This window comes from Novosphingobium indicum (genome assembly GCF_014645195.1).
Classification (GTDB): Bacteria; Pseudomonadota; Alphaproteobacteria; order Sphingomonadales; family Sphingomonadaceae; genus Novosphingobium; species Novosphingobium indicum.
Window position 1 is genome coordinate 1 of record NZ_BMLK01000001.1, and the last position, 57,671, is coordinate 57,671.

49 protein-coding genes (1 of these 49 running past the window's edge) are annotated in these 57,671 nt (G+C 64.9%); 25 read left to right on the forward strand and 24 right to left on the reverse strand.

Going from position 1 to position 57,671, the window contains the following annotated elements; genetic code table 11:
• The coding region (locus IEX64_RS24330; protein WP_229709980.1) for a hypothetical protein at positions 1–207 on the forward strand (207 nt) is incomplete at its 5' end.
• 281 nt (positions 208–488) lie between these two features.
• Here the strand turns inward: IEX64_RS24330 and IEX64_RS00005 are convergent.
• The 5 genes from IEX64_RS00005 to IEX64_RS00025 form a co-directional block, all read right to left on the reverse strand.
• Positions 489–1,271 carry a cyclase family protein gene (locus IEX64_RS00005; RefSeq protein ID WP_188816969.1) on the reverse strand — a complete coding sequence of 261 codons (783 nt, stop codon included), beginning with the start codon at positions 1,269–1,271 and terminating at the stop codon, positions 489–491.
• A gap of 74 nt (positions 1,272–1,345) precedes the next feature.
• The gene (locus IEX64_RS00010) at positions 1,346–2,380 is read right to left on the reverse strand and encodes a zinc-binding dehydrogenase (protein ID WP_188816971.1); all 1,035 of its coding nucleotides are present in this window, start codon (positions 2,378–2,380) and stop codon (positions 1,346–1,348) included.
• On the reverse strand, positions 2,377–3,378 hold the full coding sequence (locus IEX64_RS00015) for an LLM class flavin-dependent oxidoreductase (protein ID WP_188816974.1): 1,002 nt from the start codon (positions 3,376–3,378) through the stop codon (positions 2,377–2,379). The genes IEX64_RS00010 and IEX64_RS00015 overlap by 4 nt, the downstream gene beginning before the upstream one ends.
• Positions 3,375–3,878: a nuclear transport factor 2 family protein gene (locus tag IEX64_RS00020; RefSeq protein ID WP_188816976.1), complete on the reverse strand. Its 504-nt coding sequence runs from the start codon at positions 3,876–3,878 to the stop codon at positions 3,375–3,377. Before IEX64_RS00020 ends, IEX64_RS00015 begins: the two co-directional genes overlap by 4 nt.
• Positions 3,879–3,882: 4 nt before the next feature.
• A complete protein-coding gene (locus IEX64_RS00025; protein WP_188816979.1) occupies positions 3,883–4,695 on the reverse strand; it encodes an SDR family NAD(P)-dependent oxidoreductase in 813 nt (270 codons plus the stop codon).
• 106 nt (positions 4,696–4,801) lie between these two features.
• On the opposite strand from IEX64_RS00025, the gene IEX64_RS00030 reads away from it, so the two are divergent.
• Positions 4,802–5,311 carry a GbsR/MarR family transcriptional regulator gene (locus IEX64_RS00030; protein WP_229709981.1) on the forward strand — a complete coding sequence of 170 codons (510 nt, stop codon included), beginning with the start codon at positions 4,802–4,804 and terminating at the stop codon, positions 5,309–5,311.
• On the opposite strand, the gene IEX64_RS00035 is transcribed toward IEX64_RS00030, so the two are convergent.
• The 6 genes from IEX64_RS00035 to IEX64_RS00060 form a co-directional block, all read right to left on the reverse strand.
• The gene (locus IEX64_RS00035; protein WP_188816983.1) at positions 5,230–8,706 is read right to left on the reverse strand and encodes an indolepyruvate ferredoxin oxidoreductase family protein; all 3,477 of its coding nucleotides are present in this window, start codon (positions 8,704–8,706) and stop codon (positions 5,230–5,232) included. The two genes, IEX64_RS00030 and IEX64_RS00035, sit on opposite strands and share 82 nt — an antisense overlap.
• A 217-nt stretch (positions 8,707–8,923) precedes the next feature.
• Positions 8,924–9,943, reverse strand: coding sequence for a DUF2889 domain-containing protein (locus tag IEX64_RS00040; protein ID WP_188816985.1), 1,020 nt, complete (start codon positions 9,941–9,943; stop codon positions 8,924–8,926).
• A 31-nt stretch (positions 9,944–9,974) separates the two neighbouring features.
• On the reverse strand, positions 9,975–11,012 hold the full coding sequence (locus tag IEX64_RS00045; RefSeq protein WP_188816986.1) for an NADP-dependent oxidoreductase: 1,038 nt from the start codon (positions 11,010–11,012) through the stop codon (positions 9,975–9,977).
• Between the two features lie 157 nt (positions 11,013–11,169).
• On the reverse strand, positions 11,170–12,489 hold the full coding sequence (locus IEX64_RS00050) for a cytochrome P450 (RefSeq protein WP_188816988.1): 1,320 nt from the start codon (positions 12,487–12,489) through the stop codon (positions 11,170–11,172).
• 4 nt (positions 12,490–12,493) lie between these two features.
• Positions 12,494–13,294, reverse strand: coding sequence for an SDR family NAD(P)-dependent oxidoreductase (locus IEX64_RS00055; protein WP_188816990.1), 801 nt, complete (start codon positions 13,292–13,294; stop codon positions 12,494–12,496).
• A gap of 19 nt (positions 13,295–13,313) precedes the next feature.
• Positions 13,314–14,798 carry an aldehyde dehydrogenase family protein gene (locus IEX64_RS00060; protein ID WP_308422577.1) on the reverse strand — a complete coding sequence of 495 codons (1,485 nt, stop codon included), beginning with the start codon at positions 14,796–14,798 and terminating at the stop codon, positions 13,314–13,316.
• 203 nt (positions 14,799–15,001) lie between these two features.
• Between IEX64_RS00060 and IEX64_RS00065 the strand changes: the two genes are divergently transcribed.
• Together IEX64_RS00065 and IEX64_RS00070 are read left to right on the forward strand one after the other, a co-directional pair.
• On the forward strand, positions 15,002–16,453 hold the full coding sequence (locus IEX64_RS00065; RefSeq protein WP_188816992.1) for an NAD-dependent succinate-semialdehyde dehydrogenase: 1,452 nt from the start codon (positions 15,002–15,004) through the stop codon (positions 16,451–16,453).
• A gap of 200 nt (positions 16,454–16,653) precedes the next feature.
• Positions 16,654–17,547 carry a fumarylacetoacetate hydrolase family protein gene (locus IEX64_RS00070; protein ID WP_188816994.1) on the forward strand — a complete coding sequence of 298 codons (894 nt, stop codon included), beginning with the start codon at positions 16,654–16,656 and terminating at the stop codon, positions 17,545–17,547.
• Here the strand turns inward: IEX64_RS00070 and IEX64_RS00075 are convergent.
• Entirely contained in the window at positions 17,544–17,846 is a 303-nt protein-coding gene (locus IEX64_RS00075; RefSeq protein ID WP_229709983.1) for a WYL domain-containing protein, read from the reverse strand. The genes IEX64_RS00070 and IEX64_RS00075 overlap by 4 nt on opposite strands.
• A 192-nt stretch (positions 17,847–18,038) precedes the next feature.
• On the opposite strand from IEX64_RS00075, the gene add reads away from it, so the two are divergent.
• Positions 18,039–19,166 (forward strand): adenosine deaminase, encoded by a 1,128-nt coding sequence (gene add / locus IEX64_RS00080; protein WP_229709984.1) that lies wholly within the window; start codon positions 18,039–18,041, stop codon positions 19,164–19,166.
• A 102-nt stretch (positions 19,167–19,268) separates the two neighbouring features.
• On the opposite strand, the gene IEX64_RS00085 is transcribed toward add, so the two are convergent.
• The gene (locus IEX64_RS00085; protein ID WP_188816998.1) at positions 19,269–20,318 is read right to left on the reverse strand and encodes a hypothetical protein; all 1,050 of its coding nucleotides are present in this window, start codon (positions 20,316–20,318) and stop codon (positions 19,269–19,271) included.
• Positions 20,319–20,430: 112 nt separating this feature from the next.
• On the opposite strand from IEX64_RS00085, the gene IEX64_RS00090 reads away from it, so the two are divergent.
• From IEX64_RS00090 to IEX64_RS00115, 6 genes are all read left to right on the forward strand, one after another.
• Complete coding sequence (locus IEX64_RS00090; RefSeq protein WP_188817002.1) at positions 20,431–21,504, forward strand: AraC family transcriptional regulator; 1,074 nt, start codon at positions 20,431–20,433, stop codon at positions 21,502–21,504.
• Between the two features lie 121 nt (positions 21,505–21,625).
• Positions 21,626–22,825, forward strand: a complete 1,200-nt coding sequence (locus tag IEX64_RS00095) for an amidohydrolase family protein (RefSeq protein WP_188817004.1) — start codon at positions 21,626–21,628, stop codon at positions 22,823–22,825.
• 41 nt (positions 22,826–22,866) lie between these two features.
• Positions 22,867–23,685, forward strand: a complete 819-nt coding sequence (locus IEX64_RS00100) for an SDR family NAD(P)-dependent oxidoreductase (RefSeq protein WP_188817006.1) — start codon at positions 22,867–22,869, stop codon at positions 23,683–23,685.
• Positions 23,686–23,689: 4 nt separating this feature from the next.
• Positions 23,690–24,853 carry an LLM class flavin-dependent oxidoreductase gene (locus IEX64_RS00105; RefSeq protein ID WP_188817008.1) on the forward strand — a complete coding sequence of 388 codons (1,164 nt, stop codon included), beginning with the start codon at positions 23,690–23,692 and terminating at the stop codon, positions 24,851–24,853.
• On the forward strand, positions 24,850–25,761 hold the full coding sequence (locus tag IEX64_RS00110) for an alpha/beta hydrolase (RefSeq protein ID WP_188817010.1): 912 nt from the start codon (positions 24,850–24,852) through the stop codon (positions 25,759–25,761). Before IEX64_RS00105 ends, IEX64_RS00110 begins: the two co-directional genes overlap by 4 nt.
• A gap of 87 nt (positions 25,762–25,848) precedes the next feature.
• Positions 25,849–26,598 carry an SDR family NAD(P)-dependent oxidoreductase gene (locus IEX64_RS00115; RefSeq protein ID WP_188817011.1) on the forward strand — a complete coding sequence of 250 codons (750 nt, stop codon included), beginning with the start codon at positions 25,849–25,851 and terminating at the stop codon, positions 26,596–26,598.
• 138 nt (positions 26,599–26,736) lie between these two features.
• On the opposite strand, the gene ppa is transcribed toward IEX64_RS00115, so the two are convergent.
• Together ppa and IEX64_RS00125 are read right to left on the reverse strand one after the other, a co-directional pair.
• A complete protein-coding gene (gene ppa / locus IEX64_RS00120) occupies positions 26,737–27,276 on the reverse strand; it encodes an inorganic diphosphatase (RefSeq protein WP_188817014.1) in 540 nt (179 codons plus the stop codon).
• A gap of 110 nt (positions 27,277–27,386) precedes the next feature.
• A complete protein-coding gene (locus IEX64_RS00125; RefSeq protein WP_188817016.1) occupies positions 27,387–29,330 on the reverse strand; it encodes a M61 family metallopeptidase in 1,944 nt (647 codons plus the stop codon).
• A 222-nt stretch (positions 29,331–29,552) separates the two neighbouring features.
• On the opposite strand from IEX64_RS00125, the gene hisS reads away from it, so the two are divergent.
• The 8 genes from hisS to IEX64_RS00165 all read left to right on the forward strand — a co-directional run bounded on the left by hisS (position 29,553) and on the right by IEX64_RS00165 (position 38,711).
• Entirely contained in the window at positions 29,553–30,797 is a 1,245-nt protein-coding gene (gene hisS / locus IEX64_RS00130; RefSeq protein WP_188817018.1) for a histidine--tRNA ligase, read from the forward strand.
• A gap of 310 nt (positions 30,798–31,107) precedes the next feature.
• Positions 31,108–32,181 carry a peptide chain release factor 1 gene (gene prfA / locus IEX64_RS00135; protein ID WP_188817020.1) on the forward strand — a complete coding sequence of 358 codons (1,074 nt, stop codon included), beginning with the start codon at positions 31,108–31,110 and terminating at the stop codon, positions 32,179–32,181.
• Positions 32,174–33,034, forward strand: coding sequence for a peptide chain release factor N(5)-glutamine methyltransferase (gene prmC, locus IEX64_RS00140; protein ID WP_188817022.1), 861 nt, complete (start codon positions 32,174–32,176; stop codon positions 33,032–33,034). The genes prfA and prmC overlap by 8 nt, the downstream gene beginning before the upstream one ends.
• 235 nt (positions 33,035–33,269) lie before the next feature.
• Positions 33,270–34,007 carry a DUF4167 domain-containing protein gene (locus IEX64_RS00145; RefSeq protein WP_188817024.1) on the forward strand — a complete coding sequence of 246 codons (738 nt, stop codon included), beginning with the start codon at positions 33,270–33,272 and terminating at the stop codon, positions 34,005–34,007.
• Positions 34,008–34,079: 72 nt separating this feature from the next.
• The gene (gene lnt / locus IEX64_RS00150; RefSeq protein WP_188817026.1) at positions 34,080–35,735 is read left to right on the forward strand and encodes an apolipoprotein N-acyltransferase; all 1,656 of its coding nucleotides are present in this window, start codon (positions 34,080–34,082) and stop codon (positions 35,733–35,735) included.
• A gap of 44 nt (positions 35,736–35,779) precedes the next feature.
• Positions 35,780–36,994 (forward strand): methionine adenosyltransferase, encoded by a 1,215-nt coding sequence (gene metK / locus IEX64_RS00155; protein WP_188817029.1) that lies wholly within the window; start codon positions 35,780–35,782, stop codon positions 36,992–36,994.
• A gap of 89 nt (positions 36,995–37,083) precedes the next feature.
• The gene (gene trhO / locus IEX64_RS00160) at positions 37,084–38,070 is read left to right on the forward strand and encodes an oxygen-dependent tRNA uridine(34) hydroxylase TrhO (protein WP_188817031.1); all 987 of its coding nucleotides are present in this window, start codon (positions 37,084–37,086) and stop codon (positions 38,068–38,070) included.
• Positions 38,067–38,711 (forward strand): glutathione S-transferase, encoded by a 645-nt coding sequence (locus IEX64_RS00165; RefSeq protein WP_373290115.1) that lies wholly within the window; start codon positions 38,067–38,069, stop codon positions 38,709–38,711. Before trhO ends, IEX64_RS00165 begins: the two co-directional genes overlap by 4 nt.
• Positions 38,712–38,873: 162 nt before the next feature.
• Here the strand turns inward: IEX64_RS00165 and IEX64_RS00170 are convergent, their stop codons facing one another.
• Positions 38,874–40,928, reverse strand: coding sequence for a S46 family peptidase (locus tag IEX64_RS00170; protein ID WP_188817034.1), 2,055 nt, complete (start codon positions 40,926–40,928; stop codon positions 38,874–38,876).
• 337 nt (positions 40,929–41,265) lie between these two features.
• Between IEX64_RS00170 and IEX64_RS00175 the strand changes: the two genes are divergently transcribed.
• Complete coding sequence (locus tag IEX64_RS00175) at positions 41,266–42,117, forward strand: sulfurtransferase (RefSeq protein ID WP_188817036.1); 852 nt, start codon at positions 41,266–41,268, stop codon at positions 42,115–42,117.
• An 8-nt stretch (positions 42,118–42,125) separates the two neighbouring features.
• On the opposite strand, the gene IEX64_RS00180 is transcribed toward IEX64_RS00175, so the two are convergent.
• The 5 genes from IEX64_RS00180 to IEX64_RS00200 all read right to left on the reverse strand — a co-directional run bounded on the left by IEX64_RS00180 (position 42,126) and on the right by IEX64_RS00200 (position 46,043).
• Complete coding sequence (locus IEX64_RS00180; protein WP_188817038.1) at positions 42,126–42,908, reverse strand: CPBP family intramembrane glutamic endopeptidase; 783 nt, start codon at positions 42,906–42,908, stop codon at positions 42,126–42,128.
• Positions 42,909–42,917: 9 nt separating this feature from the next.
• On the reverse strand, positions 42,918–43,463 hold the full coding sequence (locus tag IEX64_RS00185; RefSeq protein ID WP_188817040.1) for a glutathione peroxidase: 546 nt from the start codon (positions 43,461–43,463) through the stop codon (positions 42,918–42,920).
• A gap of 74 nt (positions 43,464–43,537) precedes the next feature.
• The gene (locus tag IEX64_RS00190; protein ID WP_188817042.1) at positions 43,538–44,494 is read right to left on the reverse strand and encodes an NAD-dependent epimerase/dehydratase family protein; all 957 of its coding nucleotides are present in this window, start codon (positions 44,492–44,494) and stop codon (positions 43,538–43,540) included.
• A gap of 173 nt (positions 44,495–44,667) precedes the next feature.
• Positions 44,668–45,321: a CoA transferase subunit B gene (locus IEX64_RS00195; protein WP_188817045.1), complete on the reverse strand. Its 654-nt coding sequence runs from the start codon at positions 45,319–45,321 to the stop codon at positions 44,668–44,670.
• The gene (locus IEX64_RS00200; RefSeq protein WP_188817047.1) at positions 45,321–46,043 is read right to left on the reverse strand and encodes a CoA transferase subunit A; all 723 of its coding nucleotides are present in this window, start codon (positions 46,041–46,043) and stop codon (positions 45,321–45,323) included. Before IEX64_RS00200 ends, IEX64_RS00195 begins: the two co-directional genes overlap by 1 nt.
• Positions 46,044–46,133: 90 nt before the next feature.
• On the opposite strand from IEX64_RS00200, the gene IEX64_RS00205 reads away from it, so the two are divergent.
• The 4 genes from IEX64_RS00205 (at position 46,134) to IEX64_RS00220 (ending at position 51,978) form a co-directional block, all read left to right on the forward strand.
• Positions 46,134–47,015 (forward strand): LysR family transcriptional regulator, encoded by an 882-nt coding sequence (locus IEX64_RS00205; protein ID WP_188817049.1) that lies wholly within the window; start codon positions 46,134–46,136, stop codon positions 47,013–47,015.
• A 119-nt stretch (positions 47,016–47,134) separates the two neighbouring features.
• Positions 47,135–47,917 carry a universal stress protein gene (locus IEX64_RS00210; protein ID WP_188817051.1) on the forward strand — a complete coding sequence of 261 codons (783 nt, stop codon included), beginning with the start codon at positions 47,135–47,137 and terminating at the stop codon, positions 47,915–47,917.
• Positions 47,918–48,464: 547 nt separating this feature from the next.
• On the forward strand, positions 48,465–50,780 hold the full coding sequence (locus tag IEX64_RS00215; RefSeq protein ID WP_188817053.1) for a CDC48 family AAA ATPase: 2,316 nt from the start codon (positions 48,465–48,467) through the stop codon (positions 50,778–50,780).
• A gap of 220 nt (positions 50,781–51,000) precedes the next feature.
• Positions 51,001–51,978, forward strand: coding sequence for a GGDEF domain-containing protein (locus tag IEX64_RS00220; protein ID WP_188817056.1), 978 nt, complete (start codon positions 51,001–51,003; stop codon positions 51,976–51,978).
• A gap of 19 nt (positions 51,979–51,997) precedes the next feature.
• On the opposite strand, the gene IEX64_RS00225 is transcribed toward IEX64_RS00220, so the two are convergent.
• The 3 genes from IEX64_RS00225 to polA form a co-directional block, all read right to left on the reverse strand.
• Complete coding sequence (locus IEX64_RS00225; RefSeq protein WP_188817058.1) at positions 51,998–53,149, reverse strand: mechanosensitive ion channel family protein; 1,152 nt, start codon at positions 53,147–53,149, stop codon at positions 51,998–52,000.
• Between the two features lie 63 nt (positions 53,150–53,212).
• On the reverse strand, positions 53,213–54,379 hold the full coding sequence (locus tag IEX64_RS00230; RefSeq protein WP_188817060.1) for a mechanosensitive ion channel family protein: 1,167 nt from the start codon (positions 54,377–54,379) through the stop codon (positions 53,213–53,215).
• A gap of 53 nt (positions 54,380–54,432) precedes the next feature.
• The gene (gene polA / locus IEX64_RS00235; RefSeq protein ID WP_188817061.1) at positions 54,433–57,273 is read right to left on the reverse strand and encodes a DNA polymerase I; all 2,841 of its coding nucleotides are present in this window, start codon (positions 57,271–57,273) and stop codon (positions 54,433–54,435) included.
• A 210-nt stretch (positions 57,274–57,483) separates the two neighbouring features.
• Here polA and IEX64_RS00240 point away from each other — a divergent pair, with 210 nt between their 5' ends.
• On the forward strand, positions 57,484–57,671 hold the 5' portion of the coding sequence (locus IEX64_RS00240) for a hypothetical protein (protein WP_188817063.1). Its footprint extends 136 nt past the window's final position; the window shows 188 of its 324 coding nt (coding positions 1–188); the start codon lies at positions 57,484–57,486; its stop codon lies beyond the right edge, outside the window.

The window sequence follows — 57,671 nt, forward strand, 5'->3', positions numbered from 1 at the left end:
ATGGTGAATCACGTCAGCCCCAAACCCGATACCCTCAGTGAGTCAGATTCCACAGGTTTTGGTATAATAGGATTTGTTCTGCTATTTGCGGTCGGAAATGCGCCGTTCATCCTATCCAACGATGAGGCGAGCATAGTTGATACAAGAATAGACATCAGAAAATGCCACATCAGCGTGAAAAATAACACCAGATATTACTGGTATTAATACACTGCAAGAGACTTGAATTACATAATAAATCCAGCTGTGATTCAATTTATTGTAGTTTCTGGCGGCGATCGCATGGCTCATGCCGTCACGTCTGATCCCATTCAATATTCCAAAAGAGACACTATTGTTGCATTCGGATCTTATTCAGCAATCACTAAACAGACTAAAGTGACATGTGTCGCCAATAAGCCCGACCAAACATCCTGAAAGCAGGCGTAAATTAAGGCTTCTCCCAGAACGCAGCCGCTCGGACCTGCACCGTTCGAACAGCAGTAACTCTACTCCTCCTTCGGCAGCAGCGCGACGATCCGCAGCGGTGCGCCACTGCCCTTGCCGATCTTGGCCGGCAGCGCGATCACCGAGGCGCCCCATTCGGGCAGGCGGTCGAGATTGGTCACATTCTCGAAGCCGGGAATCTGGGCGCCGAGCAGCACGCGGTGGGCGATGAAGTCCTTCGACTGGCCATAATCGAGGCTTGGCGTGTCCAGCCCCACCGCCGCGACATCGCGCTCCTTGAGAAGACGGGCGGCCGCTTCGGACAGGCCGGGGAAGTGCAGCTGCGCCACGGCCTCGGCACCGCGCTCAGCAGTGCCCATGTAGGCCTCACGGTCGGGCCAGAATTTCGAGAAACCCGTGCGGAAAAGCACGATGGCGCCCGGCGCGATTTCGCCGTGGCGCGCCTCCCAGTCGAGCACGTCCTGCGCCGTGAAGCGATAGTCGCGATCCGAGCCGCTGGCTTCGGTCACATCGATGACCGCAGCCGGCCCGATCAGCCGGTCAAGCGGCACTTCATCGGCCGTCTGCGCACCTTCGGCAAAGTGGATCGGCGCATCGAGATGCGTGCCGCCATGCTCGGACGTGCGGATGTTGTAGGCGCTGTAGAAATAGCCGCCTTCGGTCTGCCCGAAGGACTCCGCGTCGTGATGGAACGCCTTCGCCGTCGGCCAGAACACCGAGGTTTCGTCGAGCGTGTGGGTGAGATCGACCCATTCACCCTGCAGCGGCGATTCCGCCCGGGCCGTCCCCAGTGCCAGTGCGGCAGCCGCAATCGATACTGCCATTCGCCTGAACGCCATACACGCCTCCCAATACCTGATGCGGCATCCTACGCCGATCGGGCCTCCCGAGCCATGGTCTAGAGCAGGCGCGGATCGACCACCGTGCGTACCGGCGTTCCCGGGCCGGAGAGGTTGGCGATGGCGTCGGCCACGCCGCTCAGCCCGACGCGGCCACCCAGCCAGGGCGTCACGTCGATCCGGCCATCGGCAATGCTGCGCAGCGCGAGGTCCATGTCCTGCGGCTCCTCGCCCCCGGCGAACTGGATGTTGAGCCGCTTGTTCTGCGCGGCGAAGACAAACAGCGGCTCGGGCTCCATGCAATAGCCGCCCATGACGATGCGTCCGTCGAACGGCGCGGCCTCGATGATCCGCTGCAACATGCCGGGCACCCCGACATTCTCGTAGATCAGGTTGACGCGCCGTCCGTCGAATTGCGGCAGCGGGGCGTAGGGATCGGTCTCGCGCGGATCGATGGCGATGTGTGCGCCCGCCTTCAGCGCCAGTTCGCGGCGGTCAGCATGGAAGTCGGCAGCGACGATCGGGCCCACGCCCATCATCGACAGGCCCGCGATCACACCCAGTCCGATCGCGCCGCATCCCAGCACGAGTGCAGCATCGCCCTTCTCCGGACGCCCGCGCCGGGCATGTTCCAGTCCGACTGCCAGCGGCTCGATCATCGCCGCGTGATCGTCCGGCAAGTCTTCGGGAATCTCGAGCAGGAAGTCCTCGTCGAGCAGCATCAGTTCGCCGCAGCCGCCCGGGCATTCGTGGCTGAAGCCGACGACGGCGTGAGACCCGCCCTGACGCATGATCGGCACCGACGTCACGCGCCGCCCGGTCTTCACGCTGCGACGGCTGCCCGGCCCGTAGTCGAGCACTTCGCCAACGAACTCGTGGCCCGGCACGAAAGCGCGCTCGTAATGCAACGCGGCGTAAGGCCCGCCCATCTTGCGCGACAGGTCGATCACATTCTGACCGCCCGAGATGAAGTGCGCATCGGAAGCGCAAAGGCCGCAGGAATGGGTGCGCACCAGCGCCTGTCCCTTGACCGGTTCGGGATCGGGAAGGTCGCGAACGATGACCTGACCATTTTCGATGCACGCAGCCTTCATGACCCGATAGTCTCCTTAAGTTCCGACATGACCTGTTCGAGCAGCCTCAGGCTCTTCCAGCCCTCTTCCGGAGACAGCCCGCCAAGCAGCGGCTGGAAGCCGATGTTACCGCCGGGCATCTCGCGCGCCTTCTCCAGCAGCATCTCGGGGGTCCAGGCGGCGAACAGGCCCGCCTTGCGTAGTACAGCGGGGTCCGTCAGCCCCTTGAAAGGCGAGTTCGACGCCTCGCCTTCCTGCTCGGCCCACTTGGCATATTCGGTGATGACGTGGACGGCGTGCGGCGCGATGGCGTCCCAACCGGCATCCGGATCCTCACACAAGTGGATGGCCATGGGCATGCCGGGAACGGGGCGAAAATAGGTGCGCGGCTTGTGTCCCAACCGCTCGCATTCGGACAGGTAGAGATCGACCAGCTCGCCCTTCATCGGGCCGAAGCCGACGCCGAACTTCGCGGCGCGCCTGGCCGATGCGGGTACGCCGCCGCCGACCATGACGATGTCCTCGGGCTCCTGCACCGGCAGCGGACGGGTGAAGATCGGACGGCCGTCATGTTCGAACCGCTCGCCCTTCAGAGCGCGCAGGATGATCTCCAGACCCGAGTCCATCAGCTTCGCTCGGTCCTTGAGGGACTTCTGGAACATCGCGAATTCACTCGGCACATAACCCGCGCCGAAGATCACACCAACCCGGCCGTTCGACATGTTGTCGAGCACGGCGATCTGCTCGGCGAGTTCGACCGGATCGTGCAGCGGCAGGATCACCGCGCCCAGCAGGAAACGGATGCGCTCGGTCACCGCCGCCATGCCGCCGGCGAGCACGAAGGGCTGCGGCAGGTAGCCATCGTCCGATCCGTGATGCTGCATCAAGCCGATCTGGTCGACCCCGACGCGGTCCGCCAGCGCCGCCATCTCGACTGCAGCGCCATAGAGATCTGGCGTCGGCGCAGCCCATTCGGGCGAGCGCATGTCGAACGAGACGGATATCTTGATGTCTCTCACGGGGCGGCTCCCAAGGCGGCATAGGATGGGTCCTGCGTGTCGCGCGTGGCCCACTGGTGGTTGTTCATCGGCGTCACTTCGCGAATGGAATCGTAATCGATCACGGTGTCGCGGTGATCGATGCGCCAGGTTCCGTCGCGCTTCGACCAGCGGTCGCAATAGCGCGACCACACCTCGATCTGCATCGTTTTGCCATCGCGCTCCATGCGCAGCGTGGCCGTGACATAGGCCTCGCTTCCGGCATGATCACCATCAAGTTCGATCAGGATGTTGGTGACCTGATGCGAATGCGCGATCAGATGGGTGTGCGCTTCACAAATCCAGTCGATCGCGCCGCGCCCGGTGCCGCGATAGCCGGTCGGACCGTAGTCGGCGGTGGCATCCTCGTGGAAAACCGATTGGCCAAGCGGCACATCAAGCCGATCGACGCTGCGGCAATAGCGGTAGATCTGCTCGGTAATGGCGAACTTGCTGGCGATCTGTTCGAGAGTATCAGCCATGACCTTACCCCTTCTGGGCGTAGGCAGCGGATATGGCGGCAATCTGCCGGATGCGCTCGCGGCGCTGCGCGGCGGAGGACACGGACATCTTCGCCTCGTCATCCGCTTCGCCCCAGTTGCAGACCGGGCCGAACGGCAGGCGTTCAAGACCGAGCCGGGCGACTTCGTCGGCGCTCGCCAGCCCTTCCGGAACCGGCATGCCGCGCGCTTCCATCAGTTCACGGTGCGCCGGAGTATCGGTACGGCCGAGCACGAAGCTGAGCACGTCGACTCCATGCGGTTCCAGTTCGGCCCAGAGCGCTTCGCTTAGCACGAGGTCGAACGCCTTGGTCGCGGCATAGACATTGATGCCCGGCAGCCCGCCGTAGCAGGCGCCCGATCCCACGACCATCAAGCCGCCGCGCCCGCGTTCGCGCATCGGCGCGGCAAAGGCATGGATGGTACGCATCACCGTCATCACATTGCGCATGACCAGTGCATCCCAGGCCGCAATGTCGTTGTCGAGGAACAGCGATCCGTTGGGATCGGCGCCGGCATTGAGGATCAGCAACCCGACCTCACGGGTGCCCGCCGCCTGCAGCAATTGCTGCGCAACATTTTCAGCGGAAAGATCGATCGACGCCGTGACGCACTCGACGCCATGCGCGGCGCGCAGTTCGAGCGCGAGCTGTTCGAGCGGCCCTTCCCGGCGCGCCACGAGAATCAGGTTCAGGCCCTTTTCGGCAAGCTGCCGCGCGAACGATGCGCCGGTCCCTTCGGAAGCCCCGGCGATCAGCGCCCAGGGACCATATTTCGCCGCGAACTGTTCTGCTTCCATGGCCCTTCTCTCCTTTTGCCACCCAAACCGTTATCGACGAATCCAGCGCCATCGGTTTGCTCTGGTCAGGCGACACTAAATTCACTAAATCCAGAATATGTCAAACATGAAACCCTCTCCGCAAGACGAAGCGTTCTTCGACGCCATGGCGATGCTGATGGCGCCCTGGGGCTGGCCGCGGCCGGTCGGGCGTATCTACGCCTACCTGTTGCTGCGCGAGGAACCGGCCACGCTGGACGAGATTGCCGCCGATCTCGGCATGAGCAAGAGCAATGCCAGCGTTGCCGCGCGAACGCTCGAACACTGCGGCAATGCGCGGCGCCAGGGCGAGCCCGGTAGCCGGCGCATCTACTATTCAATGCCCGAGGACTTCAGCGGCCCCTTCGTGGCCAAGGCCGAACTGCTCGACCGCCAGGTGCGCCTGTTCGATGGACAGATTGACCGGGAGGTCACACCTGCCGTGGCAGACCGCTTCGACCGCCTCTCAACCTTCTACACCCGCATGCGCGAAGCCATAGAAGGTGCCATGGCCGATCAGGCCGGTTCCGCCACGCGCTCCACCGCAGCCGAAGTGCCGGAGAGCTTCGGCAGCAGGTCGGCCACCCGCGCGCGATAAGCCTCGACGCCCGCCTCCTTCACTGGCCCATAGCCGGCGATGAGGTCTGCCGATGCGGCCAGTTCGATGCCCACGTGCATCGTCTCCGCCGTGACCTTGTCGGCGACTTCCTCGGCCAGCGCGCGGTATTCGCCAATCAGCGCTCGTTCCATGCGGCGCTCGGCGGTATAGCCGAACGGATCGAGCGGCGTGCCGCGCAGCACCTTGAGCTTCGCCATCATGCCGAAGACCGGGAATATCCAAGAGCCGAACGCGATCTTGCGCGGGCGGCCGGTCTTGTGGTCTTTGCGGAAGGCCAGCAGCGGCGGCGCCAGATGCACCTTGAGCTTGGGATCGCCGGCAAAAGTATCGGCAAGGCCCTTGCGGAAGGCCGGATCGGTGTAGAGCCGGGCCACTTCGTACTCGTCCTTGTAGGCCATGAGCTTGCCGAGACCGCGTGCGATCTCGACCATCAGCGGCTCGCGTTCGCCCAGCTCGCGGGATTCCAGCTTGGTTGAAATGCTCTCGAGGAACGTGCGGTATGCCGCAGCATAGGCCTCGTCCTGCCACAGCGTCAGCCGGCGCGCGCGGCTTTCGGCGATCTCGGCATAAGTCCGCGGAATGGCAGGCCCTTCGGCCGAGGTGTCCGCCAGCGCGAAGAGATCGTCCGCGCCCGCCGCCGCCAGCCGGCCGAGCGACAGAGCAGCGAGGTTGGCTTTTGCAGCAACGCCGTTGAGGCGCACCGCTTCCTCGATCGAGGCCAGCCCGACCGGAAGCAGACCCTTTTGCGCCGCGAAGCCCACCATCATCAGGTTGGTGAAAATCGAATCTCCCAGCAGCCGCGTCGCAAGCGAGCCCGCGCGCAGCGAGGCGATGTTGGCGGGATCGACGCGCTTGCCGATAGCGGACAGGAAGCGTGTGGCGGTGAGATCGAGATTGCGGTTGCGCTGGAACTCGCCGGTAGGAACGACATCCTCGTTCGCCAGCACTTGCGTATCGGGCCGCGCCATGCCGAGCACGTCGGGGCCCGAACCGACAACGAGGTCGCAGGCAATAATCACGTCGGCCTGTCCGGTGCCGAGCCGGGCCGAGGGGATCGCTGCGGTGTCGGCGCCAATGCGCAAGTGGCTGGTCACCGCGCCGCCCTTCTGCGCCATGCCGGTCTGGTCGAGCACCTTGGCGGCCCTGCCCTCAAGATGCGCGGCCATGGCGAGAATCGCGCCGACCGTCAGCACGCCGGTGCCGCCGATGCCGGTGACCAACATCGCGCGCGGGGTCTGCGACACGTCGAGCACCGGAGGGACCGGCAGCTTCGCGACCATCTGCTGCAGCGCTGCTTCATCCATGCTGCGCTTCGCCAGCGTTCCGCCCGAGACTTCGACGAAGCTGGGGCAGAAGCCCTTGATGCAGGAATAGTCCTTGTTGCAGGTCGACTGGTCGATGGCGCGCTTGCGGCCGAATTCGGTCTCGATCGGGGTGATCGAAAGGCAGTTCGACTGCACCGAGCAATCGCCGCAGCCCTCGCAGACCGCCGGGTTGATCCAGAGCCGCTTGTCGGGATCGGGATACTTGCCCTTCTTGCGGCGGCGACGCTTTTCGTTGGCGCAGGTCTGGTCGTAGACGATGGCGGTGGTGCCCTTCAGCTCGCGCAACTCGCGCTGCACCGCGTCGAGCTCGTCGCGGAAGAGGACGCGGATGCCTTTGGGCAAATCGGAAGCCGAGAAGCGATCAGGGTTCTCGCTAAGAATGACGACCGGTGCAACCCCCTCGGCGACCAGTTCATGGACGATCTGTTCGACCGTCAGCGATCCTTCGGCGGGCTGGCCACCGGTCATGGCGACAGCGTCGTTGAACAGGATCTTGAAAGTGACATTGCTCTTTGCCGCCACGGCCGCCCGAATCGTCAGCAGACCGGAATGGGTATAAGTCCCGTCGCCCAGGTTCTGGAACATGTGCGGCGTTTCCACGAAGCTCTGCGCACCGACCCAGGGCATGCCTTCCTGCCCCATCGAGACGGTCTGCATCGTGTTGCGCTCGGGCATGTAGTGGGCGAGGCCATGGCACCCCGTCGCGCCCATCGCGGCGGAGCCTTCGGGCACCACGGTCGAAGTGTTGTGCGGACAGCCAGAGCAGAAATAGGCCGGGCGGATCGCAGTGAGCGCAAGCGTCTTGGCGCTGCCTTCAAGATCGCGCAGCGTCGCATCGCGGGCTGCCACTTCGTCGGAAAGGATGCCCAGCGCCGCCAGCCGCCTGACGAGCGCGGCGCGCACCGAACCGGGATCGAGCACGCCGATCTCGGAGAGCAGCTTCGCGCCCTCGGGTTCGTGCTTGCCCGAGATCGCGGGCGCATTCGCGGTGCCGTAGAAGATGCGCGCGATCTGCTCCTCGATAAAGGCGCGCTTTTCCTCGACCACCATGATCTCGGCACTGCCGCCGCAGGCCTGCCGCACGAACGCCGTGTCGAGCGGCCAGACGAGGCCCAGCTTTACTACGCGCAGGCCAATGGCCCGGCATGTCGCCTCGTCCAGTCCGAGATCGGCCAGCGCCTGACAGACGTCGAGCCACGCCTTGCCCGCGGTCACGATCGTCAGCTTGCGCTCGGGCGCGTCATGGCTGACGCGATCGATCGGGTTGAGCGCGGTGAACTGCGGCACGATGGGCAGGCGCTGTTCGATCACCGCCTGCTCCTGCTGCAGCGCCGACATCGCGATGCGCAAGTTGGGCGAAGCCCCTTCAGGCAGCTCGGGCAGGGCAATCGGGAACTGGTGCCCCGGCAGCGTGACGGTGGTCGTCAGGTCGAGCGTGTCGGTCACCGTCTTCATGCCGACATAAAGCCCGCTCAGGCGCGAGAGCGCCCAGCCGTATTGCCCGAACGAGAGGATCTCGTCGGTCGTGGCCGGATAGAGCACCGGGGTCATCGCCGTGACCAGCACATGTTCGGACTGGTGCGCGGTGAGCGAGGACTTGGCGGCGTGGTCGTCTCCGCACAGCAGCAGCGCGCCGCCGGCCCTGTGCGTGCCTTCGAAGTTCGCGGCCTTGATCGCCTCGCCCGCGCGCTCGACGCCCACGCCCTTGGCGTACCACATGGCGAACACGCCATCGACGCGGGCCTTGCCGTACCAGTCGAGCTGCTGGGTGCCGCGCAGCGAGGTCGCGGCCAGCTCCTCGTTGAGGCCGGGCTCGAAGCGGATATCGTGCTCGTCGAGAAGCTTTCCGCTTGCCCAGAGCTGCGCATCGAGTGTGGTGATCGGCGAGCCGCGATAGCCTGTGATGTACCCGGCCGTGTTCAGCCCGGCGGCCTTGTCGCGCCGGGCCTGGTCGAGCAACAGGCGCACGACGCCCTGCAGCGCCGAGAGCATGATCTGCCCCGACTCCTGCGTGTACTTGTCATCGAGTGTGACGACCGATTTCGTCAACGCATTCCCCCGCAGGTTCTGGTTATGCTCCGGGCCTTTCAGATGGGAGCGCCATGCGCAAGCGCCCCGCGCCGCTTGCGCAGCAGCGGTCAATTGGGGTTGCGGGAGAGAACGGAAACTCGACGGGGGAGAGCCCTGCCCGCTGCGACTGGCCGGACCTTACCGCCCGCCAAGTCTCGCTACCCTCCCGCATGCGGGAGGGGCTGGGGAGGGCTCTTCAGGCCTGAAGTTCGGCCATCAGCTCCGGCACATCGGCCAGCGCGCGCAGGGCGTCGTTGAGGTGGGTGCAGCCTTCCGGACCGCGCAATTGCGCCAGCACTTCGTCGCGAATGTCGGGAAGCTTGCGGCCGACCAGCCGCTGGGTGTTGGCTATCGCGCCGGGGCATTCCGAGAAGGGCAGGATACGCGCTTCCGGCTCAAGCGTGAGCAGTTCCTGCGTCTTCAGATCGGCGGTTGCGCGCACGAGATATTCGTGGATGGCGATGCGCCCGCCATCGGGCTTGGCGGCGCTGTCCTGAAAGGCGGAATCGATGCGCAGCAGTCCGGCGGCTTCGTCCCGGGTCACATCGATGCGGCGGGCACGGCGGAAACCGGGGCCTTCGTGGTCCGAAAGCCCATGCCATCCATGCGGGTCTTCCGGATTACGCACATCGCCGGCATCGGCATCGGCCACGTTCTTGGGCGGGCCGCCGGGCTGCACACCGCTGTGGCCTTCCTGCAGACCCCAGCAGACGTTGACCCGCTGGCTCATCATCTTGTCGTGCTCTTCCTCGCCGATGCGCTGGCGCAGCTTCTCGGCCCAGTCGGGATACCACTGCGACCAGGCGAAGGCCGAAACCAGCGCCGCGCCGGAAAGGTCGTCCAGCACGAGATAGAGCGGGTGCGTCTTTGCGATCAGGTCGGGCATGACTTCGCGCAGCAGCATGCGCAAATGACCGCCCGCCCTTGCCCCCACCAGCTGGGACAGACCCTCGGGCGCGGGATCGGACTCGATCGCCGTGATCGTCTTGTCTTCCTTCAGCCGGGCGCGGTAGCTGCCCTCTGCCATGGTGCGCGGCGTGCCACCACCGACAGGGGTGACCACATCGCGCGCTGCGCCGATAACAAGGCGCTGGCCCTCGATCCCGTCGGGCCAGGAAACGTCGATGCTGGTGGTGCGGCGCACCGAATTGGCGGGGCGCTGCGGCGCCGGATTGGCCGTCTCGCGCGGAGGCGGAGGCAGAGTCTCTGTGTCCATGCCTACAAGCTGGCCTCTAGACGAGTGTCATTCAAGCCTCGGGTGCAACACGCACCAGCAGCTTGCCGACATGGTCATGCCCGGAAAACACGGTTGAGAAAGCCTCCGGGGCCGCGTCGATGCCCTCGACCACGGATTCGGGGAAACGGATCTTGCCCTGCTTCATCCACCCGGCGATGTCGTCGAGACCCTTCTGCCCGGCGAAAATTCCGGCAAAGCCCTTGATCTCGAGGCCCTTGGCCATGATCTGCCGGTAGAAGCCGGGCAGGTGATCGGGGCCCGGCCCTTCCATCCCCATGCCGTAATAGGCGATGAAGCCGCACATCGGCATGCGTGCGCCGCGCTTGAGCAGCGGCAGCACCGCCATGGTCACATCGCCGCCGACGTTCTCGAAATAGACGTCCGCGCCTTCGGGCAGCGCCGCCTTGAGCTGGTCTGCGAAGTCGGGCGCCTTGTAGTCGGCAACGGCATCGAAGCCGAGATCAAGCAGCGCCTTGCACTTGGCCTCGCCACCGGCGATGCCCACCGCCCGCGCGCCGAGCGCCTTGGCGATCTGCCCCGCCATCGATCCGACCGCACCCGCCGCCGCCGAAATGACGATCGTCTCGCCCGCCTTGAGCCGGCCGACATTGACCACCCCCTCATAGGCCGTCTGCCCCGGACCGCCGAGCGCGCCCAGCGCGGTCGAGACCGGCGCCGGCGCCGGATCGAGCCTGCGCGGCGGCCCGCGATAGTCGGACTGGTCGGGCGCGACGACGGCATATTCGGCCCAGGCCGTACGCCCTTCGACGAACTGGCCGGGTTCATAGTCCGGATGGTTCGAGGCCACGACCTTGCAGACCGTAGGCCCGACCATGACCGCGCCCAGCTCCATCCGCGTGGCACCCGACAGCAGCCGCTCGTCGAGCGAGAAGCGGATCAGCGGATCGACCGCGATGTAGAGCGTCTGCAACAGGATCTCGCGGTCCCCGGCTTCGGGTACGGGCACGTCCTCGATGCGGAAGTCGCCCGGCTGCGGATTGCCCTTTGCGTAGCTGGCCAGAACGACCTGCTTCATCGTGGTTTTCATAGCGGAACCCTTTTTTCTCCCTTCACTTCGTCATTCCCGCGCAGGCGGGAATCCAGATGCCGCGCTTGATTTCCGCGCGGCAGCGCCGAAGCTGGATCCCCGCCTGCGCGGGGATGACGATGATGTGTGCAGGCAGGCTTGGTGAAGCCCGCCTGCATCACTTCAGCTTTACCGGCACCGAAGTCATGCCGCGGTGTTCAAGACCGCGATATTCCGGCTTAGGCCTGGACGGGTCGAAGTCCATGTGGGGGAAGCGGTCGAGCAGGCCGTTGATCGCCACGATCATTTCCTGCCGCGCCACGTCCATGCCGAGGCAACGGTGCGGACCGAAGCCGAAGCCCATGTTGGGCTGCTTCTTGCGGAAAATGTCGTACTTTTCGGGGTTCTCGAACACGGCCGGATCATGGTTCGCCGCCCCGAAGCACAGGAACACGCGTGTACCCTCGGGCACCATAACGCCTTCCACTTCGGTATCCTGCGTGCACAGGCGCGGCATCATCGGATCGGTGGCACGCCAGCGCAGCGATTCCTCGACCGCGAGATCGACCAGCGAACGGTCCTCGCGGCAGGCGTCCCAGAAATGCCGGTGGTTCAGCAGGGCATCGATGGTGATGCCGAGCTGGCGCCAGGTGGTCCCGCCGCCCGCGAAGATCGCCAGCTTGCAGTAGCCGAAGATCTCGTCCTCGGTCAGGCTGCGCTTTTCGCCGGTTTCCTCGTCAACGATTTCGGCGGCGATCAGGCCGGCAATGAGGTTGTCGCCGGGCGCGCGGGTATTCTCGGCAATCAAGTCGCGCAGCGTCTGGTCGACGGTGGCGCGCGAGGCGGCGGCTTCCTCCGGCGGGAGCTTGGCCGCACCGAACGTGGCACGGGTGAGCTGGTAGCGAAACTCGATCACGTCCTCGCCCTCGAGCCCGATCGCCCTAGTCACCGTCGCCATCGGCAGGCGGGCGCATAGCTCCGTGTTGAGGTCCGTGGTTTCGCGGTCGAGCAGGCGGTCGAGCAGCGCATCGACGGTTTCCTCGATCCAGCGCTTGTTCCACCAGTCGAGCACCTTGGGGCGCTTGAACAGCGGCTGCGCAGCCGAACGCAGACGCTTGTGCGGCTTGCCGACCATCGAGAGAATGGTGGTACCGATGGTGCGCACGCCCGGGCTCTCGTTATAGCCTTCGGACGAGAAGATCAGGTTCTCGCGGAACCCGATCTCGCAGGCCCGGAACGAGAAGAACGTCATGGCGTCGCGCGGCGGCCCCATCGACATGGGCAGTTCGGGCACACCGAGCAGTTCGCGCAGCGACCCCTTGTGCACCGCCGCCTTGTCTCGCAGCGCGTTCATGTCGTCGGTGTAGTCGCGGTTGTTGTCGACGCCCGCGTTGGCCGCCTCGCTATTGACGTCGAACATCTCCGCGTAGCGCGGATTGTCGCTCATCAGCGAAGCGAGTGCGTTCGAGTTCTTCCCAGATACCGGGCAGCTTGCCATGGCCTCAGCCTCCTACCTTGCGGCCCGCGTAGAGGCCGCCGTCCACCGGCAGGTTCACGCCGGTAATGTTCGATGCGAGATCCGAGCACAGGAACAGCGCCGCCGAGGCGGTGTCGCGCGGGTCGATCGCCTTGCCGAGCGGATGCGCCTTGCCCATGCCTTCGAGAATGCGGTCGCGGTGCTCGCTGTCCGGGTCCATCCCGGCATAGTGCGTGAGCATGCCCGCCGGGCAGACCGCGTTGACGCGAATGTCCTTGCCGGCGACTTCGATCGCCAGCGCCCGGGTGAACTGGACGACGGCGCCCTTGGTGGTGCCATAGAGCACGCCGCCATAACCCATGAGGCCCGCAACCGAAGCGGTGCTGACGATCACGCCGCCGCCGCCCTGCCTGTCGAACTGGCGGATCGCGGCCTGGCTGCCGTAGATCACGCCATTGATGTTGACGTCCTCGACGCGCTTCATCTCTTCGGGGTCGCATTCGACCAGACTGCGTAGGCCCTTGCCCGGGATCGGGCTGATAGTGATGCCGGCATTGTTGTAGATCGCATCGAGCCGCCCGAACGCCTCCACCGTCCTGGCAACGGCCGCGTCGACCGAAGCCGGATCGGCCACATTGCAGGTCACGGCGACGCACTCACCGCCCGCGTCGCGGACCATCTTTGCGGTTTCCTCGGCATTGGCGCCGTTGATGTCGGCCGCGACCACCTTGGCGCCGTGCTCGCTGAACAGCAGACACGCCGCGCGGCCCACGCCGGAGCCAGCACCGGTGATGAGCGCCACCTTGCCCTGAACCAAACCTTCCATACGTCCTCTCTCCGTCCCGTTACCCGCCGATATTGAGCGTGGTCATCATCTGGAATTCGCGCAGGCCCTCGACCCCGCGCTCGCGGCCAAGGCCGCTCATCTTGATCCCGCCGCTGCTGGCATAACTCGACATCAGCGCGCCGTTGACGTTGACGCTGCCGCTGCGGATCTTCAGCCCGACTTCAAGCGACTTCACCTTGTCAGCGCCGTGGACCCAGCCGGAGAGGCCGAACTTGCTGTCGTTGGCCATCTCCACCGCATGATCGAGATCGCGGTAACCGATCACGCCGACGACCGGGCCGAAGATCTCTTCCTGCGCGGCGGGGTTCCTGTTGTCGGGCAGGTCGAGCACGGTCGGTTCCCAATAGTAGCCCTTGTCCATGCCCTCCGGCCGCTTGCCGCCGCAGACGACCTTGCCACCGGCATCGACGGCGGCCTGGGTGAAGTGCTCGCAGCGATCGCGCTGCGCTGCGCTGATGACCGGGCCAAGCTGGGTCGCGGGATCGCTCGCCGGGCCGATCTTCACGCCGGACAGCATCTTGGCCATGCCTTCGAGCACTTCGGCCTTGTTCTCCTCCGGCACGAAGACGCGGGTGCCCAGCACGCAACCCTGCCCCGCGTGCGAGGTGCAGACGGTGAAAGCCGCCGAGGCCGCGCGGCCCGCCGCGTCGGGCAGGTAAATCTGCGCCGACTTGCCGCCCAGTTCGAGCACCAGCCGCTTGAGCGTGGGCGCGGCCTGCTCGGCCACTTTCGCCCCGACCGTGCAGGAGCCGGTGAAGCTCACCATGTCGACCCGCTCGTCGGTGGTCATCGCCAGTCCGCCTTCGAGGCCCTGCTCGACGATGACGTTCATTACGCCCTTGGGCAGGCCGGCCTCGTCCGCCGCCTCGGCAAAGACCATCGAGGAGATCGGGGTGAGCGGATTGGGCCGCAGGATCACGGTGTCGCCCGCCATCAGCGCGGGCACGACTTTCCAGAAGGCGGTATAGAACGGCACGTTGTAGGCGCTGATCGCCGAAACCACGCCCAGCGGCGACCACCGCTTGAGGCTCTGCACTGTGAAGTAGGGGTTCACCCGCTCGTGCATCGGCAGCGGGTTTTCCTCCTGCTGCGGCAGGCGCAGGAACAGGTCGATGATCTCGTCGGTCATGCGCAGCGGCGCATGGACCTGCGCGCCCATGACCGTGGAGGAGATCGGGCAGCCGGCTTCCTTGATCGCGCAGTCCTTGAGCACGTCCGCCCGCTTGCGCAGCGCTTCGGCGTAGCGGGTCATGTAGACGGCCCGCTCCTTCATCGAGAGGCCGGACCAGCCGCCGTCGTCGAAAGCGCGGCGTACCGCACCAATGGCGGCATCGGCCTGCGCGGCCGACACGCCCTGCACTTCGGCCACCACCGATTCGTCCGACGGGTTCTCTACCTCGAAGCGCGTGCCCTCGCCCTTGACGAAGGCACCATCGATATAGGCTGCGTAGTCCAGCGGTCCTCTCCCGAAATTCGTTCGCAGTTGTGAATTATTTTTCGGAAGTGAGACTAACCGAGCTATGTTCCTGCGTCAATCGGCGAACCTCGCGCTTGTGCGAGGAGGCACGGGCGGGTGCCGCGCGTAGGTGGGCAGTTGTCACGGCAGGGGGTCATCCCTATGCCAAGCCCGCAATCGCCATTCAGCGAGAATGGACCGTCAGGATTCAGCAAGGGGACCCTTACGAAATGGCCTACACCGACTTCCTCAAGCAGCAGTGCTACATCGACGGCAAGTGGTGCGACGCCGATTCCGGGACGACTTTCGACGTCACCGATCCGGGTACCGGAAAGGTGCTGGGCACGGTTCCGAAGATGGGCGCGGATGAAACCGCTCGTGCGATTGACGCCGCGGAAGCCGCGCTCCCGGCATGGCGCGCCAAGACTGCCGGCGAGCGTGCCGGCATGATGCGCAAGCTGTTCGATCTGATGATGGAGCACCAGGACGACCTGGGCGAACTGCTGAGCCGTGAGCAGGGCAAGCCCTTCGCCGAAGGCAAGGGCGAGATCGTCTATGGCGCCAGCTTCATCGAGTGGTTCGCCGAGGAGGCCAAGCGCGCCTATGGCGACGTGATCCCCAGCCACCAGGGCGACAAGCGCATCGTCGTGATCAAGCAGCCGGTGGGCGTGGTCGCGGCGATCACGCCGTGGAACTTCCCCAATGCGATGATCACCCGCAAACTCGGCCCGGCGCTGGCCGCGGGGTGCACCATCGTGATCAAGCCGGCCTCGGCCACGCCCTATTCGGCTCTGGCCATTGCCCAGCTCTGCGAGATGGCCGGCATTCCCGCCGGCGTCGTCAACGTGGTGACCGGCAGCGCGGGCCAGATCGGCTCGGCGCTGACCCAGAATCCCAAGGTCGCCAAGCTGACCTTCACCGGTTCGACCGAGATCGGCCGCGACCTGCTGCGCGAATGTGCCGACACCATCAAGAAGTGCTCGATGGAACTGGGCGGCAACGCGCCGTTCCTCGTGTTCGACGATGCCGATGTCGATGCCGCGATCGAAGGCGCGATGATCTCCAAGTTCCGCAACGGCGGCCAGACCTGCGTCTGCACCAACCGCTTCTATGTGCAGGACGGCGTCTACGACGAGTTCGTCACCAAGCTCGCCGCGCGCGTGGAGCAGATGAAGGTCGGCTACTCGATGGACGAGGGCACCGATGTCGGCGCAATGATCGACGAGAAGGCGGTCGAAAAGGTCGAGGAACACCTTCAGGATGCGCTTTCGGGCGGCGCCGAACTGGTCGCGGGCGGCAAGCGTTCGGAACTGGGCGGCACCTATTTCCGCCCCACCGTCGTCTCGGGTGTGAAGCCCGACATGAAGCTGGCACGCGAAGAAACCTTCGGCCCGCTCGCCGGCGTGATCCGCTTTACCGACGAGGCAGATGCCATCCGCATGGCCAACGACACCGAGTTCGGTCTCGCCAGCTACTTCTACTCGCGGGACCTGTCGCGCGTGTGGCGCGTGGCCGAAGCGATCGAGGCGGGCATGGTCGGCATCAATACCGGCCTGATCTCGACCACCGTTGCGCCGTTCGGCGGCGTCAAGCAGTCGGGCCTCGGCCGCGAAGGCTCGCACTACGGACTCGATGACTACATGGAGGTGAAGTACCTCTGCATGGGTATCGAACCGGCCTGATTGCGGTAAGACTCGTCATTGCGAGCCGCAGGCGAAGCAATCCAGAGCCGGTGAATGCCTCCCTGGATTGCCGCTCGCAATGACGATAGCGCGAGGCGCTGCTGGACGTTAGGGCAGCCCTGCCGGACACGCGGCACTTGCCGCCGTCGGGCCCAGCGCCAATGATCTCTTCCAAAAGTATTTTGGGAGAGGATGCCGCCATGAAAATCTGCCGCTATCAGGACACGCCGGATGGCCCGGTGAAAATCGGCGTCGTGCGCGGCGATCAGGTGTACGACGTTTCAGCCGTGGCGGACATGCTGCCTGATGTGCGCTGGCCCTATCCCGAGGGCGACCTGTTCATCGCCAACCTCGAACGCCTGCGCCCGGTCATGGAAGACCTGGCCGACAAGGCGGCGGGCGTTCCGGTGGAATCGGTGCTTCTTCGCAAGCCCGTCGCCAATCCGGGCAAGTTCCTGTGCGGCGCGGGCAACCACAAGATCGTGCTCGGCATGGGCGGACACCCGCGCCGGATGGGTCTGCTGTTCAAGATGACCAATGCCGCGGCCGGGCCCGCCGACGGCGTCACCCTGCGCTGGCCCGAGCGCACGACCTTCCACGAAATGGAAATCGCCATCGTCATCGGCAAGCAGGGCACCGAGATCCCGGCGAGCGAGGCGTTCGACCACATCGTCGGCTATTGCATCGGCCTCGACATGACCATGCAGGGCAGCGAGTTCCCCAGCTTCGGCAAGAGCTTCGATACCTACGGCGTGATGGGCCCCTGGCTCACCACCCGCGACGAGATCGCCGATCCCGACAACCTTGCCTATTGCCTCAAGGTCAATGGCGAGGACCGGCAGGTCGACAGCACCGCCAATCTCGTGCTCGGCATTGCCGATCTCGTCGAGCACGCGGCCTCGGTGATGACGCTCCATCCGGGCGACGTGATCTTCTCGGGCACGCCGCCGCGCTCGACCGGCCCCGTCGTTCCCGGCGACGTGATGCACGCGGCCATGGAGGGGCTGGGCGAGATGACCGTGAAAGTGTCCGGCGGCCCGGGGCGCAAGACCTCGCTCGAAGGCATGGAGCCGGCAGAACCGGCTGCCGGCTAGGCGTAAACGGAGAGGACTTCTTCGTCCGTTTCGCGCGGAAGGACGTTCTCGTTGGCAGGCAGCGGTTCGAAGGCATCGGGCGTCATCGCCGTGTTGGAAAGCCCATCGAGCTTGAAGTGGCCGAGACGGCGTTCTTCCTCGCTGCGCCAGTTCTTGCGCAGGTTGAGCGCGCTCACGAACAGTTCGCCATGCCGGCTGAACATCCGGTGCGGCGCCAGCAGCATTTCTCCTCCGTTGTACTCGGCACAGATGGTCCGGCGAAGGACGATGGCCTCGATAATCGTACGTTCCTGGGTCACTTGCGTATCACTTGAATTGTGCATCGCAGCATATTGCAAAGACCATGGGGGTCCGGCAACCCGCAAAAAGCCCCGCAGGGGCACCACCAAGCGCTCCAATTTCTGGAACGGGGCGTAGCCAATTCGTCGATGGACCCGTGCGGACCCGGCGCCGATAGTGCCACGATCGGGCCAGGGTACGGGGACAGCACAATGCTTCACAGACGACAGCTTATCCGCACCGCGATGGCGGTTCCGCTTGCCTGCGCGCTTCCGGCATGGGCGCGGGCGGCCGCACCGCCCGCCGATGGAGAGAGCATGGCGCGCTTCATTTCCGGGCTGCCCAAGGCGGAATTCCACGTCCATCTGGAAGGTACGCTCGAAGCGGAAATGAAGTTTGCGCTCGCCCAGCGCAACGGCCTGTCGCTGCCATACGCCACGGTCGAGGAGATGAAGCGCAGCTACATCTACCACGATCTGCCGAGCTTTCTGAAGATCTACTACGACGGTATGCAGGTGCTGCTGACCGAGCAGGACTTCTACGATCTGGCCTACGGCTACCTCGCCAAGGCGGCCTCGCAGAACGTGCTTTATGCCGAGATGTTCTTCGACCCGCAGGAACACCTCAAGCGCGGCGTACCGATCGAGGCGGTGATCGGCGGCATCACCCGCGCCCGCGCGGACGCCGCCAGCACCATCGGCATCGAGTCGCAGCTGATCCTGTGCTTCATGCGCGATCTCAGCGCCGAATCGGCGATGGACGCGCTCGACGCCGCACTGCCGTACAAGGACAAGCTGATCGGCGTCGGGCTCGATTCGGACGAGAAGGGCAACCCGCCCGAAAAGTTCGCAGACCACTTCGCCAAGGCCCGCGCGGCGGGACTCCATGTGACGATGCACTGCGACGTCAATCAGGAGGACACGCTCGAGCACATCCGCACCGCGCTGGTCGACCTGCAGGCCGAACGCATCGACCACGGCGGCAACATCGTCCAGTCGCCCGAACTGGTGGCGCTGGCCCGGAGCCGCAACATTCCCTTCACCGTCTGCCCGACCTTCTCGGGCAAGGTCATGGAGAATGGCCAGCCGATCAACGCCCTGCGCGAGATGCTCGACGCCGGCCTGAAGGTCTCGGTGAACTCGGACGATCCGGCCTACATGGGCAGCGAGTACATCACCGAAGTGCTGATCCGCGCGCAGAAGGACAGTGCGCTCACGCCCGCCGAACTGGTGCAGATCGAACGCTTCGCTTTCGAGACCGCATGGATTCCGGAAGAGCAGCGCGACGGTTATCTGGCGAACCTAGAGGCTTATGCGCAGAGCTGGGGCGTAGCGGCTTAGGTACATCGTCATTGGAGAGCCGAAGGCCCGCGGCAATCCAGAGCGGCTGAAATCGCGCACTGGATTGCTTCACCGCGCTCGCAATGACGAAGCAGAAGAGCCCTACTGCCCTTTCATCGCCGCGCACCATTCGCCGAACAGGTGAATGCGTTCCCACAAGAGCGCGCGGGTACCGGCCATGTTGTGCATGTGGCCCATGCGCGGGCAGACGAAGACATCGACACTCTTGGCCGACGCATAGGCGCGCGGCTCGTTATGCGGATCGGGCACCAGATCGCGCACGCCCATGGCCGCCAGCACCGGCACGTCGATCGCCGCCGCTTCGGAAGCCACCACGCCCGGCGTCAGCGAGGACCGCGCCGCCCTTTGCGGCGTGCGGTGGGCATACCACGAAGGCAACGCGACATCGGGATCGATCCCGCGCGCAATGCCTTCGTAGTGCGCCAGATCCTGCTCGACCACTTCTGCGGGCACGTCGTCGTAGTGGAAGCCCCACGCCACGGCTTCCCACGCCGCCTGCTCCTGCGACGCCTGTGCGCCGGTCAGGGCCGCGGCATTGAGCGGTTCGCGGCATTCCTCCAGCGAGGCATCGCGCGGATACCAGGCGACGACGACCGGCTCACCGCCGGGCGGGGTGGAGGGATGCGAGTGAATGGCACTGAAACCCAGAACGCCAATGCCGTCGAACCCGCCATGCCGGGCCTGCTGATAGATCAGCAACCCGCCGCCGAGCGACTGGCCGATGCCGATCACGCAGGGACGCCCGACCGGAGGATAGCCCGGTTCCAGCACGCCATTGGCCAGCCGCAGCAGGATCTCGGCCTGTGCGGCGTGGGCAGCGGCAGTGAGCGCACCATAGCCCAGATCCTCGGGGTCGATCCCCGAGGCCGCATCGCAGCCGAGCCAGTCCAGCGCGACGAAGATCCAGCCGCGCTCGACATGATAGGCAGCCTGCGCCCCGGCCTCTCCTGCGCCCGGCAGCGCGCAGGTATAGTAGCCGCGCGCATAGCTGCTGCTCGGCAGTGCCACGCAGACGAGCGGACGTTCGGGCAGTGCCTCCGGCTCGGGCAGCACCACGCTCGCGACGACACGCGCCGGCACGCCCAGTCCCACGGCATCGCCGACATCGATGGAAAGCTCGATTTGCCTCAATGGTCTTCCTTCTCCCAATCAAGCGCTTGATGCGTGGATTGACGGCCCCGGGCAATATCATATTGTCAGCCGGGCATGACCGATCGTCCAGAGGATCGGCAAGACGGGAGAAATGGACACCGTGCCGGGCAAGCCAGCAAAACCGGTTTCGCGCAGCCTGTCCGACCTGCTGGGCGACGTGCGCCTGTCGGGCAGGACGTGGACCTACGGCGACTTCACCGGACAAGCGGGATGCGCAGTGTCGCCGGGCGATGCCGTGTTCGTGCATGCGGTGATCCATGGCAGCCTTCGCCTCGCCTGCACCGGCGGCGCCATGGCCGAGCTGGGCCCGGGCGATGTCGCCATGGTGCTTTCCGGCGAAGCCCATGCCCTGCGCACCACGGCCGGTGCCACGGCCCAGCCGCACGAGGGCCTGCGCCACGACCGGGACTGCGACATCCCGCCCGCCGCGGCCTTCGGCGATGGCGCGCGGGTGACTGCACGCGTGCTCAGCGCGCGGCTTCATGCCCAGTGGCCGGGCGAAGTCTCGCGCGCGGCCCTGCCCTCGCTGCTGCGGACGGGAAACGGCGTGCTGCAATCCGATGCCCTGCCGCTCGCCGGCATGGGCGCCGGATCGAGCGCTCTGCTCACCCGGATTGCCGAAACGCTGCTGATTGCCGCCCTGCGTGCCGATCCGGCCTGCCGCCGCATTCTGTCCGCCGAGACCCGCGATCCCATCGAGGACGCGCTGCAACTGATCGCTGCGGGCCCCGCCCAGCCCTGGACCGTCGAATCGCTCGCCCGCGCCGTCGGCATGGGCCGCTCGAACTTCGCCGCGCACTTCACGCAGGCGGTGGGCAAGGCGCCGATGGAGATCGTGGCCGAGCGCCGCATGGAACATGCCGCCACGCTGCTGCGGCAGGGCCGGATGAAGATCGCCGAGATCAGCGAACTCGCCGGCTACGGATCGGAAGCCGCCTTCAGCCGCCGTTTCAGCCGCCATTTCGGCATGACCCCAAGCCAGATGCGCGAGGAGGCCCGTGCCGCCCGGCAGGAGGAGGAGGTACCGACCCCGCGCTTCCGCGCGCTGCTGGCCGGCGCCCGCAACCGCAGTGCCCGCGCGACCGAAGACGAATCGCAGCCGCTGGTCAGCCCGGCTCCGATCGTGCCCGGCAGGGTCTTTTTCACGCAGGGCCGGCGCGACTGATCCCGTCGCCGGATTCCGCCAGTGTGGACGATCGAGCAAGGCAGGTGGAGACGCGGGGCTTCTCTTTGCCCGACGTCTGCGCGACCAATCCTCCCAAGAAACCAATACGGGAGAAGACACAATGGCAACTGCCAGCCTGGACCGGCCCGGCGCGAAGACCGGCTACAAGGTCATCGACGCCGATACCCACCTGACCGAACCGCACAACATGTGGACGAGCCGTGCCCCGGCCTCGATCCGTGACCGCGTGCCGCAGGTGAAGATGCTCGACGGCCAGCGCTGCTGGGTGATTGACGGCGACAAGTCGATCGGCACCGGCGCGCACCCCAACAGCGCGATCCTGAAGGACGGCGGCAAGGTGCGCGTGCTGGACGATTTCCTCAAGCTGCAGTTCGAGGACGTCCACACCGGCTCCTCCTCGCTCAAGGAGCGGCTGCAGGTGATGGATGAGACCGGCATCTACGCCCAGATCGTCTATCCCAACATCCTCGGATTCGGCGGCCAGGCCGCCGCCAAGGTCGATGCCGACCTGCGCCTCGCCTGCGTGAAGATCTACAACGATGCCGTAGCCGAGATGCAGGCCGATTCGAACGGCCGGTTCTTCCCGATGGCGCTGCTGCCCTGGTGGGACGTGAACCTCGCCATCAAGGAAACCGAGCGCTGCGCGGCGATGGGCCTGCGCGGGATCAACATCAATTCCGACCCGCACCTCGTCGATCTGGGCGGGGAACGCCTGCCCGACCTCGCCCATGAGCACTGGTATCCCCTGTGGGAAGTCTGCGAGGACATGGGCATGCCGATCAATTTCCACATCGGCGCATCGGAAACCTCGATCGACTGGATGGGACAGCAGGGCTGGCCCTCGCTGACGCGCGATCTGCGCTCGGGCATCTCCGGCGCGATGCTGTTCTTCAACAACGGCAAGGTTGTCGCCAACCTGATCTACTCGGGTCTGCTCGACCGGTTCCGCAACCTCAAGTTCGTCTCTGTCGAAAGCGGGATCGGCTGGGTACCCTTCATGATGGAAGCGCTCGACTACCAGCTCGTCGAGATCGCCGAAGGGCGCAGCTTCGAGAAGAAGCCCAGCGAGTACTTCCGGAGCAATTTCTACGCCTGCTTCTGGTTCGAACAGGGCCAGGCCGCAGCCGACATGATGCGCAAGGTCGGCATCGACAACGTGCTGTTCGAAACCGACTTCCCGCACCCGACCGGGCTCTATCCGATCGACAACCTCGAGACGCGCTACGGCGACCTGACGCACGAGGAAAAGACCAAGGTGCTCGGCGGTAACGCCGCGAAACTCTACCGCATCGACATCTAACCAGCAGCCCGCGGCAACAGCGGGCAAAGGGAGAGGATACCATGACACTCGCCATCGACCTGACCGGTCGAACCATACTTGTGTGCGGAGTCGCCAAGGGCGGCATCGGCGGGGCGACCTGCCGGCAGCTGGCCAAGGCCGGCGCCACGATCATCGCGCTCGACAAGGACGAAGCGCTGATCGCGCCGATTGTCGCGGACGTCGAAGCGCTCGGCGGGACGATCCACCCGATGGTGGTGGACCTGATGGACAAGGCCGCCTGCGAAACCGTGGTCGCGCAGATCTTCGACAAGTTCGGCGCGCTCGACGGCATCGCCAATGTCGCCGGCGGCACGCGCGAAGGCGAATGGATGCCGCTCGACGAGACGCCGACCGACAGCTTCTGGCAGACGTTCCAGCTCAATCTCGGCTATATCTTCACACTGTGCCGCGACGCGGCCAAGACGTGGATCGAGCGCGAGGAACGCGGGGCCATCGTCAATGTCTCGTCGGTCTCCTCGCTCACCTCGGCGCCCTGGCACGGCCCTTACGGTGCAGCGAAATCGGGCATCACCGCCCTGACCCGAACAATGGCCAACGAGTGGCATGAGTTCGGCATCCGCGCCAATTCGGTGCTTCCCGGTGCGGTAGCGACCGAGCGGGTGATGACCCGCGTCGTTTCCGAAAACGTGGTGCAAGGCAGCGAGCAGAACTTCGCCATGCCCGAGGAACTGGCTAACGCGATCGTCTTCCTGCTTTCCGATCTTGCGAGCGGAATTTCCGGCCAGAGCCTGACCGTGGACCGCTCGCTCTCCACCAAGTTCTGCGCCGGCGCCCGCAAGAGCCGCCGGGAACTCGCCAAGGAAAAACAGGAGGCCTGACAGCATGGAACTCGGACTTCTCTACGAATTCGAAGCCCCCAAGCCATGGGCCGGCGACCACCCCTGGGGCCAGCGCACGATGGAGCGGCAAGCCTACAAGAACTGCATCGAGCAGATTTCCCTGGCCGACAAGAAGGGCTTTCACACCGCCTGGCTAGTCGAGCACCATTTCCGCGAAGGGCGCAGCCACATGCCCTGCAACGACGTGGTGCTGGGCGCGCTGTCGCAGATCACCGAGAACATCCGGCTCGGCTTCGGCGTCACGCTGATGCCGCACGAGTTCATCCATCCCGTGCGCGTGGCCGAAAAGGTCGCGACGGTGGACCTGCTCAGCCGGGGGCGCGCCGAATGGGGCATGGGCCGTTCCACCCCGATGGAACAGATTGCCTTCGGCGTCGATGCCGCCGAATCGAAGAAAAAGATGCTGGCGGCATGCAAGACTGTTTCCGGGATGTGGGCCGAGGAATACTACGAGGAGGATTCGGAGTACCTGCAGTTCCCCAAGCGGATGGTGACGCCCAAGCCCTATCAGTTCCCGCATCCGCCATGCTGGATGGCGGCCAGCTCCGAAGAGACGATCCGCATGGCCGGGCAGAACGGTCTCGGGCTGCTGTGCTTCTCGATCATGCAGCCGCTCGAAAAGCTGGCGGGCCTGATCGACATCTACCGCGAGGAACAGAAGAACGCGGTGCCGGTGAGCCACGTCCATACCAACAAGGTGGGCGTCTACACGCTGGTCCACTGCACCGAGAGCCGCGACAAGTTCGAAACCAACCGCGTGTGGGATTCGATGTGGTGGTGGTACCGCGAAAGCGCGGCTTTCATTCTCAAATGGGAAATGGCGCATTTGCCCAAGGAGGCCCAGGACAAGGCCTTCCCCCTGCTCAAGAAGCAGGCCGACGGCGATTTCGACATCCATTCCTTCGATGATCAGGACATGGTCATCATCGGTACGCCCGAGGAATGCCTGAGGAAGTTCCTCAAGTACGAGGAGGCCGGGATCGACCAGGTGCTGTGCTACGTGAACTTCGGCTATTTGCCGCAAGAGGCAGTGCTGGAATCGATCACCCTGCTGGGCGATTACGTGATCCCCGAGCTGAAGGCGATGGGCGCCAAGCGCACCGCGCGCAATCTCGAGGACTCGATCGCGCTGCAGGCCGCCGAATGACGCCGCAAGCCGGGATCGCGCTTCCTCCGGAGCGCCCCGGCTACCCTGCCCCGCCGGATCTGGCCAAACGACGGGCGCAGATGGCGGCCGGTATCACCGCCGGTGCATTCGCAACGAAGGCACCGGCGCTGGAAACCGAAATGGCGGGCCTGCGCACGCTGCGCTTCGATGCGCCGGGCACACCGCGCGGCTACATGCTGCAACTGCACGGCGGCGGTTTCCGCATCGGGCGTCCCGAATTCGAGGGGCCGTTCTCCGAAGCCCTCGCCGCGCGATGCGGCGTGACCATCGTCGTGCCGCAATACCGTCTGGCACCCGAAGGACCGTTTCCTGCCGGCCTCAACGATGCGCTCGCGGCACTGCAGGCCTTGCACGCCGAAGCCGGCGATGTGCCTCTGATCGTCTCGGGCGATTCCGCCGGGGCCGGTCTGGCCGCCAGCATCGGGCTCTTGGCCGCTGCCGGAAAGGCGCCGCCGATAGACGCCGTCGTCATGCTATCACCCTGGCTCGATCTCACCGTCACGGCGGCAAGCTACGCCAGCAACGCCGCTACCGATCCGCTGTTCGGCACGGAATCGGCACAAGTGGCGGCCGACCTCTATCTTCAAGGCTTCGATCCAAACCACCCACTGGCCTCGCCGGTTCACTGCAACGACGCCGACCTTGCGGGCTTTGCGCCCAGCCTGATCAGCGTCGGAACCGGCGAGGTTCTTTTGGACGATGCCCTGCGCTTCCATTCCCGGCTGGAAGCGGCCGGCCGATCCTGCCGCCTCGTTCCCATCGACGGCATGGAACACGTCGCGGTCGTGCGCGGCTTCGACTTGCCGGGAGCGCGGGAGACCTTCGCGGCCGTGGCCGATTTCGCGGACGGGATTCTGGCCGGCTCATTCCGCCGAGGCGAAGACTGAACATGCGTTCAAATTTCCGGCTTTCTCGCCGCCGCTTTGTGCCCTAGCCCTAGGCTATTCAAAGCAAACGATCGGGAGAGAAGTACAATGAGCTATAAAGTTGCCGTCGTCACCGGCGCCGCCGCCGGGATCGGCGCCGCCTGTTCCAAGCGCCTCGCCAAGGAGGGCGTCGCCGTCGCCGTGCTCGATCTCGATGCCGAGCGCTGCGCCGATACCGTCAAGGCCATCAAGGACGCCGGCGGCACGGCGATTGCGGTCGGAGCCGACGTCTCCAACCGCGCCTCGGTCAAGGCCGCTTTGGAGCAGGTGCGAGAGGCGCTCGGCCCGATCTCCATCCTCGTCAACAATGCCGGCGTGACCGACTTCACACCGTTCGAGGAGCTGACCGACGAGCGCTGGGACTTCATCTACGCGGTCAACGTGCGCGGCCTGTTCGTGATGACGCAGGAGTGCCTGCCCGACATGAAGAACGCGGGATGGGGCCGCATCGTCAACATTTCCTCCTCGAGCGCGCAGACCGGTGCGGTCAACATGATCCCCTACAGCTCCTCGAAGGGCGCCGTGGTCACCATGACGCGTTCGATGGCGCAGGAGTTCGGTCCCTGGGGCATCACCGTGAACAACATCCCGCCAGGCTCGGTCATGGGCACGATCATGTCAGAGGCGAACCGCGAGAAGTTCCAGATCCCCACCGAAGTGCTGCTGCAGACGATCCCGGTACGCCGCATGGGCGAGCCCGACGATATCGCCAATGCCTGTGCATGGCTCTGCGACGAGCGTAGCGGCTACGTCACCGGCCAGACCATCGGCGTAAACGGCGGCCGCGTCGTTACCTGAGCGGAAGCGCATACGGCGCGGGTTTCACGCCCGCGCCGTCAGCAAGTCCCCCCCTGAAAAGAACAAGGGCCGGTGACTTTCGTCACCGGCCCCGATCCACATGGGGGAGTGGACCTCGTCTATGCGTGGATACTGAAATCAGGCCGGAACGGCGCCCTTGTAGCGTTCGATCGCCTCGAGAACGATCTGACGCGCGTCTTCTGCGCCGCCCCACGTACCCACACGTACCCACTTTTCCTTTTCAAGATCTTTATAGTGAGTGAAAAAGTGCTCGATCTGGCTGAACACGATTTCAGGCAGGTCGTCCTTCTCGTTCACGTTGGTGTAGTACGGGAAGGTCGAGTCCACGGGCACGCATACCAGCTTCTCGTCACCGCCGTGCTCGTCTTCGAGATTGAGGACCGCGATCGGGCGCGCGCGCACGACGCAGCCGGCGATGAACGGCGAGCGCGCCACGACCAGCGCGTCGAGCGGGTCACCGTCCGGCGAGAGCGTGTGCGGCACGAAGCCGTAGTTGGCCGGGTAGCGCATCGGCGTGTGCAGGATGCGATCGACGAAAAGCGCGCCCGAATCCTTGTCGAACTCGTACTTGACCGGTTCGCCGCCGACCGGAACCTCGATGATGACGTTGAGACTTTCCGGCGGATTGTCGCCAATGGGAACTTTGTCGATGCGCATGATGATCCTTCTTTACTGACACTCTTGGGAGAGTAGCCGGTTGGATAAAGATGCGCGCGACTTAGCGTTGCGGTTATTGCACCGCAACAGCCTTCTCGTCGATGCGAAATTTAGTTGCGTTTTGGCGCCAGCAACCGGTCGAATCCGTTCATCTTCCCAGGAGTCGTACTTTCCAGCCACGGCCAGCGGAGGCCGTCATGATAGTCGATCGACACCGTCTCGTAACGGTCCCCGCGCTTCACCAGCAAGGCAATCGGCTTGGATTCCGGAGCCTTGGCCGCAGTGATCGCATCCTTGATCACGCTCTTGGTATAAGCGCGTCCGTTAACCGCTACGATAGTCACGCCATTGACGATCCCGGCGTTGTAACCGGCCCCATCCCACAGTGTCGAAGTAACGTTGCCGCCGTTGTCGAGCGAAAATCCCAGCGAATAGGTGAGATCCAGTGTCTTTCGCGAATCGGCGATACCCTTTGAGTAGGGATTCGGCTGCTCCTTCCAGACCAGATTGTACCCCGCCATCTTCATGCCGTTCATCGGCGCGGGCTGGTTCGGCTTGTAGAGCCGGGTGCGCAGGAAGTCGGCCCAGTCGTAGGCGTAGACCGAGTTGAGCGTGGAGACGACTTCATCGAAGTCGTAGGTCAGTTCGCCCCAGTCGCCGTCGCGCAGGCCGAAGAAGGCCTTGGCGAAATCGTCGAGCCCCTTCTTGCCGCCGGTACCCTTGCGGATGATCTGGTCGGCTTCGAGCCAGGTCAGCGCGCCTTCGACATAGTAGTCCTCGCTGCGGGTCAGCGAATTGTAGGGCAGCGGACGGCGGCGGGCGAGCTGCGGTGCGGCGGTCGTATCCTCGACCGAACGCCAGCCGCGGCCCGGCGTGCCCTCGGCATACTTGGCCACGGCATTGGCGAACATGCCGAGCACCGTGTCCTTCTTCTGCACGCCCGAGCGCGCCGCGAGAACATAGCCCCAGAACTGCGTCTGGCCTTCATAGACCCACAGCAGCGTGTTCTGCATCGGCTGCTGGTAGTCGGGCGTCCACAGGTCGGCCGGGCGGCGATACTTGCCGTTCCAGCTGTGCACAAATTCGTGCGGAATGACGTTGTGATCCCAGTCCATTTCGTCCCAGTCGATCCACGACTTGGGCTCGTACTGGTTCTCGCTCGAGCGGTGATGCTCCAGTCCGATGCCGCCCATGCGGTCGGTCAGCGCAAGCAGGAAGTCGTAGTGATCGAAGTGGCGGGCGCCGAACGTGTGCAGCGCCTCGTCGACCAGATTGCGGTAGGTCTCCATGTGCTTGGGCGCGATCGCGAGCAGTTCCGGCTCGTCGGCAACAACGTCCATGTAGACATCATGGCCCAGGTCCCATCGCTTGGCGTGTTCACCCGCAAAGATCGGCGAATCGACCAGACGTTCATAGTCGGTCGCGGTCCAGCTCACCGTGTCGCCCTGGCGCGACTTGCCGTCGAGCGCGGTATAGACGGTCCAGCCCTCGGGGACCTTCACGGTCGGCTTCACCGTGATGCCGCGCACATAGTACCCGGCCGGGTAGAGGCTCATCTTTTCCCACTGCAGGTTGAGCATTTCCTGCGTCATGGTGATGCGGCCCTCGCTCGAGCGCACCGGCGAGGTGTGGACGAACTTGGCCGTCACCGCCTTGGCGCCCTCGGGCAATTCGAGGTGAAACGCATTCACGGCGACAGTATCGCGCGCCCACGGAATTTCCTTGCCGTCGGCATAGAAGTGGATGTCCGCAAGCATGGCATAGGGGCCGGTTTCGGAGTGGTTGCCGGGCAGCCAGCCGGGCTGGATCAGCGTGATCTTGCCGGTTCCGGCCGCGACCGGAAACTCCTCGGTCACACGGTAGATGCCGTGCTCCACATCGGTCGCATCGATCCACAGCGAGACAGTGCCGGGATAGGGCACGTCCTTGGCCGCCGGGATCGGCGCCGGCAGCTCGGGTGCCATCGGCGTGGTACGGGAAGAATCCTGTGCCGTCGCCGAAGCGGAAAGGGACAGGAGGGCAGAGAGCGTCGCAACCGCAGTAAGATATTTCATTACGTTCATCTTTGCGTCAGTTACCCGATTTGGCAACCATACATTAGCATCGGGTTGCACCGCGCGGCACCGGCCCACGCCCCCACCCGACCTCCCACGAGCATATCCTGTCGGGAGGTCGGGTGGGGGCGTGGGCCGGTGCCGATCAAGCGGGACAATCTTCCCGCGCATCCCCGCGGGACCACTTTATTGCCGCGCCCATTCGGGCTAAGCGCGCGCCTTATGAGCAACACACCACAGGCCATTCGCGGAACCCAGGACATTTTCGGCACCGATGCCGAGGCTTTCGCACACGTCGTCGAAACCTTCGAACGCGTCCGCAAGCTCTACCGCTTCCGCCGGGTGGAAATGCCGGTGTTCGAGAAGACCGCGGTTTTCTCCCGCTCGCTGGGCGAGACAACCGACGTCGTGTCCAAGGAGATGTACTCGTTCGAGGACCGCGGCGGCGAATCGCTGACGCTGCGCCCCGAATTCACCGCCGGGATCGCCCGCGCCTATCTTACGGGCGGCTGGAAGCAGTTTGCCCCGCTCAAGGTGGCGACGCACGGTCCGCTGTTCCGCTATGAGCGCCCGCAGAAGGGCCGCTATCGCCAGTTCCACCAGATCGACGCCGAGATCATCGGCGCGGCAGAACCGATGGTCGATGTGGAACTGCTGCTCATGGCCGACCAGCTTCTCAAGGAACTGGGCATTTCCGACGGCGTCACGCTGCAGCTCAACACGCTCGGCGATGCCGAAAGCCGTGAGGCCTGGCGCGCCGCGCTGATCGAATACTTCCGCGATCACAAGGCGTCGCTAAGCGAGGATTCGCAGGACCGTCTGGAGCGCAATCCGCTGCGCATCCTCGATTCCAAGGACCCTCGCGACAAGCCCTTCACCGCCGATGCGCCGAAGATCGACGACTTCCTCTCGAGCGAGGCGCAGGACTTCTTCGGGGCCGTGACACAAGGGCTCGAAGCCGCCTCGGTGGACTTCGTCCGAGCCCCGGCCCTTGTGCGCGGGCTGGACTACTACAGGCACACTGCTTTCGAATTTGTGACAGATCGGCTCGGCGCTCAGGGCACCGTGCTCGGCGGCGGCCGCTACGACGGCCTGCTCGAAGCGCTTGGCGGCCCGGCAACCCCGGCTGTCGGCTGGGCAGCGGGTATCGAACGCCTGGCCATGCTCGTGTCCGACGCCGGCATCGGCGGCGAGCCGCCGCTGACCTGCATCCTCGCGGTCGAGGACGATGCCGCTCTGCCCTACGCGCAAAAGGCCATCACGATCCTGCGCCACCAGGGCATCGCCGCCGAAATGATCGCTTCGGGCAGCCCCCGCAAGCGCTTCGACAAGGCCGTGAAGCTGGGCGCGAAAGTGCTAGTCTCGTTCGTAATGCGCGACGGCGCCCCCGTCGCCAACCTGCGCGCAGCCGAACCGACTGCCGATTATCTCGCGGTCGAGCAGGTCATCCAGACGATCCAGTCGTGAAGAGAGACTTTGCCTTTCTCGTCGATGTTTCCGCGGATGTTTCACGCGGAGGCGCACAGACGCGGAGAACAACGGGGAAGCGGGTTCGCGCGAAGGCGCAAAGGCGCGAAGACTTCATGTTTGCGGCGAAGCCGCTGTTCTCTCGTTACCTAAAACTTGGCGCAACGACAGACTGGGATAAGAGGCCTGCGGCGCGGCACAGCGTCTTCGCGCCTTTGCGCCTTTGCGCGAATCGATCTCCTTACCTTTCTTTCTCCGCGTCTCCGCGCCTCCGCGTGCCCCCCTGCCACCTGTGCAAAAGGAACCGCACGTGAGCACGATCTCCGGCGAACGCCTCGCCCAGATTGCGCATCGCTTCGCCGAGCTGGAAGCCCGGCTCGCTTCGGGCACGCTGGAAGGCGATGCCTTCGTGACCGCGAGCCGCGACTATGCGGAGCTGGAACCGGTCGCGCGGATCGCGTCGGACGTCGTCTCGATGCGCGGCGAACTCGCCTCTCTGCAGCAGCTCGACGATCCCGATCCGGACATGCGCGCGCTGGCCGAAGAGGAAATCGCGCGCATCAAGGAAGAGCTGCCCGAAGCCGAGCGGCAGCTTGCCCTGGCCATGCTGCCGCGCGATGCGGCCGACCAGCGCCCGGCCATGCTGGAAATCCGCGCCGGTACCGGAGGCGACGAGGCGGCGCTGTTCGCCGCCGATCTCTACCGCATGTACGAACGCTATGCCGCCGAGCAGGGCTGGAAGGTCGAGATGATCTCCGCCAATGCCAGCGACATCGGCGGCTTCAAGGAAGTCGTCGCCAACGTGACCGGCACCGGCGTCTTTGCCAAGCTCAAGTTCGAATCCGGCGTCCACCGCGTCCAGCGCGTGCCGGTGACCGAGAGCGGCGGGCGTATCCATACCTCTGCCGCGACCGTCGCCGTTCTGCCCGAACCGAGCGAAGTGGACGTGCAGATCGAGGACAAGGACCTCAAGATCGATATCTTCCGCGCTTCGGGTGCAGGCGGGCAGCACGTCAACACCACCGATTCAGCGGTGCGCATCACCCACCTGCCCAGCGGGCTCGTGGTCATCTGTCAGGACGAGCGCAGCCAGCACAAGAACAAGGCCAAGGCGATGCAGGTCTTGCGCGCGCGTCTCTACGAGAAGATGCGAGACGAGGCCCACGGCGCCGAGGCCGAGGCGCGCAAGGCGATGGTCGGCTCGGGCGACCGCTCCGAGCGCATCCGTACCTACAACTTCCCGCAGGGGCGCGTGACCGATCACCGCATCAACCTGACCCTGCACCGCCTGCCGGAAATCCTCGAAGGTCCCGGCCTCGGCGAGCTGATCGACGCGCTGATCGCGGAAGACGAGGCCAAGCGACTGGCGGCCATGGATGCCTGATCCGACCGGCACGGTGGCCGAAGCCATCCGCGCCGCCGCCGCACGCCTTGCGTCCACCAGCGACACCGCGCGGCTCGATGCCGAAGTGCTCATGGCCCATGCGCTGGGCGTCTCGCGCTCCGAACTCCTGCTGCGCCATATGCGGAGCGAGACACCCGCCCTCTTTGCGGACCTGATCGACCGGCGCGCCGCGCACGAACCGGTTGCCTATATCGCCGGCCAGCAGGAATTCTTCGGCCTGCCGTTCGCGGTCTCGCCCGACGTGCTGATCCCGCGCGGCGATTCGGAAGTTCTGGTCGAAACGGCATTGGCCGCACGTCCCCAGGCGCGCTCGGTATTGGACTGCGGCACCGGATCGGGCGCCCTGCTGCTTTCCGTTCTGGCAAACCTTCCGGCCGCACAAGGGACCGGCATCGACAGTTCACCGGGAGCCCTGGCCGTAGCGGCAGCCAATGCCCGGGCCCTTGGTCTCGACACCCGGGCACGAATGGTCATGGCCGACTGGCACAGGCCCGGCTGGGCAGACCCGCTTGGAGGCCCATTCGACCTGATCCTCGCCAATCCGCCCTACGTCGAAACCGCCGCCGCCCTCGATTCCTCGGTACGCGACTACGAGCCGGCCAGTGCCTTGTTTGCGGGGAGCGACGGCCTCGACGACTATCGCGTTCTCGTACCGCAGTTGTCCGGCTTGCTGGCGCGGGGCGGCCTTGCGCTGGTGGAGATCGGCTATCGCCAGGCCGAGGCCGTCAGCGCCATCGGAGAGGCCGCGGGATTGACCGCGCGCGTTCATCACGACCTTGCCGATCGGCCGCGTGTAATCGCTTTTTCCGCAGTTTTAGATAAATCGCCATAATATTTCTCTTGGAATTCCGTGCCGGAGTGCCTAATGATTACGCGGAGCCGGTTAATGGACGGAATTTCCCATACCCGGTTCACCTCCATCATTTGCGAGCGGTCTCAGCATTGGGCGCCGCAGCAAGGCAGATGAGGAAGTCTCGGCAGCCGGGGGTTAGCCGTGATCTTATTACATATGGCAGTCCGATCTTGGTGATCCGGACTCATGCCAGGGGTTTTGAGGAAAGTTATCCTTGAATAACAATCGTGGTAACAACCGTCGGCGCGGCCGCGGTAACAACCGTCAGCAAGGCGGCCAGCATACGAATCGTATCGACAGCAGGGCACGGGGCAACGCACCGCAGCTGCTGGAAAAGTACAAGAAGCTGGCGCATGACTCGCATCTAAACGGAGACCGGGTCCAGGAGGAATACTACCTTCAGTTTGCCGACCACTACTTCCGTGTGATCGCCGACCAGAAGCAGCGGCAGGAAGAAGCGCGGCAGCCCCGTCGGGATGACCGCCCTCAGGACAACAACGAGGATTCCGGCTCGGACGACGATTACGGCAACAACACCTCGTACAACCAGAATTCTGCCCGTCAGGAACGCGGTCAGGATCGCTACGAGAATTCCTCTTCCGACGAGCAGAAGGAAACTGCCGGCAAGGGCGACGAGGAAGACGGCGAGGATCGCTCGATCTACGAACCGGTTGAAAATCCGTTCGTACGCGAGCCCCGCGCCACCCGTACTCCGAAGCCGCAGCAGCGCAAGCCGCGCCGCCGGACGCGCGAAGATGATGCGGAAGGTCCGGAGGCTAATGCCGGCTCGGATAACGAGGACGACGCAGGCAACCTCGACCCTTCGGCCCTGCCGCCTTCGATTTCCGCCAAGGACGAAGCCGCCGAAGAAAAGCCCAAGCGTCGCCGCACCCGCAAGACGGCACCGCCCGCCGACGATGGCGACGGCAAGCTTGAAGCGGTAAACGGCTGATTTACGATAGCCCGCCCGGCCGCGCGCAAGTTTCCTTGCGTCGTGGCCGGGCAGGTCTACATACCGGCACCGATGCAATCTGATCGGCGCCTTCCCGTTTTCGCCCAAACCCTCAACCGCATCTGGCGCTCACCCCGCATCGCCGCAATCGTGGCCGGTGCTCTGGCTGCCTGCGGATTTCAGCCCCTTTCCCTGTGGCCGCTCACCCTCTTTGCAGTTGCCTGGCTGATCGAACTGGTGATGCGAACCGGCCGCGGACGCGACGCGTTCCTGATCGGCTGGTTCTTCGGCCTCGGCCACTTCACACTCGGCAACAACTGGATCGCGACGGCCTTCACCTATCAGGCGAACCTGCCCGCCTGGCTGGGCGGCATCGCGGTGGTCCTGCTGTCGCTCTATCTCGCGCTCTTTCCGGCGCTGGCCGCGCTTGCCGCGTGGTCGATCGTGCGACCGGACCGGATGACAACCAGGCGAACGGCCTTTGTCGCCCTGGTATTCGCTTTCGCATCCGCGTGGATCGTCACCGAATGGCTGCGCGCGTGGGTCTTCAGCGGTTTCGCGTGGAATCCCCTGGGCGTCGCCCTGCTCGGCCAGTTCGAGACCCGTGGACTCGCGCTACTGACACCGTGGATCGGTACCTACGGTCTTTCCGGGGTGCTGGTCCTGCTCGCCGGCGTGCCCGGCGTGGTGGCGCGCCTGATCGGCGGGTCGCGCAGCCCCGCGCGCTGGCTCTGGGCCGCCCCTGCGCTGGCTCTCGCTGCGGGTCTTACCGCGTTGATGGCACTGCCCGATCCCTGGGTGAAGCGCGATGAGGGAGCCACGCGCTTCACGCTCGTCCAGCCCGATCTGCCGCAGGAAATCATCGACGATCCGCGCTACTTCGAAGAGAATTTCATAAAGCTGGCGAAGCTCTCGCTCCCGCGCAGCCGCGGCGAAAAGCGCGTGGTGTTCTGGCCCGAATCGGGGCTCGGCGACTATCTGCGCGACGGCTATCCGCGCTATCTCTACCGCCTCTACACCTACGGCGCAGACCCCGTGATCGCGCGCGGCCGGATCGGCTCCGTGATCGGCCCCTACGGCCTGCTGCTGACCGGTGCCGTGGACCTCGTGGTCGAGAACGGCGACGGGGTGGCTGCCCGCAATTCGGTGACGGCGATCAACGGCAAGGGCGACATCCTTGCCGGCTATTCCAAGGCGCACCTCGTGCCTTTCGGCGAATATCTGCCGCTGCGCTGGCTGCTCGAGCCGCTCGGCGCTTCACGCTTCGTCGCGGGTTCGCTGGACTTCTGGCCGGGACCGGGACCACGCACTTTCGACTTCGGTACTCTCGGCGAAGTCGGCGTGCAGATCTGCTACGAGATCGTGTTCAGCGGCGAGGTCGTCGATCCGCTGAACCGGCCCGACTACATCTATAATCCCTCGAACGACGGCTGGTTCGGCGCCTGGGGGCCACCGCAGCATCTGGCCCAGGCCCGCATGCGGGCCATGGAGGAAGGCCTGCCGGTCATGCGTTCGACCACGACCGGCATCAGCGCCGTGATCGACGCCGACGGCATCGTGCGCAGTTCGCTGGCGCGCCGCACCGCCGGCCGTATCGACGGACGCATCCCGCCACCGCACGAACCCACCCTCTTTGCACGCTATGGCAACGCCTTGTCGCTGGCTCTCGCGGCGCTGATCGCACTGATGGCCATTTCCATGGTTGCACTCGGGCGCCGCGGCAGGTAGACGAAAGCACACATAAAGCTTTCTTTATATCATAGGTTTTGACCATGCGCAGCGACTACGTCTTTACCTCCGAGAGCGTCTCGGAAGGACATCCCGACAAGGTTTCGGACCAGATTTCCGACGCGATCGTCGATCTGTTCCTCTCCAAGGATCCGGAAGCGCGCGTCGCTTGCGAGACCCTGACGACCACGCAACTCGTGGTTCTGGCCGGCGAAATTCGCTGCAAGGGCGTTTACGAAAACGGCGCGTGGGCCCCCGGCGCGCTCGAGGAGATCGAGCAGACCGTGCGCGATGTCGTGAAGAAGGTCGGCTATGCGCAGGACGGCTTCCACTGGGAAACCCTGGAGTTCGACAACCGCCTGCACGGCCAGTCCGCCCACATCGCGCAGGGCGTCGACGCTGCCGGGAACAAGGACGAAGGTGCCGGCGACCAGGGCATCATGTTCGGCTTTGCCTGCGACGAGACGCCCGACCTGATGCCGGCGACGCTCGACTACAGCCACAAGATTCTGCAGCAGCTTTCCACGGACCGCCACTCGGGCAAGGCGCCGTTCCTCGAACCCGATGCCAAGAGCCAGGTCACCCTGCGCTTCGAAAACGGTGAGCCCGTAGCCGCGACCGCGATCGTCGTCTCGACCCAGCACAAGGAAGGCTACGACGAGGGCGAGAAGGAAGCCGAGCTGAAGAGCTACGTGCGCAAGGTCGTCACCGACATCCTGCCCGAAGGCTTCGTGACCGACGAAACCAAGTTCCACATCAACCCGACCGGCTCCTTCGTGATCGGCGGCCCGGACGGCGATGCCGGCCTCACCGGCCGCAAGATCATCGTCGACACGTACGGCGGTGCAGCCCCGCACGGCGGCGGCGCGTTCTCGGGCAAGGACCCGACCAAGGTCGACCGCTCGGCCGCCTACGTCACGCGCTATCTCGCCAAGAACGTGGTGGCTGCCGGCCTCGCCAAGCGCTGCACGATCCAGGTTTCCTACGCGATCGGCGTCTCCGAGCCGCTGTCGCTCTATGTCGACCTGCACGGCACCGGCACCGTTTCCGAAGAGGCGCTCGAAGCGGCGCTGACCAAGGTTGCGGCGGAAAAGCTTGGCGGCCTGACCCCGCGCGGCATCCGTGTCGGCCTCAGCCTCAACAAGCCGATCTACTTCCAGAGCGCTGCCTACGGCCACTTCGGCCGCAAGCCCGAAGGCGACCTGTTCCCGTGGGAACGCACCGATCTGGTCGACGACATCAAGGCCGCGCTCGGCTGAGCGGCCGCGTCGCCACAGCAGTTCAAACGAAAATCCGGGGCCGCAAACCTCGGATTTTCTGATTCGGGGCTTTGCGCTATGACGCCCCCATGCACACGACCGACATTTCGGCGGCAGACGCGGCGAGAGCGCCGCTCTGCGTTGCCGCGCTTTACCAGTTCGCCCCCTTCGAGGATCCCGCAGCCCTGCGTGCGCCCCTGCTGGCGCTGTGCGAGGTCCAAGGCATTCGCGGCACGCTTCTTCTCGCCCGCGAAGGGATCAACGGCACCATTGCCGGATCACGCGAAGGACTGGATGCAGTCATCGCGCACATTCGCGCCTTGCCCGGCTGCGAACGGCTGGACGTCAAGTTTTCCTCGGCAGCGGAGATGCCGTTCCACCGCATGAAAGTGCGGCTCAAGCGCGAGATCGTGACCATGGGCGAGCCCGGCACGGATCCGCTCGCCACCGTCGGCACCTACGTTGCGCCGGAAGACTGGAATGCGCTGATTTCCGATCCCGACACGATCCTGATCGACACGCGCAACGACTACGAAGTCGCCATCGGCACCTTCAACGGGGCCATCGATCCGGAAACACGCAGCTTCCGCGAGTTCCCCGAATGGTTCCGCCGCGAGCGCGAGCGGCTGCTCGGCGAGGGCAAAGCGCCGAGAGTCGCGATGTTCTGCACCGGCGGTATCCGCTGCGAGAAGTCGACCGCCTTCCTCAAGCAGGAAGGGGTCGAGGATGTCTTCCACCTCAAGGGCGGCATCCTCAAGTATCTTGAGACGATCCCGGCAGAGCAAAGCCTTTGGCACGGTGAATGCTTCGTGTTTGACCAGCGGGTCTCGGTCGGTCACGGGCTGGTGCAGGGCTCGCTGTCGCTGTGTCACGCCTGCCGCCAGCCGGTAAGCGAATCGGACAAGGCCTCGGCGCACTATGAAGAGGGCGTGAGTTGCCCGGCGTGCTTCGAGAGCCGCACCGACGAGCAGCGCGCCCGCTACCGCGAGCGGCACCGGCAGGAGAAGCTCGCCGAGGCCCGCGGCGAGGAACATGTGGGCGCGAAGATGCCGACGTCGGCCGGCCAAGAGGCATGATGCCGGAGACCGCCAGCCTTCCCATCCTCTATAGCTTCCGCCGTTGCCCCTACGCCATGCGCGCCCGGCTGGCGATCATGGTGGCAGGCCTCACCTGCCAGCTGCGCGAAGTGAAGCTCTCCGCCAAACCCGAGGCCATGCTCGAAGCCTCGCCCAAGGGCACGGTGCCGGTTCTGGTCTTGCCCGATGGCACGGTGATCGAGGAAAGTCTCGACGTGATGCACCATGCGCTGGGCGTGAACGATCCCGAAGACTGGCTGGATCGCGCCGACGCCGACCTGATCGCCCGCTGCGACGGCCCCTTCAAACGCGACCTCGACCGCTACAAGTACCCCGACCGCTACGACAGCGACGCTACCGCGCATCGCAGCGCAGGCCTCGCCTTTCTGCAGGACCTTGAGGCACGCTTGGGGGAAGACGAGAACCTGAGCGGATCGCCACGCGGCCTAACCGACATGGCGATCGTGCCCTTCATCCGCCAGTTCGCCGCGACCGACCGCACCTGGTTCGGCGCCCAGCCCCTACCCCGCCTGCGCGCCTGGCTCGACGGACACCTGACCTCGGACCTGTTCAAAGCGATCATGGTCCGCCATGGCCCATGGCAGCCGGACGATACGCCGATCCTGTTCGCGGCAGGCTGAAGCGCCGCTTCCTACTTTCGCCCACCCCGCTCATCCGGAGCCTGTCGAAGGATGGGACCCCTGCGCAGCGCGAGCGCCCTTCGACAAGCTCAGGACGAGCGGCGGCAGGTCTTGTGGATATGCCGGGGCGGCAGCATCGCACCGCCGCCCCGGCCCTATCGCTTACTTCCCGGCCAGTTCCTTCACCAATCGCGGCGAGGGATAGATCGTTTCCAGCGCTTCCTGCAGCGAGGCGGCGGAAACGACCACGGTGCGGTTGAGCACCGGATCGTAGCCGTAGTTGCCGCCCAAGGAGTGGATGTTGCCGTCGAAAGCGGCGCCGATCACGGTGCCGGTCTTGTCGATCACCGGTGAGCCCGAGTTGCCGCCGATAATGTCGTTGGTGGTCACGAAGTTGTAGGTCACCGACTTGTCGATCTCGTCTTCCTTCGCGGCGAAGGCCGGGGCGAGATCGAACGGCGGGGCGCCCGTAGCACGCTCGAAGGTGCCGCCGATGGTGGTCTGGAACGGCACCTGCCTGCCGCGCTCGGGCCAGCCTTCGACCTTGCCGTAGCTGATGCGGAGCGTGAACGTGGCATCGGGGTAGATCGTGTCGCCATAGGCCGCGAAACGCGCGTCGGTTAGCTTGGCACCGGCAGCGGCTGCGGGGCCCGAGTACCCCTCGTCCACCTCCTTTTCGAGCTCGCGCTGACGCGCGTCGAGCTTGCGGGCATAGACGATCATCGGATCGTCCGACGCCTCGATCGCCGCCTGACCACCTTCCCACAGCTGCTTGCGGTATTCCGGATCGGCCAGCTTCGTGCCGGAGACCAGCCGTTCTGCCAGCGCTTCCGGGCTTTCCTTGCCCAGCAGCAACTTGGTGTCGGGATCGTCCACGCCGAGGTATTCACGCGCCTTCGAGAGGCTCCACTCCATGCGCAGCTCATCGAGCCAGGGATAGACCGGCGCCGCATCGAGCAGGCGCTTCTCGGTGAGCGGAAGCGCGCTGTCGGTGTAGCCGGGCAGGCGCTCGGCATTGGGCTTGGCGCGCTCGGCCGCGCCCATTACCAGCGTCTCGGCATAGCCGTAGAGGTCGCCCGAAGGCTCGATGAAACGCGCGGGCATGTAGAGCTTGCGGTAGGCCTTCACTGCCGCGTCCATCTCGCTCCAGGGGTTGCCGATCTCGGCGTTGCCCGCACTCTTTTCCCTCAGCGCAGCCTCGGCCGCGGCCAGCTTGCCGGTAAAGTCCGGATCGTTGAGTGCCTTCATCCGGCCGATGTAGACTTTCAGCCCGTTCTCCACGCCGTTGAGCATGTCGAGACCCTCACGGGCGTGCTCTGGGCTTTCTTCCATCGCCCGGATCAGCCGGCCGCGCAGTTCGGAGTAGGTCGCGACGATCACCGGCAGGCGCACTTCGCGCTCGAACGCGAGCTGGCTCTGCGTGTAGAGGCGCGAGGTAGAACCGGGATTGCCGACCACGAAAGTAGCCTCGCCTTCCTTCGGCGCGCGCGGATTCCACTTGAGGTGGTTCGGCGTCTTGACCGGCTTGCCGTTCGCGTAGGCGCGCAGGAAGGCACCATCGAGATCGTAGCGCGGGAAATTGAAGTTGTCCGGATCGCCGCCGAAAGTCGCCGCACGGTCTTCCGAAGCCCAGACCAGCCGCACGTCGGAATACTTGCGGTAGGTATAGAGCTTGTACTGGCCGCCGCCGAACAGCGTCACGACCTGGCAGCGGGTGGTCTCGCGATCAGTGCAGTTGGCGGATTCGATCTCGGCGATCTTCGCATCGCGCGCCTTGGTCAGCGCCTCGCCGGTGAGCGAGCCGATGGCCTTTTTCACGTCGCCGGTCACATCGGTGATCTTCGTCACCACTTCGGCCTGCTGACCGGGGCAATTCTTCTCGTCGTTGAAGGTTGCCGCGACATAGCCGTGATCGAGCAGGTCGTTGTCGCCGGTCGAATTGTCGAACAGGCACGAAGCGACGCAGTGATGGTTGGTCAGGATCAGGCCATTGCCCGAAACGAAGCTGGCCGAGCAGCCGCCGGTCAGGCGCACGGCGGCATTGCGCACATCGTCGAGCCAAGCCTGATCGGGCGCCCAGCCGTAGTCTTCCTTCATCTTGGCGGCGGGAAAATTATCGAAAGTCCACATGCCTTCGTCGGCACGGGCGGGGGAAGAAGCCAGCGCCAGCGAAGCGGCGGTACCGGCGGCAAGCAGTGAAAGCGAACGGATGGTCATGGGTTTTCCTTGTTCCTGTTGGCCGCAATTTTCCCAAGGAAACCGCCGCTGTCCAGCCGAATTCCACACCCCGGCATAAGGTTGCGCAATCGCCTTCGCAGGCATTAACTAAGAGCCTTCATCGGTGCTTTGCGAGCAACAAGCTTAGGCTTCCCACACACCCGGCCGTGCAGCGGGAATGGTCCGGTGCGGTGCCTGCGGCAGGGCGGCCTTCCTCTCGGACATGCCGCCACGGTCGAGGCTCGACATCGCCGGTTACGCCCCGTACCCCTTTCCCTTGTCTCGTCGCGACGGTCGCGGACGGGATCGCGCAGCCGCTGGTCCAGGATCGCAGGGCATGGCATTCGAAACACTGATTTCGGTGAAAGACCTTCAGGCACTGCTCGCCTCGGGCCGCGACGTTCTGCTGCTCGATTGCGAATTCGAACTCGGCGCGCCCGACAAGGGACCGGCAATCTACGCCGAGGGGCACTTGCCCGGTGCACGCCATGCCCACCTCGACAACGACCTTGCCAGCCCCCCAGACGGCACCAACGGGCGCCATCCGCTGCCTGCACCGGTCGCGCTGGCAGCCTGGCTGCGTGCGCAGGGTCTCCGCAAGGGCCAGCAGGTCGTCGCCTACGACAGCAACGGCGGTGCCTGGGCCGCACGCGCCTGGTGGCTGCTGCGCTGGTTGGGACATGCCCAAGTGGCGGTCCTCGATGGCGGCAAGCCGGCGTGGATAGCGGCAGGCCTGCCGCTCGAACACACCATGCCCGGACCTGCGCCGACAGGGGATTTCGAGGCAGGCGATCCGCTGGTCGCAACACCTGTCGACGCCGGTGACGTGCTCGCCAATATCGGCACCGGCGATGCGCTCGTGCTGGACGCGCGCGATCCTGCGCGCTTTCGCGGCGATCCCAACCCGATCGATCCTGTGGCGGGCCATATTCCCGGCGCCCGCAACCGCTGCTTCCGCGACAATATCGACGACAAGGGCCGCTTCCGCCCGGCGCAGGAACTGGCCAAGGACTTCACCGTTTTGCTCGAGGGCAAACCGGCGATGCTGAGCTGCGGTTCGGGCGTCACCGCGTGCCACAATGCGCTGGCGATGGAGATCGCCGGACTGCCCGGCGCCCGGCTCTATCCCGGTTCGTGGAGCGAGTGGATCAGCGGTCCAGCGCGTCCGGTGGAGACCGGCGAGGGCTGAAACCGCACCTAAGCGGGGCTCGGCAGCACGCGGGTGAGTACCAGCCCCACAGCCGGGCGGATCACCAGTCCGATCACGTCGATCGCGACATGGACGGCCATCGCCACCAGCAGACTGCCGCTGATCAAGTAGAGCGCCGTGAGCAACAGCCCGGCGAGGGTGGTTGCAATCACGCCGACCGGCCCCTGATAGAGATGGCAGAGCCCGAAGATCGCGACCGGCAGCAGGAAAGCCGCCGGAAGCGGCACACCCAGATCCGCAAACGCAAAAGGCAGAAAGCCGCGAAACAGCAGTTCCTCGCCGACGCCGGCGACAATCGCCAAGAGCAGGGCCCAGCCCAGCTCTGGCCCATTGCGCGGACGCAGGACGGCGAAATTGCCCGCCACGATCACCTTGCGCGAGCGCAGCAGCAGAGGCAGCGCCTCGATGGCAAAGATCAGTACCGCCAGTTCGGCCAACAGCCAGGGCGACAGCAACGCCTGCTCCAGGTCACCGGCCCGCAACCCCAGCCACTGCGTCGCCGTTGCGGATAGCGCCGCGATTTCGGCGCCGGGGTGCAGAGCGCGGAGGAGATTGCCGGTCAGCAGCAGCGCCAGTCCCGGCATCGCCAGCATGATCAGCGCCTGTCGCCCGATCTTGCGCTCGAAAAACCAGCGCCTGACCGCCGGGTCCGACGTTTCTCGCAAGGCGCTCACCTGCCGCCGCCCGCGCTGCACGTAGCGGGCGAGCAGCGCCAGGACGACGCCCAGAGCCAGCGTGGTCAGGATCGTTCCAAAGACGGCGCCGGACATTTCCAAACCTTATTTGGCGAGTTCCGCTTCGATCGCGCCGACGAGCTCGGGCGAATTCGGCTCGATACCCGGCGCAAAGCGGCCAGCGACGCTGCCGTCCTTGGCAATCAGGAACTTCTCGAAGTTCCAGAGCACTTCCGGGTCCTCGGTCGGGGTCATGCCGTAGCCCTTGAGTCGTTCGCGGAATTCCTCGGCCGGGCCGACCTTTTCGGGCTGGGCCTTGGTCAGTTCGGCATAGAGCGGCTGCTTGCCCTCGCCGGTGACGTCGGCCTTGGCGAAGAGCGGAAAGGACACGCCGTAGTTGACCGAGCAGAACTCCATGATCTCTTCATGCGTGCCTGGCTCCTGCGCGCCGAAATCATTGGCCGGGAAGCCGAGGATCTCGAAACCCTTGTCCTTGTATTCGTTGTAGAGCTTTTCCAGCCCTTCGTACTGCGGCGTCAAGCCGCACTTGCTGGCGACGTTCACGACCAGCAGGACATTGCCCTTGTGCTCGGCAAGGCTGTCGTACGCGCCGTCGATGCGGGTCAGCGGAATGGCGGAAATGTCGGTCATTACTCGGATTCTCCCGTGCTGTTTGACGAGAGTATGGGCCGCCGACATGTCCTCGGCAAGACGGTGCCTTCGCGTCAGGGCGATGCCGAGAGAACCGGCGAAAGCCAGTCGGGATCGTGCGCGAAGGGCAATTCGCTGCCGTCGCGCAGCGCTGCGAGGATCGCCGCGAAGTCAGTCTGCGCGCGCCAGCCCAGCAAGCGTTCGGCTTTCGCAGGATCGTAGACCCGCTCGATCCGCTCGGGCAGCAACCAGCTCTGCCGGTCGTAGAGGTCCGCCGCCTCGGGAAAGCGGCGGGCGATCACCGCGCGGGCGTCGTCGGCAAGCGCCACTGCATCGGCGCGCGCGAAGGGCGGCGGGGCGGAGAGGACGAACGTCTCGCAGCCCTCGATCCGCTCCAGCGCGGCGAGATGCGCTAGCGCCGCATCGCCCACGGTCAGGCGCCGGTTGAGGAATTCGTTGGCCTTGAGGTTGGGTCCGGAAGGAATGGCGTGGGTATCGTCATCTTCGGGAAAGAAGCGCCCGGTGCGCAGGATCGCAACGGCCATGCCGCTTTCGCGCGAGACCAGCCGGCACAGGTTCTCCGCCGCGAGCTTGGTGACGCCATAGATGTTGCGCGGTTCGAGCGGGCCGAATGCCTCGTCCATCCACCAGGCCCCGGCCTCGCCCGCCCCGGCGCGCACATCGGCGCGGACCATCAGCGAGGTGGTAGAGGTAAAAACGAACCGCGGATGCCCTGCCTCCACCGCCGCTTCGAGCAGGTTGAGCGTGCCGCTGGTGTTGACGTCGATGAAAGTCTGGCGCGGGAAGCGGACGATGTCGGGCTTGTGCAGCGCACCCGCATGGACGATCGCCTCGATCCCGTAGTGCGAGACCGTCTGGAACACGAGATCGCGGTCCGCGACCGAGCCGAGCACGCGGGTATGCGCACCGGGGGCCACATCGAGCCCGGTGACTTCATGCCCGCGCGATTGCAGCAGCGGCGCAAGGTGCCTGCCGAGCCAGCCGGAAGAGCCTGTCAGCAAGATTTTCACGAGGTAGCTTTCAGATCATGGCGCATGGGCCCACGACTATAGCGCCGTGCTTCGTCATTGCGAGCGGCCGCAGGCCGCGAAGCAATCCAGAGCGGGCGAAACCGCCTTGGATTGCTTCGCCTGTGGCTCGCAATGACGAACGCGGGAAGATCCGCGGGCGCCAGCGACCCGGGTCAGCTCACGTAATGCGCCGTCGTCTTGGCGGCCACTTCCTCGGCCGTGACGCCGGGGGCCAGTTCGACCAGTTTGAACGGACTGTCGTGATCGGGCCGCTGGAAGACGCACAGGTCGGTCACGATCATGTCGACCACGTTCTTGCCGGTGAGCGGCAGGGTGCACTCGGGAATGAACTTGGGATCGCCGCTCTTGGAGGTGTGCTCCATGACGACGATGATCTTCTTCACGCCGGCGACAAGGTCCATCGCGCCGCCCATGCCCTTGATCATCTTGCCCGGGATCATCCAGTTGGCGATGTCGCCGTTCTCGGCCACTTCCATCGCGCCTAGCACGGCTAGGTCGATGTGTCCGCCGCGGATCATGGCAAAGCTGGTCGCGCTGTCGAAGAAGGCGGTCTGCGGCAGTTCACTGACCGTCTGCTTGCCGGCATTGATGAGGTCGGCGTCTTCCTCGCCCTCGTAGGGGAACGGGCCGATGCCGAGCATGCCGTTTTCCGACTGCAGCGTGACGTGGACGCCTTCGGGCACGTAGTTCGCCACCAGCGTCGGAATGCCGATGCCGAGGTTCACGTAGAACCCGTCCTGCAGTTCCCTTGCCGCGCGCGCGGCCATTTCGTTGCGGTTCCAGCCCTTCTTGGCTTCTTCGGACATCAGGCCGACTCCCTTTCGCGCGTGGTCACGAATTCGATCTTCTTGTCGTAGGGCGCACCCAGCACCAGCCGCTGGACGTAGACGCCGGGCAGGTGGATGTGATCGGGATCGAGCGAGCCCGTCGGCACGATCTCTTCCACTTCGACGATGCAGACCTTGCCGCAAGTGGCGGCGGGCACGTTGAAGTTGCGCGCGGTCTTGCGGAACACCACGTTGCCGCTCTCGTCCGCCTTCCACGCCTTCACCAGCGCCAGATCGGCGAAGATGCCGCGTTCGAGCACGTATTCCTGCTCGGTGCCGCTGGGATCGGTAAAGACCTTGGTTTCCTTGCCCTCGGCGATCTGGGTGCCGACGCCGGTCTTGGTGTAGAAGCCGGGGATGCCCGCGCCGCCAGCGCGCATGCGCTCGGCCAGCGTACCCTGCGGACAGAATTCCACTTCCAGCTCGCCGGAGAGGAACTGGCGTTCGAACTCCTTGTTCTCGCCTACGTAGGACGAGATCATCTTCTTCACCTGCTTGGTGCGCAGCAGCTTGCCGATGCCCTCGTTGTCGATGCCGGCGTTGTTTGAGGCGAAGGTCAGGTCCTTTACCCCCGAATCGCGAACGGCATCGAGCAGGCGTTCGGGCAGGCCGCAAAGGCCGAAGCCGCCGCTGGCGATCAGCAGGCCGTCCTTGAGCAGGCCGTCGAGCGCGGCTTCTGCGCTGGGATAGAGCTTGTTCATGAGTCTCCCTTCCGGTTTCCGCTCATAGCTAGACACAGTCTTTGATTACGAATAGCGATTATTTTTTATCGAATTCCATAAGGAATAGCGATGAAACGTATCGCCCTCTTTCACCTCGAAACGCTGATGTGGATCGAGCGTCTGGGCACTTTCGCCGCAGCGGCGCAGCGCCTCAACACCACCCAGTCGGCAATCTCGGCGCGGGTGCGCGAGATCGAACAACAATTGGGGATCGCCCTGTTCCAGCGCGAGGGGCGGCGCATGGTGCTCACCGCGCGCGGAAGGCGGCTCGTCCAGGCGAGCGAACCGCTGTGCCGCGGCCTTGAACAGGTCCTGCTCGAAGCGAGCGACCATGCCGGCGCCACCGGCACCGTGCGCATCGGCTCGGGCGAGATTGCCGCGGCCAGTTGCCTGCCTGCCTTCATTCAGACGATCGAGCGCGAACGGCCGGGCGTGACGATGGAGATCGAACTCGATCTCACCGCGCGGCTGTTGCAGCAGTTGCTGTCGGGCACGCGCGATATCGTGTTTCTTGCCGGACCGGTTGCCAGCCCGGGCATGAGGACCGCACCGATCGGATCGGTCGACCTGGTCTGGGCCGCGGGGGCCGCAGTTGCCAAAGCGGGCGGTTTCGCAACGCCGCTGCCAGTCTGGTCGCTGCCCGACCACTCGCCGCTTCACGCGGTGACGCTGGCCACGCTGGAAAGCCACGGACTTTCTCCGCGTGCACTGCACACCTGCAACAACGTCCGCACGCTGATCGAGATCGTCGCCAACGGGACCGGCGCGGCGGTGCTGCCGGAGACCATGATCCGCGAACACCTCTCCACCGGAACCCTGCGCGAAGTGCTCCCCCGACCCCGGCAGAGCGTCCACTTCGAGGCGGCAATCCGCACCCGCGAGCGCGATCCGGTCATCCTAGACCTCTTCGCCCGCGCAGCCGGGCTCGAAATCGACGGACCGGGGGATTGATCCGCCCGAAAAGCCGCGCGACTACAAAGAAGTACCAACACCGCAGCGATGATTGATCTTTGTCATGGCCATCGCGGCACCAATCAGTACTTTCGGTGTCTCAGAGGGAGAAAAACGTCATGCGCTCGATTCTCGTCAATGCCGACCGCAAACCGGGCAACGATGCCCGCATCGACACCGCGCTCGATCTGGCCCGCCAGTTCGGCGCTCACGTCAGCGTGCTCGTCGATACCCCGGTAACGCGCTACATCGCCATGGACCCGATGGGCGGCAGCTACGTCATTTCCGACGCGCTGGAGGAAGCCCGCGGCGAGGACGATGCCGCCGCCTCCGATATCGAGACGCGCATGGCCCGCGACGACGTTCCGTTCGACGTTCTGCGCAGCGAGGACGATCCGGTCAGTGCGCTGGCCAATGCGGCGCGGCTTTCGGACCTCGTGATCGTGTCGCGATCGGGCGGCCTGGCGGGCGAACTCGCGCTGGTTTCGCGCGCGCCGGTTCTCGCCCTGCCCGACGGCACGCCTCTGCAGATGCCGATTCGCCGCGCTTGCATCGCCTGGGACGGCGGTGAACAGTCGGCAGCCGCGCTGCGCGCCTCGGTGCCGCTGCTGCAGAGCTGCCAGATGGTCAAGGTGATCTCGGTGATCGAGAAGCCGGGCGGTTTCCCGGCGACCGACGCACTGCGCTATCTCTCGCGCCACGGCATCCACGCCGAATACGAAGAGCACGAGCGCCGCGGCTCGACTGAAGAGACTCTCGCCATCGCCGTGACCCAGTCGCACGCCGAACTGCTGGTCATGGGCGCCTACGGCAAGAGCCGGATGCGCGAGTTCCTGTTCGGCGGCGTTACGGCCTACTTCCTCGACGAAGCCAACGCACCGGCGCTGCTTCTCGCGCACTGATTCGATTCGCCAACAACCATACCGCGGCGCGGGTTCGGGAAGCCGAATCCGCGCCATTTTCCTATCCGGTTGAATTCACGGCGCATTTGCTCAGCAAGGTAAGTAAATTGCGCGGTGCAGCAGGTGATGCGACACAAAGCGGCATCGGCGCATGAGTACGCCCCTTGAGTGTGACACAACTTAAAACCGAGTCAGGTTTCAAATTGACGGTTTTCTAGGGTTTTCGGTGCCATTTCCGGGTGTGATTTGCTTCCTTGCAACTAATGTTGCGTTTTTCGCAATATCAACTCTTCACTTCGCACTTGCACAAAATCGGGAAGAGAGGCATACAGAACCTGCCTTTCAGGCATCCTCTCCCAAAACTTCCATGGCCCGGTCGGCAACGACCGGGCCTTTTTTCTTGCCTGCAATCCGTCCCGCCACGCCTTTCCTGTCGACCACAAGGCGGTTTGAAATCGGGTTCGGCGATACCTAGTTCCTGAATCGCACAGTGCTGGCGGTGCCACGAACGCGGGCCGACCGGCACACCCGCTTGGAAAGGAACGACATGGCGGACGGTGATACCCAGGTAGAAGATCGCACGGTGAGGCTGCAGGTCGCAGCCGCAAGGCAGGAGGAAAGCGGCCAGGGCATTGCCCGCATGTCGCGCGAATCGCTGGCCAGCATCGGTGCGATGGAAGGCGATGTGCTGGAAATCACCGGCAAGTCGGTCACGGTCGCGCGCGCCGTGCTCGCCTATCCCGAAGACGAGAGCCTGGCCGTCATCCGTCTCGACGGCCTGCAGCGCGGCAATGCCGAAGTCGGTTCGGGCGATCATGTAACGGTCCGCAAGGCCGAATCGCGTCCGGCCCAGCGCGTGGTCTTTGCGCCGGGACAGAAGGATATGCGCCTGCAGGGGCCGACGATTGCGCTCAAGCGTAATTTCTTTGCCCGGCCGATGGTGCAGGGCGATCTCGTCGCCACCACCGGCCAGCAGCAGGTCGCCGACATTCCGCCGCAGCTGCGCCGCATGTTCAACGCGCCCGCCTATGCGCTGACACAGATTCGCCTCAACGTCGTATCGACCACCCCGCGCGGGATCGTTCACATCGACGAGAACACCGAAGTCGAACTGCGCGAGACCTTCGAGGAAGCGCAGGACGCGCGCGGCGACGTCAACTACGACGACGTCGGTGGCATGAGCGACACCATCCGCCAGCTGCGCGAGATGGTGGAACTGCCGCTGCGCTATCCCGAGCTGTTCACCCGCCTCGGCGTGGCGCCGCCCAAGGGCGTGCTGCTCCATGGCCCGCCGGGAACCGGCAAGACCCGCCTTGCACAGGCGGTCGCCAACGAGAGCGAGGCCAACTTCTTCTCGATCAACGGGCCCGAGATCATGGGTTCGGGCTATGGCGAGAGCGAAAAGGCTCTGCGCGAGGTGTTCGAGGAAGCGACCAAGGCCGCACCCGCCATCGTCTTCATCGACGAGATCGATTCGATCGCGCCGAAACGCGATCAGGTGCATGGCGAAGCCGAAAAGCGCCTCGTTGCACAGCTCCTGACACTGATGGACGGCCTCAACAGCCGCGCGCACGTGGTCGTCATAGCCGCCACCAACCGCCCGGAAGCCATCGACGAAGCGCTGCGCCGTCCGGGCCGCTTCGACCGAGAGATCGTCATCGGCGTCCCCGATGAAAGCGGGCGCCGCGAAATCCTCTCGATCCACACGCGTGGCATGCCGCTCGGCGACAAGGTCGACCTCAAGGAACTCGCGCGCACCACGCACGGCTTCGTCGGCGCCGACATTGCCGCGCTCTCGCGCGAGGCGGCGATCGAGGCGGTGCGCCGGATCATGCCGCAGATCGACCTGGAAGCCCGCACGATCCCGCCCGAAGTGCTCGAGAATCTCTCGGTCACGCGCGAGGACTTCATCGAGGCGCTCAAGCGCGTGCAGCCCTCCGCCATGCGCGAAGTCATGGTGCAGGTGCCGAACATCGGCTGGTCCGATATCGGCGGGCTCGACGATGCGCAGCTAAAGCTGAGGGAAGGCATCGAGCTGCCACTGAAGAACCCCGAATCCTTCCACAAGATCGGCATACGCCCGGCCAAGGGCTTCCTGCTCTATGGCCCTCCCGGCACCGGCAAGACCTTGCTTGCCAAGGCCGTGGCCAAGGAAGCCGAGGCGAACTTCATCTCGATCAAGTCCTCGGACCTGCTCAGCAAGTGGTATGGCGAGAGCGAGCAGCAGATCGCCCGCCTCTTTGCCCGCGCCCGTCAGGTCGCGCCCTGCGTGATCTTCATCGACGAGATCGACAGCCTCGTTCCGGCGCGCGGTTCGGGCGGCGGCACGGGCGAGCCGCAGGTGACCGCACGCGTGGTCAACACGATCCTCGCCGAAATGGACGGCATGGAGGAACTGCAGTCGGTCGTGCTGGTCGGTGCGACCAACCGCCCGGCGCTGGTCGATCCCGCGCTGCTGCGCCCCGGCCGCTTCGACGAGCTGGTCTATGTCGGCACGCCCGATACGGCCGGACGTGAGCACATCCTGGGCATCCACACGGCCAGGATGCCGCTGGCGGACGACGTCCAGCTCGGCACCATCGCCGACCGTACCGAACGCTTCACCGGCGCCGATCTGGAAGACGTGGTCCGCCGCGCCGGCCTCATCGCCATCCGCAAGGGCGGCGCGAACGTGGAATCGGTGACCATGGCCGACTTCGAGGAAGCCCTCGAAGACAGTCGCGCCACGGTGTCGGCGGAAATGGAAACCGAGTACGAAAAGATGAAGGGCGAACTGAAGAAGCGGGCCATGGAAGTGACACCGATCGGCTTCATAGCCCCGGGCATGGTCGAATCCACGCGCGAGAAGAAGCACGGCGACTGAGGTCCACAGCGCCTGAGACAAGGAATAGCCCGGCCCCGCAAAGGCCGGGCTTTTTCGTGTACCGGGAGCCTGCGATGCGGGCGATCGCACCCACCTTTCTGTGCGTATAGCCCCTTGCACTTTTCGTTTACTCTCCTCAGTGGTTTCTCGAAGAATCAATGAGTTTGCGTATTCTGCCTGACGACCGGGATCGCAGGTGCGCAACACGGGGGACATCTTCATGAATAAGCCGGCTGCCGGCGCCGCGCACGCGCGCGAGGAGAGCGAAAGCGCATTCGATTTCGATCCCGACGTGTACCGCACGCTGCTCGAATCGACCCTGGCGATTCCCTGGCGGATCGACTGGGCCACGATGACCTTCGCCTATATCGGCCCGCAGATCGAACCGCTGCTGGGCTGGCCGCAGGACAGCTGGAAGACCGTGGACGACTGGGCCGCCCGCATCCACGAGGAAGACCGCCAGCGCGTGGTCGACTTCTGCGTGTCGCAGTCGATGGCGGGCGTCGATCACGAGGCGGACTACCGCGCGCTGACCCGCGACAACGGCTATGTCTGGATCCGCGATGTCGTCCATGTCGTGCGCGACGAAAAGGGCGAAGTGGAAAGCCTCGTCGGTTTCATGTTCGACATTACCGAGCGCAAGAAGTCTGAGCAGGAGCTGCTCGACATGCAGCGCCGCCTCGAAGCCCTCTCGTTCGAGGACGGGCTGACCGGCGCGGCCAACCGGCGCCTGTTCGACCGGCAACTCAAGACCGAATGGAAAGCCGCCTGTCGCTACGGCACGACGCTGTCGGCCATCCTCATCGACCTCGATCACTTCAAGCAGTTCAACGACCGTTACGGCCATATTGCCGGCGACGAATGCCTGATCCGGGTGGCCGCCGCGCTCGGAAAGGCCGGACGGCGGCCGCGTGACGTGATCGCGCGCTTCGGCGGCGAGGAATTCGTGATCCTCCTGCCCGAAACCGACGCCGAAGCCGCTCTGTACCTGGCCGAACGCTGCCGGGAGGTCATCGGCGAGCTGCAGATCCCGCACGAGAGTTCGCCTTGCGGCAGCATGGTCACGGCCAGCATCGGCGTGGGTACGACCACGCCGACGATAGAGGCCTCCGCACGCGAGTTCCTGACAGGCGTCGACCGGCTACTCTATGCAGCAAAGCAGGCCGGGCGCGACCGCATCGTTTCCGACACGATCTGACATCTCGGCGTCACCGCCATCAGACCGGGCGGTGATCTTCCTCGTCGTTCGCCGCCACGCCCGAGGTCACCATTTCGACCATGCCGGCGCTCGGCGTCAGTTCTACCGGCGCAACGGGCAAGGTACGGCGGCGTACCAGTGCTTCAGGCGTGGTCCGGCGGATCCAGTCGAGCATCTTTTCGCGCATGGCGCAGCGCAGGTCCCACAAGTCGCCGGAATTGGCAGCGGTCATGAGCAGCCGCACTTCCAGTGTCTCGTTGTTCATGCCGGTGATCGTGACGTTCTGCGCGCGATGATCCCAGCGCGGATCGGTCGTCACCTGCCGCTCGAATTCGGTCCGTAGCGGGCCGATGTCGGTGGCGTGGTCGAGATAGAGGAACACTGTGCCGGTCAGCTCGGAACTGGTCTTGGTCCAGTTCTGGAAGGTGTTTTCGAGAAACTTGTTCGAGGGTACGACGAGGCGTCGCTCGTCCCAGATCTTGACGATCACGTAGGTCGTCCGGATATCCTCGATCCGGCCCCATTCCCCTTCGACGATTACCACGTCGTCGATCGAGATCGGCTCGGTCAGCGCCATCTGAAAGCCGCTGATCAGGGCCTTGAGCGCTGGCTGCGCAGCGGCGCCGACGGCCAATGCGGCGAGACCCGCGGAGGCCATCAGGGTAATGCCGATCTGGCGCACACCGGGAATGGCGAAGAGCATCAGCGCCACGGTCACGAAGACGATCAAGAAGGTGCCGATGCGACTGAGAATGGCGAGCCGCGTGCGCCGCCGCCGGGCATTGCGGTTGTCGATCACCGAAATGTCCGTGCGCAGCATCATCGCATCGACGAAGCTGTGCATCAGGGCCAGCACGATCCAGCCGAGCAGGGCCGGCATCACGAAGCCCGAGATCTTGCCCCATGCGACGTCCAGCGCCGGGGTCTCGCGCGCGGCATAGGCTATGCCCAGCGCGACAAAGGAATAGCGCGCGGGGCGGGCCAGCCGCTTCACCAGAATGTCGTCAGCCTCGCTCTCGCTGGAATGCGCCACCTTGCGCAGCACGCGAAAGAGGATGCGGTGTGCAATCAGGGCAATGGCGATCCCGACCATTGCGGCAACACCGGCAATAATGAGCTGTTCGGTCCAGGCGGGAATTGCCCCGGTAAACTGTTCTATCCAATCGGCCATGGCGCCTATCGTATGGTCGCGCCGCCGATATTCAACCGTAACCGCCCGCGAGACACACAGGAGTCAACCGTTGGCAGCGGCCTGCTGGCCGCCCTCGCCCGCAGATCCGCCATCCATCTGCGCCATGACATCGCCGGAAATCGGGCCGATCCGGTTGATGTCCACCGGGCCCATCGGCAGCATGCGGCTGCGCACGATGGCTTCGGGCATGTTTTCCGCGACCCACTGGATCAGGGCCTCGCGAATGTCGCAGCGCAAGTCGAACAGCGTCGGGGAATCGCGCGCGGTCATCAGGAACCGCACTTCGATGGCATCGCGGGTCAGTTCGGTGACCTGCATGTGCTTTACGCGCTTGTCCCACCGCTCGTTGCTTTCGACCAGTTCGTAGAACTTCTGGCGGATCGGCTCGAGCCTGGTGTGCGGATCGACATAGAACATCACCGTGCCCAGCAGCTGCGACGTCGTCTTGGTCCAGTTCTGGAAAATCTCGTCGAGGAACTTGCTGGTCGGCACCACCAGCCGCCGCTCGTCCCAGACTTTCACCACCACGTAAGTCGTGCGGATTTCCTCGATCCAGCCCCATTCGCCGCCGACGATCACGGCATCGCCGATCACCACCGGCTCGGTCAGCGCCATCTGGAAACCCGCGATCAGCGACTTGAGCGCCGGCTGCGCGGCCGCACCTACTGCCAGACCGGCGAGACCGGCGGAGGCCACCAGCGTAACGCCGATATCGCGCACGCCGGGGATCGAGAGCATCATCAGGCCGACGGTGATGAAGACGATAAGAAACGTCGCGATGCGCCCGAAAATCGACAGGCGCGTTCGGCGACGGCGGTTGCGGCGATTGTCGGCCATCGAGATGTCGTTGCGCAGGATCATCGCTTCGACGAAGGCATTGAGGATCGCGACCGCCATCCAGCCGATCAGCGCGGGCATGACGATGCTGCCGATACGCGACCAGATCGCATCGAGCGCCGGCGTCTCGCGTGCAGCAAGGACCACGCCGAGCGCAATCAGCGACCAGCGCGTCGGTCGCACCAGCCGCTTGACGACGAGATTGTCAGCTTCGCTCTGGCTCGCCTTGGCGAACCGCCGCAACGCGCGAAACAGAATGTAGTGCACGACGAGCGCGAGAAGCACTGCAATCGCGGCGATGACGACCGCGACGATCGTCTGTTCCAGCCAGTTGGGCAACTCGCCGGTCAACTGTCTCAAGAGGTCCAGCATGAATGAGGAACTATGCTGCATTGCAACAAGTTCCGCCAGAGCCAATTTTTACGCTAGTGCGCGGCGCCCCAGCTTGGGCCGGAACCGACCTCGACACCCAGCGGCACGTCGAGCGCTACCGCGGGCTGCGCGGCTTCGGCCATCACCCGCTCGATCACCGGCGAGGCGGCGGCGACATCGCCCTCGGGCAGCTCGAACACCAGTTCGTCGTGCACCTGCAGCAGCATCTTCACATCGCGCAGCCCGGCATCGGCAAGCGCGGGCCCCATTCGGGCCATGGCGCGTTTGATGATGTCGGCGCTGGTACCCTGGATCGGCGCATTGATCGCGGCACGCTCGCTGCCCTGCCGCTCCGCCCCGTTCTTGGAATTTATGCGCGGGAACCACGTCTTGCGGCCGAAAAGCGTTTCCGAATAGCCACGTTCGCGCACCTGCTCGAGCGTGTGGACGATATACTTCTGGATGCCCGGAAAGCGCTCGAAATAGCGGTCGATCATCGCCTGCGCCTCATCCGCCTCCACACCGAGACGCCCGGCGAGGCCCCAGCGCGAAATGCCATAGAGGATGGCGAAGTTGATCGTCTTGGCGCGCCCGCGCGTGTCGCGGTCGACAGTGCCGAACATCTCGTTCGCGGTGCGCGCGTGGATATCCTCGCCATTGGCGAAGGCTTCTTTCAGGCTCGGCACGTCGGCCATATGCGCGGCGAGGCGCAGCTCGATCTGCGAGTAGTCCGCGGAAAGCAGTACATTGCCCGGCTCGGCAACGAAGCATTCGCGAATCTCGCGGCCGATCTCGGTGCGGATCGGGATGTTCTGCAGGTTGGGCTCGGTCGACGAGAGGCGCCCGGTCTGTGCGCCGACGAGCGAATAGCTGGTGTGAACGCGCTGGGTCTGCGGGTTGATCGCGGCCTGCAGCGCTTCGGTATAAGTCGAGCGCAGCTTGGAAAGCTGACGCCATTCGAGAACCTTGGTCGCAACTTCCGCGCCTTCGCCGGCGAGCCGCTCGAGCACCGACTGGTCGGTCGAGTACTGGCCCGACTTGCCCTTCTTGCCCCCCTTGTAGCCCAGCTTGTCGAACAGGATCTCGCCAAGCTGCTTGGGGCTGCCGACCGTGAATTCCTGCCCCGCCACCTCGTGGATCTGGGTTTCGAGCACGCCGATCTCTTCAGCGAATCGGCTCGACAGGTGGGCCAGCCGGTCGCGGTCGACCTTGATGCCGTGGCGTTCCATCGCCGCCACGACAGGAATCAGCGGGCGATCCACGCGCTCGTAGATGCGCGTGCCGCCCTCGTCGCTGAGGCGCGGCTTGAGTACGGTGTGGAGGCGCCAGGTAATGTCGGCATCCTCGGCGGCGTAGTGCGTCGCCTTGGCGAGCGGGACTTCACCGAAGGGGATGGCCTTCTTGCCGGTGCCGCACACGTCCTTGAAAGCCATCGGCTTGTGTCCGAAGTGGCGCTCGGAAAGCTCGTCCATGCCATGACCGCCGCCGATGCCGTCGATCTGGCGGCCGGCGTCGAGATCGAAGCTGACAACCATGGTGTCGTCGATCGGCGCCACGTGGATGCCGTGGCGGGCGAAGACGTTGAGGTCGTACTTGATGTTCTGCCCGACCTTGAGAACCGCATCGCTTTCGAGCAGCGGCTTGAGCAGCGCGATCGCCGTGTCGAGCGGAACCTGATCGGGCTTTTCCGCGAACATGTCCGATCCGCCGTGGCTGAGCGGGATGTAACAGGCATCGTTCGGTCCCAGCGCCAGACTGACACCGCACAGGTCCGCCTGCATCGCATCGAGCATCGAGGTTTCGGTATCGACCGCCACCATGTGCGCGGCATGGGCGCGTTCGACCCAGCGCTCGAGCGCCTCGACCGTTTGCACGCATTCATAGGCGGCATAGTCCACCGCCGGCATCTCCGGCAGCGGCTGGCGCGATGCGCCTTCGCTGGCCCCGGCACCGGCGGTGACCGGCTTGGCGGGGTTGAGGTCGGTCTTGCGCGCCGGGCTGCCGGTTCCGCCCTCCAGCCGCTTGAGCAGGCTGGTAAACCCGTGCTTGCCGAGAAAGGCCGCGAGCGGTTCGGGCGGAATCGCGTCGAGCTTGAAATCGTCGAGCGACAGCGGAAGCGTGCAGTCTTCCTTGAGCGTGACCAGTACTTTCGAAAGCCGGGCCTGTTCGGCCTGCTCGATCAGCCGCTCCTGCAGCTTCGACTTCTTCATCGCCGGAGCCGCCGCCAGCGCGCTTTCGAGGTCGCCGTGCTCCTGGATCAGCTTGGTCGCGGTCTTGGGACCGACGCCGTAGACGCCAGGCACGTTGTCGACCGAGTCGCCCATGAGCGCCAGCACATCGCCCACTTTCTCGGGCGGCACGCCGAACTTCTCGATCACTTCGGGAATGTCGATCCGCTGGTTCTTCATCGTATCGAGCATGTCGACCTTGCCGCCACCGGTCTCGCAGGTGCCGACGAGCTGCATGAGGTCCTTGTCCGAGGATACGATGGTCACGTCCCAGCCCTGCCGGGCTGCCTCGCGGGCATAAGAGGCGATCAGGTCGTCCGCCTCGAAGCCCTGCTCCTCGATGCACGGCAGCGAGAAGGCGCGGGTGGCGTCGCGGATGAGCGGGAACTGGGGAACGAGGTCTTCGGGCGGCGGTGGACGGTTCGCCTTGTAGTCTTCGTAGATGTCGTTGCGAAACGATTCGCTGCCGGCATCGAGGATCACCGCGAGATGGGTCGGGCCATCGGCCTTGTTGAGATCCTCGGCCAGTTTCCACAGCATCGTCGTGTAGCCATAGACGGCGCCCACGGGCGTGCCTTCCGGGTCTGTCAGCGGCGGCAGGCGGTGATAGGCGCGGAAAATGTAGGCCGAACCGTCGACGAGGTAGAGATGCTGCTTGGGCTCCATGACAATGCCCTAGCAGCGGCAGCGCGGGCCGTCAGCAGGGCACGAGAGTTTTTGGACTTTCGGGAACCCGCACCAATTTTCTGCGTTAGCGCCCCTATGCTTGAAACCCCGCGTCCACCCTATTAGTCGTCGGGCTCAGCCGGACAGGGCTGAGAAAACGACGCGGCGTTTCGCCGAAAGATCACACTCGCAACGAGGGAAAACTGAAAGATGCGCAAGATCCTTATCGCTACCGCCGCCATTGGCGCCATTTCGCTGGCCGCCTGCTCGGAAAAGACCGAGGACACCACCGAGGCCGCGGCTTCCTCGGCCGCTGACGACATGGGCGCCTACGCCACCCAGGCGGGTGACGCGATGGACAACGCAGGCGACGCGATGGCCGGTGCCGCCAACGACGC

Bases quoted from the DNA above. Each gene is read 5' to 3' on its own strand.
- IEX64_RS00205 (WP_188817049.1), top strand. From the start codon at position 46,134: ATGAAACGTATCGCCCTCTTTCACCTCGAAACGCTGATGTGGATCGAG.
- IEX64_RS00070 (WP_188816994.1), top strand. From the start codon at position 16,654: ATGAAAATCTGCCGCTATCAGGACACGCCGGATGGCCCGGTGAAAATC.
- IEX64_RS00045 (WP_188816986.1), bottom strand. From the start codon at position 11,012: ATGAAAACCACGATGAAGCAGGTCGTTCTGGCCAGCTACGCAAAGGGC.
- IEX64_RS00095 (WP_188817004.1), top strand. From the start codon at position 21,626: ATGGCAACTGCCAGCCTGGACCGGCCCGGCGCGAAGACCGGCTACAAG.
- trhO (WP_188817031.1), top strand. From the start codon at position 37,084: ATGCACACGACCGACATTTCGGCGGCAGACGCGGCGAGAGCGCCGCTC.
- hisS (WP_188817018.1), top strand. From the start codon at position 29,553: ATGAGCAACACACCACAGGCCATTCGCGGAACCCAGGACATTTTCGGC.
- IEX64_RS00005 (WP_188816969.1), bottom strand. From the start codon at position 1,271: ATGGCAGTATCGATTGCGGCTGCCGCACTGGCACTGGGGACGGCCCGG.
- IEX64_RS00110 (WP_188817010.1), top strand. From the start codon at position 24,850: ATGACGCCGCAAGCCGGGATCGCGCTTCCTCCGGAGCGCCCCGGCTAC.
- prmC (WP_188817022.1), top strand. From the start codon at position 32,174: ATGCCTGATCCGACCGGCACGGTGGCCGAAGCCATCCGCGCCGCCGCC.
- IEX64_RS00040 (WP_188816985.1), bottom strand. From the start codon at position 9,943: ATGGACACAGAGACTCTGCCTCCGCCTCCGCGCGAGACGGCCAATCCG.
- IEX64_RS00125 (WP_188817016.1), bottom strand. From the start codon at position 29,330: ATGAAATATCTTACTGCGGTTGCGACGCTCTCTGCCCTCCTGTCCCTT.
- IEX64_RS00025 (WP_188816979.1), bottom strand. From the start codon at position 4,695: ATGGAAGCAGAACAGTTCGCGGCGAAATATGGTCCCTGGGCGCTGATC.
- IEX64_RS00055 (WP_188816990.1), bottom strand. From the start codon at position 13,294: ATGGAAGGTTTGGTTCAGGGCAAGGTGGCGCTCATCACCGGTGCTGGC.
- IEX64_RS00210 (WP_188817051.1), top strand. From the start codon at position 47,135: ATGCGCTCGATTCTCGTCAATGCCGACCGCAAACCGGGCAACGATGCC.
- IEX64_RS00230 (WP_188817060.1), bottom strand. From the start codon at position 54,379: ATGCTGGACCTCTTGAGACAGTTGACCGGCGAGTTGCCCAACTGGCTG.
- IEX64_RS00195 (WP_188817045.1), bottom strand. From the start codon at position 45,321: ATGTCCGAAGAAGCCAAGAAGGGCTGGAACCGCAACGAAATGGCCGCG.
- IEX64_RS00030 (WP_229709981.1), top strand. From the start codon at position 4,802: ATGAAACCCTCTCCGCAAGACGAAGCGTTCTTCGACGCCATGGCGATG.
- IEX64_RS00215 (WP_188817053.1), top strand. From the start codon at position 48,465: ATGGCGGACGGTGATACCCAGGTAGAAGATCGCACGGTGAGGCTGCAG.
- IEX64_RS00165 (WP_373290115.1), top strand. From the start codon at position 38,067: ATGATGCCGGAGACCGCCAGCCTTCCCATCCTCTATAGCTTCCGCCGT.
- IEX64_RS00100 (WP_188817006.1), top strand. From the start codon at position 22,867: ATGACACTCGCCATCGACCTGACCGGTCGAACCATACTTGTGTGCGGA.
- IEX64_RS00115 (WP_188817011.1), top strand. From the start codon at position 25,849: ATGAGCTATAAAGTTGCCGTCGTCACCGGCGCCGCCGCCGGGATCGGC.
- IEX64_RS00065 (WP_188816992.1), top strand. From the start codon at position 15,002: ATGGCCTACACCGACTTCCTCAAGCAGCAGTGCTACATCGACGGCAAG.
- ppa (WP_188817014.1), bottom strand. From the start codon at position 27,276: ATGCGCATCGACAAAGTTCCCATTGGCGACAATCCGCCGGAAAGTCTC.
- metK (WP_188817029.1), top strand. From the start codon at position 35,780: ATGCGCAGCGACTACGTCTTTACCTCCGAGAGCGTCTCGGAAGGACAT.
- IEX64_RS00225 (WP_188817058.1), bottom strand. From the start codon at position 53,149: ATGGCCGATTGGATAGAACAGTTTACCGGGGCAATTCCCGCCTGGACC.
- IEX64_RS00020 (WP_188816976.1), bottom strand. From the start codon at position 3,878: ATGGCTGATACTCTCGAACAGATCGCCAGCAAGTTCGCCATTACCGAG.
- IEX64_RS00220 (WP_188817056.1), top strand. From the start codon at position 51,001: ATGAATAAGCCGGCTGCCGGCGCCGCGCACGCGCGCGAGGAGAGCGAA.
- IEX64_RS00105 (WP_188817008.1), top strand. From the start codon at position 23,690: ATGGAACTCGGACTTCTCTACGAATTCGAAGCCCCCAAGCCATGGGCC.
- IEX64_RS00185 (WP_188817040.1), bottom strand. From the start codon at position 43,463: ATGACCGACATTTCCGCCATTCCGCTGACCCGCATCGACGGCGCGTAC.
- add (WP_229709984.1), top strand. From the start codon at position 18,039: ATGCTTCACAGACGACAGCTTATCCGCACCGCGATGGCGGTTCCGCTT.
- IEX64_RS00090 (WP_188817002.1), top strand. From the start codon at position 20,431: ATGGACACCGTGCCGGGCAAGCCAGCAAAACCGGTTTCGCGCAGCCTG.
- IEX64_RS00170 (WP_188817034.1), bottom strand. From the start codon at position 40,928: ATGACCATCCGTTCGCTTTCACTGCTTGCCGCCGGTACCGCCGCTTCG.
- IEX64_RS00180 (WP_188817038.1), bottom strand. From the start codon at position 42,908: ATGTCCGGCGCCGTCTTTGGAACGATCCTGACCACGCTGGCTCTGGGC.
- IEX64_RS00175 (WP_188817036.1), top strand. From the start codon at position 41,266: ATGGCATTCGAAACACTGATTTCGGTGAAAGACCTTCAGGCACTGCTC.
- polA (WP_188817061.1), bottom strand. From the start codon at position 57,273: ATGGAGCCCAAGCAGCATCTCTACCTCGTCGACGGTTCGGCCTACATT.
- IEX64_RS00010 (WP_188816971.1), bottom strand. From the start codon at position 2,380: ATGAAGGCTGCGTGCATCGAAAATGGTCAGGTCATCGTTCGCGACCTT.
- lnt (WP_188817026.1), top strand. From the start codon at position 34,080: ATGCAATCTGATCGGCGCCTTCCCGTTTTCGCCCAAACCCTCAACCGC.
- IEX64_RS00050 (WP_188816988.1), bottom strand. From the start codon at position 12,489: ATGGCAAGCTGCCCGGTATCTGGGAAGAACTCGAACGCACTCGCTTCG.
- IEX64_RS00200 (WP_188817047.1), bottom strand. From the start codon at position 46,043: ATGAACAAGCTCTATCCCAGCGCAGAAGCCGCGCTCGACGGCCTGCTC.